Origin of the sequence: Streptomyces scabichelini (genome assembly GCF_011045015.1) — a bacterium.
GTDB lineage: Bacteria > Actinomycetota > Actinomycetes > Streptomycetales > Streptomycetaceae > Streptomyces > Streptomyces scabichelini.
In genome coordinates, this window is record NZ_JAAKZY010000056.1 from 1 (window position 1) to 52,747 (window position 52,747).

At 71.2% G+C, this 52,747-nt stretch carries 54 protein-coding genes and 3 pseudogenes; 39 read left to right on the forward strand and 18 right to left on the reverse strand.

Annotation, left to right across the window (positions count from 1 at the left end):
• The 5 genes from G5C60_RS19145 to G5C60_RS19165 all read left to right on the forward strand — a co-directional run.
• Nucleotides 1-651 (forward strand): GntR family transcriptional regulator (locus G5C60_RS19145; protein ID WP_165260848.1); only part of this gene is annotated, 651 nt, incomplete at its 5' end.
• 118 nt (nt 652-769) lie between these two features.
• Entirely contained in the window at nt 770-1,765 is a 996-nt protein-coding gene (locus tag G5C60_RS19150; RefSeq protein WP_206439708.1) for an ABC transporter permease subunit, read from the forward strand.
• A gap of 10 nt (nt 1,766-1,775) precedes the next feature.
• Entirely contained in the window at nt 1,776-2,768 is a 993-nt protein-coding gene (locus G5C60_RS19155) for a branched-chain amino acid ABC transporter permease (RefSeq protein WP_165260850.1), read from the forward strand.
• Complete coding sequence (locus G5C60_RS19160; RefSeq protein ID WP_206439709.1) at nt 2,758-3,657, forward strand: ATP-binding cassette domain-containing protein; 900 nt, start codon at nt 2,758-2,760, stop codon at nt 3,655-3,657. Before G5C60_RS19155 ends, G5C60_RS19160 begins: the two co-directional genes overlap by 11 nt.
• A gap of 2 nt (nt 3,658-3,659) precedes the next feature.
• A complete protein-coding gene (locus tag G5C60_RS19165; RefSeq protein ID WP_165260852.1) occupies nt 3,660-4,400 on the forward strand; it encodes an ABC transporter ATP-binding protein in 741 nt (246 codons plus the stop codon).
• A gap of 51 nt (nt 4,401-4,451) precedes the next feature.
• Here the strand turns inward: G5C60_RS19165 and G5C60_RS19170 are convergent, their stop codons facing one another.
• Nucleotides 4,452-5,699: an ABC transporter substrate-binding protein gene (locus G5C60_RS19170; protein WP_165260854.1), complete on the reverse strand. Its 1,248-nt coding sequence runs from the start codon at nt 5,697-5,699 to the stop codon at nt 4,452-4,454.
• A 193-nt stretch (nt 5,700-5,892) separates the two neighbouring features.
• On the opposite strand from G5C60_RS19170, the gene G5C60_RS19175 reads away from it, so the two are divergent.
• The 7 genes from G5C60_RS19175 to G5C60_RS19205 all read left to right on the forward strand — a co-directional run bounded on the left by G5C60_RS19175 (nt 5,893) and on the right by G5C60_RS19205 (nt 12,527).
• Complete coding sequence (locus G5C60_RS19175) at nt 5,893-6,726, forward strand: M55 family metallopeptidase (RefSeq protein WP_165260856.1); 834 nt, start codon at nt 5,893-5,895, stop codon at nt 6,724-6,726.
• The gene (locus tag G5C60_RS19180) at nt 6,719-8,032 is read left to right on the forward strand and encodes a M20/M25/M40 family metallo-hydrolase (protein WP_165260858.1); all 1,314 of its coding nucleotides are present in this window, start codon (nt 6,719-6,721) and stop codon (nt 8,030-8,032) included. Before G5C60_RS19175 ends, G5C60_RS19180 begins: the two co-directional genes overlap by 8 nt.
• Before the next feature lie 8 nt (nt 8,033-8,040).
• Nucleotides 8,041-10,095: a prolyl oligopeptidase family serine peptidase gene (locus tag G5C60_RS19185; RefSeq protein WP_165260860.1), complete on the forward strand. Its 2,055-nt coding sequence runs from the start codon at nt 8,041-8,043 to the stop codon at nt 10,093-10,095.
• Complete coding sequence (locus tag G5C60_RS19190) at nt 10,092-11,015, forward strand: LD-carboxypeptidase (protein WP_165260862.1); 924 nt, start codon at nt 10,092-10,094, stop codon at nt 11,013-11,015. Before G5C60_RS19185 ends, G5C60_RS19190 begins: the two co-directional genes overlap by 4 nt.
• A 115-nt stretch (nt 11,016-11,130) precedes the next feature.
• A complete protein-coding gene (locus G5C60_RS19195) occupies nt 11,131-11,382 on the forward strand; it encodes a LapA family protein (RefSeq protein ID WP_165260864.1) in 252 nt (83 codons plus the stop codon).
• Nucleotides 11,383-11,419: 37 nt separating this feature from the next.
• Nucleotides 11,420-11,965 (forward strand): GNAT family N-acetyltransferase, encoded by a 546-nt coding sequence (locus tag G5C60_RS19200; RefSeq protein WP_165260866.1) that lies wholly within the window; start codon nt 11,420-11,422, stop codon nt 11,963-11,965.
• 157 nt (nt 11,966-12,122) lie between these two features.
• Complete coding sequence (locus tag G5C60_RS19205; protein ID WP_165260867.1) at nt 12,123-12,527, forward strand: DUF5709 domain-containing protein; 405 nt, start codon at nt 12,123-12,125, stop codon at nt 12,525-12,527.
• A gap of 63 nt (nt 12,528-12,590) precedes the next feature.
• On the opposite strand, the gene G5C60_RS19210 is transcribed toward G5C60_RS19205, so the two are convergent.
• Nucleotides 12,591-12,944: a VOC family protein gene (locus G5C60_RS19210; protein ID WP_165260868.1), complete on the reverse strand. Its 354-nt coding sequence runs from the start codon at nt 12,942-12,944 to the stop codon at nt 12,591-12,593.
• Nucleotides 12,945-13,093: 149 nt separating this feature from the next.
• Between G5C60_RS19210 and G5C60_RS19215 the strand changes: the two genes are divergently transcribed.
• Together G5C60_RS19215 and G5C60_RS19220 are read left to right on the forward strand one after the other, a co-directional pair.
• Nucleotides 13,094-13,618, forward strand: a complete 525-nt coding sequence (locus tag G5C60_RS19215; RefSeq protein WP_165260869.1) for a phage holin family protein — start codon at nt 13,094-13,096, stop codon at nt 13,616-13,618.
• 3 nt (nt 13,619-13,621) lie between these two features.
• Nucleotides 13,622-14,635, forward strand: a complete 1,014-nt coding sequence (locus G5C60_RS19220; RefSeq protein WP_165260870.1) for an SDR family oxidoreductase — start codon at nt 13,622-13,624, stop codon at nt 14,633-14,635.
• 149 nt (nt 14,636-14,784) lie between these two features.
• Here the strand turns inward: G5C60_RS19220 and G5C60_RS19225 are convergent, their stop codons facing one another.
• The gene (locus G5C60_RS19225; protein WP_420907386.1) at nt 14,785-15,888 is read right to left on the reverse strand and encodes an enolase C-terminal domain-like protein; all 1,104 of its coding nucleotides are present in this window, start codon (nt 15,886-15,888) and stop codon (nt 14,785-14,787) included.
• 214 nt (nt 15,889-16,102) lie between these two features.
• Nucleotides 16,103-17,068 (reverse strand): TIGR03557 family F420-dependent LLM class oxidoreductase, encoded by a 966-nt coding sequence (locus G5C60_RS19230; RefSeq protein ID WP_165260872.1) that lies wholly within the window; start codon nt 17,066-17,068, stop codon nt 16,103-16,105.
• A 181-nt stretch (nt 17,069-17,249) separates the two neighbouring features.
• On the opposite strand from G5C60_RS19230, the gene G5C60_RS19235 reads away from it, so the two are divergent.
• From G5C60_RS19235 to G5C60_RS19295, 13 genes are all read left to right on the forward strand, one after another.
• The gene (locus tag G5C60_RS19235) at nt 17,250-19,235 is read left to right on the forward strand and encodes an FAD-dependent oxidoreductase (RefSeq protein WP_165260873.1); all 1,986 of its coding nucleotides are present in this window, start codon (nt 17,250-17,252) and stop codon (nt 19,233-19,235) included.
• Entirely contained in the window at nt 19,232-21,079 is a 1,848-nt protein-coding gene (locus G5C60_RS19240; protein WP_165260874.1) for a transketolase, read from the forward strand. The genes G5C60_RS19235 and G5C60_RS19240 overlap by 4 nt, the downstream gene beginning before the upstream one ends.
• 79 nt (nt 21,080-21,158) lie before the next feature.
• Nucleotides 21,159-22,079 carry a non-homologous end-joining DNA ligase gene (gene ligD / locus G5C60_RS19245; RefSeq protein ID WP_165260875.1) on the forward strand — a complete coding sequence of 307 codons (921 nt, stop codon included), beginning with the start codon at nt 21,159-21,161 and terminating at the stop codon, nt 22,077-22,079.
• A gap of 56 nt (nt 22,080-22,135) precedes the next feature.
• Nucleotides 22,136-22,534 (forward strand): gas vesicle protein GvpO, encoded by a 399-nt coding sequence (locus tag G5C60_RS19250; protein ID WP_165260876.1) that lies wholly within the window; start codon nt 22,136-22,138, stop codon nt 22,532-22,534.
• Between the two features lie 49 nt (nt 22,535-22,583).
• Nucleotides 22,584-23,030 (forward strand): gas vesicle structural protein GvpA, encoded by a 447-nt coding sequence (locus G5C60_RS19255; protein ID WP_165260878.1) that lies wholly within the window; start codon nt 22,584-22,586, stop codon nt 23,028-23,030.
• Nucleotides 23,027-23,797 carry a GvpL/GvpF family gas vesicle protein gene (locus G5C60_RS19260; RefSeq protein ID WP_165260880.1) on the forward strand — a complete coding sequence of 257 codons (771 nt, stop codon included), beginning with the start codon at nt 23,027-23,029 and terminating at the stop codon, nt 23,795-23,797. The genes G5C60_RS19255 and G5C60_RS19260 overlap by 4 nt, the downstream gene beginning before the upstream one ends.
• Before the next feature lie 16 nt (nt 23,798-23,813).
• On the forward strand, nt 23,814-24,077 hold the full coding sequence (locus G5C60_RS19265) for a gas vesicle protein GvpG (protein WP_165260882.1): 264 nt from the start codon (nt 23,814-23,816) through the stop codon (nt 24,075-24,077).
• Nucleotides 24,074-24,823: a DNA primase gene (locus G5C60_RS19270; protein ID WP_165260884.1), complete on the forward strand. Its 750-nt coding sequence runs from the start codon at nt 24,074-24,076 to the stop codon at nt 24,821-24,823. The genes G5C60_RS19265 and G5C60_RS19270 overlap by 4 nt, the downstream gene beginning before the upstream one ends.
• The gene (locus G5C60_RS19275; RefSeq protein ID WP_165260886.1) at nt 24,820-25,947 is read left to right on the forward strand and encodes an SRPBCC family protein; all 1,128 of its coding nucleotides are present in this window, start codon (nt 24,820-24,822) and stop codon (nt 25,945-25,947) included. The genes G5C60_RS19270 and G5C60_RS19275 overlap by 4 nt, the downstream gene beginning before the upstream one ends.
• Nucleotides 25,944-26,312: a gas vesicle protein gene (locus G5C60_RS19280; protein ID WP_165260888.1), complete on the forward strand. Its 369-nt coding sequence runs from the start codon at nt 25,944-25,946 to the stop codon at nt 26,310-26,312. Before G5C60_RS19275 ends, G5C60_RS19280 begins: the two co-directional genes overlap by 4 nt.
• Nucleotides 26,309-27,121 (forward strand): GvpL/GvpF family gas vesicle protein, encoded by an 813-nt coding sequence (locus G5C60_RS19285; protein WP_165260890.1) that lies wholly within the window; start codon nt 26,309-26,311, stop codon nt 27,119-27,121. The genes G5C60_RS19280 and G5C60_RS19285 overlap by 4 nt, the downstream gene beginning before the upstream one ends.
• A complete protein-coding gene (locus G5C60_RS19290) occupies nt 27,118-27,306 on the forward strand; it encodes a gas vesicle protein (protein WP_165260892.1) in 189 nt (62 codons plus the stop codon). The genes G5C60_RS19285 and G5C60_RS19290 overlap by 4 nt, the downstream gene beginning before the upstream one ends.
• Complete coding sequence (locus G5C60_RS19295) at nt 27,303-27,587, forward strand: gas vesicle protein GvpK (RefSeq protein ID WP_165260894.1); 285 nt, start codon at nt 27,303-27,305, stop codon at nt 27,585-27,587. Before G5C60_RS19290 ends, G5C60_RS19295 begins: the two co-directional genes overlap by 4 nt.
• Nucleotides 27,588-27,642: 55 nt before the next feature.
• Here the strand turns inward: G5C60_RS19295 and G5C60_RS19300 are convergent, their stop codons facing one another.
• From G5C60_RS19300 to G5C60_RS19310, 3 genes and pseudogenes are all read right to left on the reverse strand, one after another.
• Nucleotides 27,643-27,813 carry a hydrophobic protein gene (locus tag G5C60_RS19300; protein ID WP_165260896.1) on the reverse strand — a complete coding sequence of 57 codons (171 nt, stop codon included), beginning with the start codon at nt 27,811-27,813 and terminating at the stop codon, nt 27,643-27,645.
• A gap of 46 nt (nt 27,814-27,859) precedes the next feature.
• Nucleotides 27,860-28,674 (reverse strand): annotated as a pseudogene (locus G5C60_RS19305) (class I SAM-dependent methyltransferase).
• A 118-nt stretch (nt 28,675-28,792) separates the two neighbouring features.
• Entirely contained in the window at nt 28,793-30,283 is a 1,491-nt protein-coding gene (locus G5C60_RS19310; RefSeq protein ID WP_165260898.1) for a bifunctional phosphatase PAP2/diacylglycerol kinase family protein, read from the reverse strand.
• 79 nt (nt 30,284-30,362) lie between these two features.
• Between G5C60_RS19310 and G5C60_RS19315 the strand changes: the two genes are divergently transcribed.
• On the forward strand, nt 30,363-31,982 hold the full coding sequence (locus tag G5C60_RS19315; protein ID WP_165260900.1) for an ABC-F family ATP-binding cassette domain-containing protein: 1,620 nt from the start codon (nt 30,363-30,365) through the stop codon (nt 31,980-31,982).
• Nucleotides 31,983-32,150: 168 nt separating this feature from the next.
• Here G5C60_RS19315 and G5C60_RS19320 read toward each other — a convergent pair whose 3' ends face one another.
• Nucleotides 32,151-33,293 carry a baeRF2 domain-containing protein gene (locus G5C60_RS19320; RefSeq protein ID WP_165260902.1) on the reverse strand — a complete coding sequence of 381 codons (1,143 nt, stop codon included), beginning with the start codon at nt 33,291-33,293 and terminating at the stop codon, nt 32,151-32,153.
• Between the two features lie 86 nt (nt 33,294-33,379).
• Between G5C60_RS19320 and G5C60_RS19325 the strand changes: the two genes are divergently transcribed.
• Nucleotides 33,380-33,613: a DUF6158 family protein gene (locus tag G5C60_RS19325; RefSeq protein WP_241266911.1), complete on the forward strand. Its 234-nt coding sequence runs from the start codon at nt 33,380-33,382 to the stop codon at nt 33,611-33,613.
• A gap of 36 nt (nt 33,614-33,649) precedes the next feature.
• Here the strand turns inward: G5C60_RS19325 and G5C60_RS19330 are convergent, their stop codons facing one another.
• The 3 genes from G5C60_RS19330 to G5C60_RS19340 form a co-directional block, all read right to left on the reverse strand.
• The gene (locus G5C60_RS19330) at nt 33,650-34,189 is read right to left on the reverse strand and encodes a type 1 glutamine amidotransferase domain-containing protein (protein WP_165260906.1); all 540 of its coding nucleotides are present in this window, start codon (nt 34,187-34,189) and stop codon (nt 33,650-33,652) included.
• Nucleotides 34,190-34,270: 81 nt separating this feature from the next.
• Entirely contained in the window at nt 34,271-34,711 is a 441-nt protein-coding gene (locus G5C60_RS19335; RefSeq protein WP_165260908.1) for a CBS domain-containing protein, read from the reverse strand.
• Between the two features lie 126 nt (nt 34,712-34,837).
• On the reverse strand, nt 34,838-35,230 hold the full coding sequence (locus G5C60_RS19340; protein ID WP_165260910.1) for a DUF2795 domain-containing protein: 393 nt from the start codon (nt 35,228-35,230) through the stop codon (nt 34,838-34,840).
• 136 nt (nt 35,231-35,366) lie between these two features.
• On the opposite strand from G5C60_RS19340, the gene G5C60_RS53200 reads away from it, so the two are divergent.
• Nucleotides 35,367-35,498 (forward strand): hypothetical protein, encoded by a 132-nt coding sequence (locus tag G5C60_RS53200; protein ID WP_277611356.1) that lies wholly within the window; start codon nt 35,367-35,369, stop codon nt 35,496-35,498.
• Between the two features lie 169 nt (nt 35,499-35,667).
• Here the strand turns inward: G5C60_RS53200 and G5C60_RS19345 are convergent, their stop codons facing one another.
• Nucleotides 35,668-37,461, reverse strand: a complete 1,794-nt coding sequence (locus tag G5C60_RS19345; RefSeq protein ID WP_165260912.1) for a thiamine pyrophosphate-requiring protein — start codon at nt 37,459-37,461, stop codon at nt 35,668-35,670.
• A gap of 234 nt (nt 37,462-37,695) precedes the next feature.
• Between G5C60_RS19345 and G5C60_RS19350 the strand changes: the two genes are divergently transcribed.
• Complete coding sequence (locus tag G5C60_RS19350; RefSeq protein ID WP_165260914.1) at nt 37,696-38,490, forward strand: RNA polymerase sigma factor SigF; 795 nt, start codon at nt 37,696-37,698, stop codon at nt 38,488-38,490.
• A 109-nt stretch (nt 38,491-38,599) separates the two neighbouring features.
• Here the strand turns inward: G5C60_RS19350 and G5C60_RS19355 are convergent, their stop codons facing one another.
• Nucleotides 38,600-39,727 carry a GAF domain-containing protein gene (locus tag G5C60_RS19355; protein WP_165260916.1) on the reverse strand — a complete coding sequence of 376 codons (1,128 nt, stop codon included), beginning with the start codon at nt 39,725-39,727 and terminating at the stop codon, nt 38,600-38,602.
• Nucleotides 39,728-39,837: 110 nt separating this feature from the next.
• Here G5C60_RS19355 and G5C60_RS19360 point away from each other — a divergent pair, with 110 nt between their 5' ends.
• The 4 genes from G5C60_RS19360 (at nt 39,838) to G5C60_RS19375 (ending at nt 44,036) form a co-directional block, all read left to right on the forward strand.
• The gene (locus tag G5C60_RS19360; RefSeq protein ID WP_165260918.1) at nt 39,838-40,554 is read left to right on the forward strand and encodes an ANTAR domain-containing response regulator; all 717 of its coding nucleotides are present in this window, start codon (nt 39,838-39,840) and stop codon (nt 40,552-40,554) included.
• 321 nt (nt 40,555-40,875) lie between these two features.
• Complete coding sequence (locus G5C60_RS19365) at nt 40,876-41,622, forward strand: hypothetical protein (protein WP_206439710.1); 747 nt, start codon at nt 40,876-40,878, stop codon at nt 41,620-41,622.
• A gap of 96 nt (nt 41,623-41,718) precedes the next feature.
• The gene (locus G5C60_RS19370; RefSeq protein WP_165260922.1) at nt 41,719-42,954 is read left to right on the forward strand and encodes an aminotransferase class I/II-fold pyridoxal phosphate-dependent enzyme; all 1,236 of its coding nucleotides are present in this window, start codon (nt 41,719-41,721) and stop codon (nt 42,952-42,954) included.
• On the forward strand, nt 42,951-44,036 hold the full coding sequence (locus G5C60_RS19375; protein WP_165260924.1) for an MBL fold metallo-hydrolase: 1,086 nt from the start codon (nt 42,951-42,953) through the stop codon (nt 44,034-44,036). The genes G5C60_RS19370 and G5C60_RS19375 overlap by 4 nt, the downstream gene beginning before the upstream one ends.
• 122 nt (nt 44,037-44,158) lie before the next feature.
• On the opposite strand, the gene G5C60_RS19380 is transcribed toward G5C60_RS19375, so the two are convergent.
• Together G5C60_RS19380 and G5C60_RS19385 are read right to left on the reverse strand one after the other, a co-directional pair.
• Nucleotides 44,159-44,776, reverse strand: coding sequence for a DedA family protein (locus tag G5C60_RS19380; protein ID WP_165260926.1), 618 nt, complete (start codon nt 44,774-44,776; stop codon nt 44,159-44,161).
• Nucleotides 44,773-45,546: an MBL fold metallo-hydrolase gene (locus G5C60_RS19385; RefSeq protein ID WP_165260928.1), complete on the reverse strand. Its 774-nt coding sequence runs from the start codon at nt 45,544-45,546 to the stop codon at nt 44,773-44,775. Before G5C60_RS19385 ends, G5C60_RS19380 begins: the two co-directional genes overlap by 4 nt.
• A gap of 84 nt (nt 45,547-45,630) precedes the next feature.
• Here G5C60_RS19385 and G5C60_RS19390 point away from each other — a divergent pair, with 84 nt between their 5' ends.
• From G5C60_RS19390 to dnaK, 4 genes are all read left to right on the forward strand, one after another.
• Nucleotides 45,631-46,056 (forward strand): hypothetical protein, encoded by a 426-nt coding sequence (locus G5C60_RS19390; protein WP_165260930.1) that lies wholly within the window; start codon nt 45,631-45,633, stop codon nt 46,054-46,056.
• Between the two features lie 144 nt (nt 46,057-46,200).
• The gene (locus G5C60_RS19395; RefSeq protein WP_420907387.1) at nt 46,201-48,252 is read left to right on the forward strand and encodes an alkaline phosphatase family protein; all 2,052 of its coding nucleotides are present in this window, start codon (nt 46,201-46,203) and stop codon (nt 48,250-48,252) included.
• A 142-nt stretch (nt 48,253-48,394) separates the two neighbouring features.
• Complete coding sequence (locus G5C60_RS19400) at nt 48,395-48,820, forward strand: OsmC family protein (RefSeq protein WP_033320259.1); 426 nt, start codon at nt 48,395-48,397, stop codon at nt 48,818-48,820.
• A 166-nt stretch (nt 48,821-48,986) separates the two neighbouring features.
• Nucleotides 48,987-50,879, forward strand: a complete 1,893-nt coding sequence (gene dnaK, locus G5C60_RS19405; RefSeq protein WP_165260932.1) for a molecular chaperone DnaK — start codon at nt 48,987-48,989, stop codon at nt 50,877-50,879.
• A gap of 52 nt (nt 50,880-50,931) precedes the next feature.
• On the opposite strand, the gene G5C60_RS19410 is transcribed toward dnaK, so the two are convergent.
• The 3 genes and pseudogenes from G5C60_RS19410 to G5C60_RS53705 form a co-directional block, all read right to left on the reverse strand.
• On the reverse strand, nt 50,932-51,798 hold the full coding sequence (locus G5C60_RS19410) for a Scr1 family TA system antitoxin-like transcriptional regulator (RefSeq protein WP_165260934.1): 867 nt from the start codon (nt 51,796-51,798) through the stop codon (nt 50,932-50,934).
• 216 nt (nt 51,799-52,014) lie between these two features.
• Nucleotides 52,015-52,629, reverse strand: a pseudogene (locus tag G5C60_RS19415) (MmyB family transcriptional regulator); the annotation flags it as partial.
• Nucleotides 52,616-52,723: pseudogene (locus tag G5C60_RS53705) on the reverse strand (transcriptional regulator); the annotation flags it as partial. The pseudogenes G5C60_RS53705 and G5C60_RS19415, both read right to left, overlap by 14 nt.
• Nucleotides 52,724-52,747 lie beyond the last annotated feature (24 nt).

Consider the following 52,747-nt stretch of genomic DNA (forward strand, 5'->3'; position numbering starts at 1 on the left):
GCCCTGCCCGCCCTCGGCGGCATGAAGCGCAACTACCGCGAGCGCGTCGCCGACGCCCTGCGTGCCGCGCTGATCGCGGGCGAGCTGCGGCCGGGCGAGGTGTACTCCGCGCCGACCCTCGCCGCCCGCTTCGGCGTCTCGGCGACGCCGGTACGGGAGGCCATGCTCGACCTGGTCAAGGAGGGACTGGTCGACACCGTGCCCAACAAGGGGTTCCGGGTCACCGCCGTCTCCGAGAAGCAGCTCGACGAGTACACCCACATCCGCTCGCTCATAGAGATCCCCACGACCGTGGAGCTGGCCGCCACCGCCGATCCCGTCGCCCTGGAGGCGCTGCGCCCCGTCGCGCAGGAGATCGTCACGGCCGCCGCGGCCGGCGACCTCATCGCGTACGTCGAGGCGGACATCCGCTTCCACCTCGGCCTGCTCGCCCTCGCGGGCAACGAGCATCTGGTCGAGGTCGTCGGCGACCTCCGCAAGCGCTCCCGCCTCTACGGCCTGCACGCGCTGGACGCGGCGGGCCGCCTCGAGGACTCCGCCGAGGAGCACCTGGAGATCCTGGACGCACTCGTCGCCCGCGACGCGCAAGCGGTACGCGCGGTGATGACGCGGCATCTCGGGCACGTACGAGGCCTGTGGGCAGCCGGATGAGATGACCGCCGGACGAGACAGCACCGGGCAAAGGCGCCTGCGGAGCCTGCCCGAGTCACCGCTCTGGCCTGCGCTTACACTGAGTCACAAGGGACGTTCGTGACATACCGGAACCGCCGTGCGCTATCAGCGGATGCTCGCACCGGCCCTCGCCCTGGTCTTTGTGACGGTGCCCGCGATCTCCGCGCGGGCCCAGGGTGAGGCAGTCCCACGCGGCCCCACGTTCGGTGCACGCGCTCTGCAGGCGCTGATCGACGGTATCCAGTTCGGGGTCATCATCGCGATCACATCGGTCGGACTCTCGCTGATCTTCGGCACCATCCACTTGATCAATTTCGCGCACGGCGAGTTCGTCACGATCGGCGCCACCTTCGCGTTCTTCCTCAACGTCTCCGCGGCCGGTCCGGGCTGGCACCTGATACCCGCCGCCATCGCCGCGGTGGTCTTCGGCGCCCTGCTGGGCGGAGCCGTCGACCGTGGCATCTGGCGCCCGCTGCGGGCCCGGGGCACCGGGCTGATCAACATGTTCATCGTCACCATCGGGCTCTCCCTGGTGCTGCGGCATGTCGTGCTCGTGCTGTACGGAACCCGGCCCGCCTCCTACGCGCAGTACGACATCCAGAGCACCATCGACCTGGGGCCGGCCGGCATCACCCCACGGGACCTCACGGTCACCCTGCTCGCCGTGCTGGTGCTGCTCGGCATTGCCGCGCTTCTGCAGAAGACCCGGATCGGTACGGCTGTCCGGGCCGTCTCCGCCAACCGGGACCTCGCGGAGGCGTCGGGCATCGACGTGCAGCGGGTGGTGCTGTTCGTGTGGATGCTCGCCGGCGGACTGGCCGCACTCGGCGGGGTCTTCTTCGGCCTGGTCGAGATCGTCACCTGGGACATGGGCTTCAAGCTCCTGCTGCTCATGTTCGCCGGGGTTATCCTCGGCGGCCTCGGCTCCGCCTACGGTGCGATGGTCGGTAGCCTCGTCATCGGCATCGTCGCCCAGATGTCCACCCTGTGGTTCCCGGTCGACCTGCAGTACGCGTGGGCGCTGCTCGTCCTCATCGTCGTCCTCCTCGTCCGGCCGCAGGGCATCCTCGGCCGGGCCGAACGCGTCGGGTGAGGGGTGCGCCATGGACTTCTCGGCCATCCTCTCCGACGCCCTGCGCTCCGGCATCGGCCCCATCGCGGCCATCTACGCGCTCGCCGCGATGGGCCTGAACCTGCACTTCGGTTACACGGGGCTCCTCAACTTCGGCCAGGTCGGATTCATGCTGGTCGGCGGCTACGGGCTCGCCATCACGGTGGCGACGTACGACGGCCCCATGTGGCTCGGTGTCCTGGGCGGCATCGCCTGCGCGATCGTGCTGGCCCTGCTGCTCGGCCTGCCCACCCTGCGGCTGCGCGCCGACTACCTCGCCATCACCACGATCGCGGCGGGCGAGACGCTACGGCTGTTCTACCGGTCCAGCTGGGCCGAGCCCGTCACCGGTGGGGTGTTCGGGCTCCAGAGGTTCGCGAACGACTTCTACGCGCTCAACCCGATAGAGCCCGGCACCTACGGCCCGTGGCTGGTGAGGTTCAGCTCCCGCGATCTCTGGGTGATGATCGTCGGATGGGCGCTGGTGCTCGTGGCCGGACTGCTGCTCGCCCTGCTGATCCACAGCCCATGGGGCCGTGTCATCCGGTCGATCCGAGAGGACGAGGTCGCCGCGCGCAGCCTCGGCAAGAACGTCTACGCGTACAAGATGCAGAGCCTCGTGCTGGGCGGCGTCATCGGGGCGGTCGCGGGCATGATGCAGGCGATCCAGGTGCAGTCCGTGAACCCGGACAACTACGATCCGGGCGTCACGTTCTTCCTGTACACGCTGCTCGTCCTCGGAGGCGCCGGGCGGATCCTCGGGCCGGTCGTCGGCTCGATCCTGTTCTGGTTCGTCCTCAGCTTCCTCGACAGCGCGCTCCGCCAGGCCATCAGCGCCGAGTACATCTCGCCGGACCTCATCAGTACGTCGGAGGTCGGCGCCGTGCGCTTCGCGCTGGTCGGCATCGCCCTGATCCTGCTGGTCGCGTTCCGGCCGCAGGGCATTCTCGGCAGCCGGAAGGAGATGGTGCTCAGTGGCCGCTGACACAGTCGCTTCCAACGCCGGCCGGCTCTCCGCGACCGTGCCCGAACCGGGGGTGCGCAAACCCGACCCTCTGCTGGTCATGGACCAGGTGACACGTACCTTCGGCGGCCTCGTCGCCGTGCGGGTGGAGCATCTGGAGGTGCAGCGCCGGGCCATCACGGCACTCATCGGGCCCAACGGCGCCGGCAAGACCACGTTGTTCAATGTGGTGAGCGGGTTCGACCGGGCCGACGGCGGCCGGTGGTCGTTCGACGGACAGCCGCTCACCGGCGCCCCGGCGCACCGGGTGGCGCGGCGAGGACTGGTCCGTACGTTCCAGCTCACCAGGACGCTCGCCCGGCTCACCGTGCTGGAGAACATGCTGCTCGCGGCGCCCGGGCAGCGCGGCGAGCGGGCGCTGCCCGCGCTGCTGCGACCGCTGTGGCGCGGGCAGGAGCGGGAGCTCGAGCGCCGGGCCGACGAACTGCTGGACCGGTTCCGGCTCGGGCCCCTGCGCGACGACCATGCCGGCACGCTCTCCGGCGGTCAGCGCAAGCTGCTGGAACTGGCCCGCGCGCTGATGGCCCGGCCGGTCATGCTCCTGCTCGACGAACCGATGGCCGGGGTGAACCCCGCGCTGGCCCAGTCGCTGCTCGGACACATCACCCAGCTGCGCGACGAGGGGCTGACCGTGTGCTTCGTCGAGCACGACATGGACGTGGTAATGGGCATCAGCGACTGGGTGGCCGTCATGGCCGACGGCCGCCTCGTGGCCGAGGGCCCACCGCACACGATCAGCCGGAACGCCGCCGTCGTGGACGCCTACCTGGGCAAACGGCACGACGAACCCGGAACGACGGAGGGGACGGAGGGGACGGAGAAGGAGAAAGGGGAGGAGAAGGAGGAGTAGCGATGTCCGCCGAAGAGCAGGCGCCGGTGCTGGCGGCCGACGACATCGTCGCCGGCTACGTCCCCGGTGTCGACGTGCTGCGTGGATGCAGCATCGAGGTACGGCCGGGCGAGGTGGTCGGAGTGATCGGCCCCAACGGCGCCGGCAAGTCGACGCTCGTCAAGGCCGTCTTCGGGCTGCTGCGGGCGCGCGGCGGGACCGTGCGACTGCGCGGCGAGGACGTCACCGACCGGCCCGCGCACGAACTGGTCCGGCGGGGCGTGGGCTACGTACCGCAGCTGCAGAACGTGTTCCCCACGCTGACCGTCGAGGAGAATCTGCGGATGGGCGTCTATCTGCGGCCCAGGAACCACGCGCGCCGGACCGCGGCGGTGGAGGAGCTCTTTCCCGTGCTGGCCGACCGCCGGAAGCAGAAGGCCGGCGCGATGTCCGGCGGCGAACGCCAGATGCTCGCGATGGCGCGCGCGCTGATGATGGAGCCGCAGCTGCTGCTGCTCGACGAGCCGTCGGCCGGCCTGTCACCGCTCCATCAGGACCACGTCTTCGACCGGTGCAGAATGATCAACAACGCGGGTGTCGCCGTTCTCATGGTCGAGCAGAACGCCCGCAGGTGCCTGCAGCTCTGCGACCGCGGCTACGTCCTCGACCAGGGCCGCAACGCGTACACCGGTGCCGGTGCGGCGCTGCTGCACGACGAGAAGGTGATCGAGCTCTACCTCGGCACGCTCGCCCGCGCCCGTTGACTCCTGTTCCTGTGGCTCCTGCCTTTCACTCCTGCCTGTCGCTCTTCCCGGTCAGTCCTGTGCCTTGCTGGTCTCGGTGCGCAGGGTCTGCAACTTTCCTTCGTCGTCGTAGCCGTACACCTCGATCGTCGCCTGGCCGGGTTCGCCCTTGTCGGTGAAGTTGAGCGGACCGCTCACACCCTGGTAGTCGACGTCCTTGCCGTCGGCGATCAGCTCCTTGCAGGCGGCGAACGAGTTGCACTTCTCGCCGCCCTTGGTGACCCCGTTCATCTCCTTCACGTATTCGCCCGGGTCGTCGGACTCCGCCTTCTCGGCGGCGAGCGCGATCGTCGTCACGCAGTCGAAGACCTGCGGTGCGAACTGCAGCTCCTTCAGCTCCGGAGCGAACTTCTTGAGATCCTTCACGTACTGCTCGTTCGTCTCCGATGCCGGCGCGGTCCCCTTCATCCCGGCAAGCCGCTCCGGCCGGCCCGGTGCGACCAGCGAGGGCAGCTCCTCGCTGCGCAGTCCGTCGGCGCCGTAGACACCGATCTGGTCGGGCCCGAGTCCGGACTCGATCATGCCCTGCATGATCTGGGTGCCTTCCTCGAACGCGATCACCACGGCGGCGTCCGGCCTGGAGTTCTCTATCTGCTGGGCGACCTGGTCGAAGTTGGTCGCCTTCGGGTCGTACGTCTCGGCGAGCGCCACCGTCACACCGCGGTCCTCGAGTGCCTCCCGCGTGGACTCCATCAGGCCGCGCCCGTAGTCGTCCGCCCGTGCGACCACGGCCACCCGGTCGTGACCGTCCCCGCGGACGACGTCCGCCAGGATGGGCCCCTGCAAGGCGTCGCTCGGGGCGGTACGGAAGTAGAACCCGTCGTCCTCGTAGTCGGTGAAGGTGGGTGCGGTGTTCGAGCCCGAGCACTGCACGACGCCCGCTCCGGTCACCCGGTCGATGAACGCCAGCGACATGCCGGAAGCCGCGGCGCCGACGATCGCGTCCACGCCTGCCGCAAGGACCCGGTCGGCCGACTGTGCGGCAACGGCCTCCTGGCCCGCCTCGTCACTGGAAACCACAGCAGGCACGGGCTTGCCCAGCACCCCGCCGGCGTCGTTGATCGTCTGTATCGCGAACTTCAACGACTCGATCTGCGGCGGGCCGAGGTAGGCCAGCTGTCCCGTCTCCGGCAGGACGTAACCGAACTGGAGCTCACCATCGCCCGGGTCGGCCCGGGCGGTACCCGTCGTACCGCAGACGGCTATCACAAGAGCAGCCGCGCTTGCGAAGATCGCGGACCGCCGTATCGACGCTTTCATCTCCGCCTCCGCTCGTTACAGGCGGCGGTGGTCGACAGGCCGGCCATCGCCCGCCATCTGTAGCTGAGGGTAGAACTCACGGCGAAGGTCTGAGAAGTCCGAATTGTTGTAGTTTCTGAGCGGGGCGGGGACTGGAGCCGCGCTCATCCTCATTCCTGGCCGGTTTCCGGCTCGGCGCGTAACGTGACGCAGCATGAAGATCCTCATCAGCGCCGACATGGAGGGCGCCACCGGGGTGACCTGGCCGGCCGATGTGCTGCCGGGCACGCCGCAGTGGGAGCGCTGCCGGGCGATGTTCACCTCGGACGTGAACGCCGCCGTGCTCGGCTTCTTCGACGGCGGTGCCGACGAAATCCTCATCAATGAGGCCCACTGGACCATGCGCAATCTGCTCCTGGAGCGGCTGGACGAACGGGCCCAGATGCTCACCGGACGGCACAAGTCGCTGTCCATGGTGGAGGGCGTACAGCACGAGGACGTCGACGGCATCGCGTTCGTCGGCTATCACGCGGGCGCGGGCATGGAGGGGGTGCTCGCCCACACCTATCTCGCCAACTCGATCACCGGCGTGTGGGTCAATGACGTACGCGCCAGTGAGGGCCTGCTCAACGCTCATGTCGTCGCCGAGTACGGTGTCCCCGTCGTCCTCGTCACGGGCGACGACGTGGCCTGCGAGGACGCGCTCGGCTATGCGCCCGAGGCGCTGAAGGTCGCCGTCAAGGACCATGTGTCGCGGTACGCGGCGGTGTGCCGGACACCCGCGCGGACCGCGTCCGACATCCGCGCGGCGGCGAAGGAGGCGGTCGGGCTCGCCGTGCGGTACGAGCCCGTGGACGGCGGCCCGTTCACTGTGGCGCTGGAGTTCGATGCCGAGCATCTGGCGTTGGCGGCCACCGTCGTGCCGGGTGTGGATCAGATCGGGGAGCGGAAGGTCGCGTACACCAGCGCGACGATGTATGAGGGGATCCGTGCCTTCAAGGCGGTCACCACGATCGTCTCGGCTGCCGTGGAGGAGCAGTATGGCTGACCAGCAGGCTCTCGACGAGGTCGTGGAGTTCACCTCCGGCCTCATCCGTATCGACACGACCAATCACGGGGGCGGTGACTGCCAGGAGCGGCCCGCCGCCGAGTACGCCGCCGCGCGGCTCGCCGAGGCGGGCCTGGAGCCGACGCTTCTGGAGCGCACGAAGGGGCGTACGAACGTCGTCGCACGCCTGGAGGGCACCGACCCGTCCGCGGACGCGCTCCTCGTGCACGGTCACCTGGACGTGGTCCCCGCGCAGGCCGAGGACTGGAGCGTGCACCCCTTCTCCGGAGAGATCCGCGACGGGGTCGTCTGGGGGCGGGGCGCGGTCGACATGAAGAACATGGACGCGATGATCCTCGCGGTCGTACGCCAGTGGGCGCGCGAGGGCGTACGCCCCCGCCGTGACCTCGTCATCGCCTTCACCGCGGACGAGGAGGCGAGCGCGGAGGACGGCTCGGGCTTTCTCGCCGACCGGCATCCGGAGCTCTTCGAGGGGTGCACCGAGGGCATCAGCGAATCCGGGGCGTTCACCTTCCACGACGGCACCGGGCGGGAGCTGTATCCCCTCGCGGCGGGCGAGCGCGGCACCGGCTGGCTGAAGCTCACCGCGCGGGGCCGGGCCGGGCACGGCTCCAAGGTCAACCGGGAGAACGCGGTGACCCGTCTCGCCGCCGCCATCACGCGGATCGGTGCGTACGAGTGGCCGCCGCGACTGACGCCGACCGTCCGCGCGGCCCTCACCGAACTCGCCGCGCTGTACGGCATCGAGCCCGAACTGGACCATCTCAACGATGTCGACGGGCTGCTGGACAAGCTCGGCCCGGCGGCGAAGCTCGTCGAGGCCACCGTCCGCAACAGCGCCAACCCGACCATGCTGAACGCCGGTTACAAGGTCAACGTGATCCCGGGGGAGGCCGTCGCGTACGTCGACGGACGCTATCTCCACGGCCACGAGGACGAGTTCCGCGCGACGCTCGACCAGCTCACCGGGCCGGACGTGGAGTGGGAGTTCCACCACCACGAGGTGGCCCTCCAGGCACCGCTGGACTCGCCCACGTACGCGAAGATGCGCGCCGCCGTCGAGGAGTTCGCGCCCGAGGGGCATGTCGTGCCGTACTGCATGTCGGGCGGCACGGACGCCAAGCAGTTCTCGCGCCTCGGCATCACCGGATACGGGTTCACGCCGCTGAAGCTCCCGGAGGGCTACGACTACCAGGCCATGTTCCACGGCGTCGACGAACGCGTACCGGTCGAGGCGCTCCACTTCGGCGTGCGTGTCCTGGACCGCTTTCTGCGCTCGGCCTAGCCGGATAAATGGGGGATATCGTGCAGACCCTGGCCTACGGTTCCTGGCCCTCGCCCATTGAGGCGTCGCTCGCCGCCGCGCACGACGGGCATCCCGAGTACGTCGGCTTTGTCGGGGACGAGGCCTGGTGGACGGAGCCCCGGCCCACTGAGGGGGGCCGGCGCACGCTGGTGCGCCGCCGGGCCGACGGCGCCGAGGAGTCGGTGCTGCCCGCCCCGTGGAACGTGCGCAGCCGTGTCATCGAGTACGGCGGACAGCCCTGGACCGGGGTGATGCGCGAGGACGGTCCGCTGGTCGTCTTCGTCAACTTCGTCGACCAGCGGCTGTACGCGTACGAGGGCGGGGAGCCGCGTCCCCTCACACCCTTGTCGCTCGTGGGCGGCGGACTGCGCTGGGTGGACCCGCAGTTGCACCTGGAGCTGGGTGAAGTCTGGTGCGTACTGGAGGAGTTCACCGGCGACGGGCCCACCGACGTACGCCGCGTCGTGGCCGCCGTCCCGCTGGACGGGTCGGCGGAGCAGGACCGGGACGCCGTACGCGAACTCACCGACGACCGGCACCGGTTCGTCACCGGCCCCCGTGTCTCGCCCGACGGACGGCGTGCCGCCTGGCTCGCCTGGGACCATCCGCGGATGCCGTGGGACGGCACGGAACTGATGCTCGCCGACGTGGCCGGCGACGGGACGCTGCGGAACGCCCGGACGGCCGCCGGCGGCCCCGACGAGTCCATCGCCCAGGTCGACTGGGCCTCCGACGGCGCCCTGCTGTACTCCAGCGACCGCACCGGCTGGTGGAACCTCTACCGTGCCTCCGGCAGCGGGCCCGCTGTGCCCCTCTGTCCCCGCGAGGAGGAGTTCGGCGGTCCGCTGTGGAAGATCGGCCGACGCTGGTTCGCGCCCCTGGAGGACGGACTGATCGCCGTCGTGCACGGGCGCGGCGCCACCGCGCTCGGCATCCTCGACCCGGAGACCGGCGAGGTCATCGACACGGCCGGGCCCTGGACCGAGTTCGCGTCGAACCTCGCGGTGAACGGCAACCGCGTCATCGGCATCGCGGCCAGCCCGCGCAGCGCGTACGAAGTCGTCGAACTCGACGCCGTCCTCCACGCTGGAACGGGCTCGCGCGGGGGCACCCCCATCGGCAGCGGGGGCACCCCCATCGGCAGCGGGGGCACCCCCGTCGGCAGCGCCCGTGTCATCGGCGCCGCCCACGACGACCCCGTGGACCCCGCGTACTACCCGGAACCGCAGATCCGCACCTTCACCGGCCCCGCGGGACGCGAGATCCACGCCCACATCTATCCGCCGCACCACCCCGGCTGTGGCGCGCCGGGCGAGGAACTCCCGCCCTACGTCGTCTGGGCCCACGGCGGCCCCACCGACCGCGCCCCGCTCGTCCTCGACCTGCAGATCGCCTACTTCACCTCCCGCGGCATCGGTGTCGCCGAGGTCAACTACGGCGGGTCCACCGGCCACGGCCGCGCGTACCGCAACCGGCTGCGCGAGCAGTGGGGCGTAGTCGACGTCGAGGACTGCGCGGCCGTCGCGCTCGCGCTAGCCGAGGAGGGCACCGCGGACCGCGACCGGCTCGCCGTCCGGGGCGGCAGCGCGGGCGGCTGGACCACGGCCGTGTCCCTGGTGAGCACCGACGTCTACGCCTGCGGAACGATCCTCTACCCCATCCTCGACCTCGCGGGCTGGGGCGCCGACGAGACGCACGACTTCGAGTCCCAGTACCTGGAGACCCTCGTCGGACCGTTCGCCGAAGTGCCCGGCCGGTACGCCGAGCGGTCGCCCACCGAGCACGCCGACCGTGTCACCGCGCCCTTCCTGCTGCTCCAGGGCCTCGACGACGTCATCTGCCCTCCCTCCCAGTGCGAGCGGTTCCTGGCCCGGATGGAGGGGCGACGGGTGCCGCACGCCTACATCGCCTTCGAGGGCGAGGGCCACGGTTTCCGGCGCGCGGACACGATGGTGCGGGTCCTGGAGGCCGAACTCTCCCTGTACGCCCAGGTCTTCGGCCTGAACCCACGCGGCATCCCCACCCTGGAGCTCGCCAAGTGAACGGCCTTGTACGCCCCCGCCGCCTTCGCCCCGGCGCCCGGGTCGCCGTCGTCGCGCCCAGCGGCCCGGTGCCCGAGGAGCGGCTCCAGGCCGGGCTCGACATCCTGCGCGGCTGGGACCTGGAGCCGGTCGCGGCGCCCCATGTCCTCGACCGGCACGGGGAGTTCGGCTACCTCGCCGGTACGGACGCCGACCGCGCCGCCGACTTCCAGGCCGCCTGGTGCGATCCGGCCGTGGACGCGGTGCTGTGCGCACGCGGCGGCTACGGGGCGCAGCGCATGGTCGACCTCCTCGACTGGGACGCGCTGCGGGCCGCCGGACCCAAGGTGTTCCTCGGCTTCAGCGACATCACCGCGTTGCACGAGGCGTTCGCGACACGCATGGGACTCGTGACGCTGCACGGGCCGATGGTCGCGGGCGTCGACTTCCTGAAGAACGCGCGGGCGCAGGAGCAGCTGCGGGCGACGCTCTTCGAGCCGGAGTCGGTGCGGGTCATCGCGTCCACCGGGCGCGCTCTTTCTCCCGGCCTTGCCCGCGGGGTCACCCTGGGCGGCTGCGTCAGCCTGCTCGCCGCCGAGCTGGGGACTCCGTTCGCGCGGACGTCCGCGCGCGGAGGGCTGCTGATGATCGAGGACGTGGGTGAGGAGGCGTACCGCCTCGACCGGATCCTCACCCAGTTGCTGCGCGCGCGGTGGCTCGCCGGAGTCGCCGGGATCGCGCTGGGGTCGTGGAAGGACTGCGGGGCGTACGGGGAGGTGCGAGCCGTGCTCGCCGACCGGCTCGGTGGGCTCGGGGTCCCGGTCGTGGAGGAGTTCGGATTCGGGCACTGCGAAGGGGCGCTGACGATCCCGTTCGGGGTGCGGGGCGAACTGGACGCGGACGCGGGCACGTTGACGCTGGACGGTCCTGCGCTGGTGTAGCGCGTGTGACGGATGAGGCACATGAAGCATGGGCGAGCGGGCTGCTCATGGCAGTGCGGTCGGCCTGGTCCTGGCTCACCGTGCGTAACCCCCGCCCGTCGGCCATCCTGGAGGTATGACCCGTAAGACCTCGGCGAGCCGCATCGACGGCGGGCGCAAGAGCGCGGCCAAGGACCTGCTGACTCCCGGCCGGATCGCCGTCGCCGTGCTGGCCGTCCTCGCGCTGATCTTCGTCTTCCAGAACACCGGCGACACCGAGATCCGCCTGATCGTCCCCGAGGTCACGATGCCCCTGTGGCTGTCGCTGCTCGGCACGATGGTGATCGGGGCGCTGTGCGGGGCGTACTTCATGGGGCGACGCCGTTAAGCCCTGCCGGCCTGGTGTGCGGCGTACCGTAGGTGAGGTGCCTGACAACGACGTGTACCTCGCCGAAGGCCCCCGCGTGGGCATACGTCACTACCGTTACGAGGACGGCGCCGAGTTCACCGCCCGCGTGCGGGAGAGCAAGGACCTGCATCACCCCTGGCTGTTCCCGCCCACCAGCCCCGCCGCCTACGCCGCGTACGCGCAACGGCTGATCGAGGACCCGACGAAAACCGGATTCCTCGTCTGCGAGAAGGACGGCGGCGGCATCGCCGGATTCATCAACATCAACAACATCGTCGAGGGCTCCTTCCTGAACGGAGCCCTGGGCTACGGCGCCTTCGCGCATGCCGCGGGGCGCGGGCTGATGAGCGAGGGGCTCGACCTGGTCGTGCGGCACGCGTTCGGCAGGCTCGGTCTGCACCGGCTGGAGATCAACGTCCAGCCGGACAACGCCGCGTCGATCGCGCTCGCCCGCCGCTGTGGCTTCCGGCTCGAAGGCTTCTCGCCGGACTTCCTCTTCATCGACGGCGCCTGGCGGGACCACGAACGCTGGGCCGTCACCGCGGAGACGCTCCGCTGGTAGGGCGGTTCGAAGCTGCGGGTTCGTTGTGGCTGATCGCGCCCACGCGGCGGAGCCGCATATTGATACAGCCCCGCGCCCCTACGGGGCGCTCCTTGTGTGAACCCCGCGGCCCATGGGAACCCGGGTGATCCCGCACGTCGGGAAGGAGGCGGATCCCATGAACACCAGGCCGCACGATCCCGGGGCCGACCCCGAGGACGAGGGCATCCCGGACCTGCAGGACGGCACACCCGAGCAGCAGGAGTCCAGCGATCCGCAGCAGCTGCCCGTGGCCGGGGACGAGCCGACGATCGCAGAGGAGCGCGACACCACCTCCAACGAGGCGATCCAGCGCGAAACGCTCGACGAGCGGCTCGCGGACGAGGAGCCCGAGGTCGATGCCGAGGGCGAACCGGGGCCGCCCGAGGAGCAGGCCGGACTGCTCTACGACGAGCCGGACCCCGATCTGCCGCGCAACCAGGACGTGTACGCACAGGAGGGCGCGACCCGGGGGCTCTCGGCCGAGGAGGACGCGGTGCGGATCAGGGACGAGGAGGACTTCGGGGAGGACGAGCTGACGTGAGGCGAACTGACGTGAGGACGATGTGATGTGAGGACGGACTGACGCGAGTGGTCCGGGGGCGGACTATTCGGTCGCGCCCCGGTCCGCGTACTCGTACACCGTGCCGTCCGGGTGCAGCGCGATCAGGTTGCGTCCGGCCGGCGTGGCCACGGGCCCGGCGAGGACCTGTGCGCCCGAGTCGATGAGCACCTGACGGGCTTCGTCGACGTCCTTCACGGCGATCGTCGCCGCGACCTTACGGAGCACCTCCAACTCGGCCGCCGGTCCGCTCATCAGCAGGAAGCAGCCGACCGCGGCGACCGACACGCCGCCGCGCTCGAAGCGGTGCGCTCTGCCGCCCGCCAGCTTCTCGTAGAAGGGGACCGTAGCGTCCAGGTCGTCGACGCAGATGCGCAGCGTGGCTCCCAGAATCTCCATGCGCACGAGCCTAGTTGGGGCAGGCCGGAAACGAGATCGTTTCGGCCGGATCCTTGCCCCCGCCTCCTCTTCGTACACCGGCCGTGGCCGGCCTCGTACGGCAGCCGCAGTCGGCGTTACGCGCGCGGCGGCGCGGGTACCCGGCCGCCATGGACCGCATGGATCACCTGGAACACCTGGACAAGAACCTGGTCGACGAGCTGGCACAGGTGGCCCGTGACGCCGTACGCGACGAACTGCGCGAGCAGACCCGCAAACAGCGCCGCGCCGCCGCCCTGTACGCAGCGTCCGGCGCCGTCGCCCTCTACGCCGGCGCAGCCCTGGCCCTCACCCTTGGGCTGCTGCTCGCGCTCGGCCTGCCCGACTGGGCGGCCGCACTGATCACCGCCGCCGTGCTGGGCGCGGTGGCGTACGTGCTGCGGGGAGCGGCGCGGCCCTCGGCGTCCCGGCCCACCCCGGAGCGGGCCGCCGAGGAGACCCACGGTGAGCGTGGCGTCGTCGGCGGTACACCGTCCGGGAAGGTCCCCGGACCTACGATCCCGCCGGTGCCGCCCGTCGCGCCCGGCGGCGTGGGCGGGTCGGCAGGGGTGCCCGGTGCACCCGGCGCGGGTGCGCCCGGGGCGCCGGGCGGCGGTCCGGCGGATCCCGGGTCGCCGGACGACCCGGCGAGGTGAGCCGTGTCGCGCCGCAGGGCCGTCGTGGTGACCGGGGCCAGCGGCGGCGTGGGCCGGGCCACGGCCCGGGCCTTCGCCGCCCGTGGCGACCGGGTGGCCCTGCTCGCCCGGGGCCGCGACGGACTGGCCGCGGCGGCGGACGAAGTGACACGGGCCGGGGGTGAGGCGCTCGTCGTCTCCGTCGACGTGGCCGACGCCAAGGCCGTAGAGGACGCCGCCCAGCAGGTGATCGACGCCTTCGGGCAGATCGACGTCTGGGTCAACAACGCCTTCGCCGGGGTCTACGCGCCGTTCACCGAGACCACCCCGGACGAGTTCCGCCGGGTGACCGAAGTGACGTACCTGGGCTATGTGTTCGGCACTCGGGCCGCGCTGCGGTACATGCTGCCGCGGGACCGGGGCGCGATCGTGCAGGTCGGTTCGGCGCTCGCGTACCGGGGGATTCCGCTGCAGTCCGCGTACTGCGGGGCCAAGCACGCCATTCAGGGCTTCAACGAGTCGTTGCGCTGCGAGCTGCTGCACGACGGCTCGCGGGTGCGGACGACGATGGTGCAGCTGCCCGCGGTCAACACCCCTCAGTTCGACTGGGTGTTGAGCCGTATGCCGGGCCGGGTCCGTCCCGTCGCGCCCATCTACCAGCCGGAGGTCGCCGCCCGGGCCATCGTGCACGCGGCCGCGCATCCGCGACGCCGCGAGTACTGGGTGGGCGGCTCCACGGCCGCCACGCTGCTGGCCAACGCCGTCGCCCCCGGTCTCCTCGACCGCTATCTGGCCCGCACGGCGTTCGACGCCCAGCACGAGGAGGGCCGGCACGACACCTACGGCAACCTGTGGTCCCCGGCCGACGGGCCGCACGGCCGCGACTTCGGTGCGCACGGTCGCTTCGACAGCGAGGCGCTGCCGGGCAGTTCGCAGGAGTGGGTGTCCCGGAACCGGGGGCGGATGGGCGCCGTGGCGCTGGCCGCTGGTGGGACGATTGCGCTTGCCGCGAGGGCGCTCCGCTCGGAAAGGCGGTAAGGGCGGTGGGGTAAGGGCGGTCCGGAATCCGCGGGCCGTCTTGGGCTGGTCGCGCAGTTCCCCGCGCCCCTGACGGGGCGACGGGGCGCTGGTCGCGCAGTTCCCCGCGCCCCTTACGGGGCGCCCCGTCACGGGGCGCGGTTCCCTTCCTACGCCACCCGGAACTCCTCCACCTCCTCCGTCCGTAGCGTCAAGCCGTGGCCGACGCCGCCGTCCGGGTGGACCGCGCCGCCCGTGGGGTCCAGGGCGCCGTCGAAGAACATCGACTCGATGCGGACGTGGTCGTGGAACCACTCGATGTGGCGGAGGTTGGGGACGGCCGCTGCGACCGCGGCGTGGGCGTGCGGGGCGCAGTGGGAGGAGATCTCCAGGCCGTGGGACTGGGCGAGGGCGGCGGCCCGGAGGAACTCGGTGAGACCGCCGCAGCGCGTGGCGTCGACCTGGAGGCAGTCGACCGCGCCGGCCGCGATCATGCGGGCGAAGTACGGGAGGTCGTAGCCGTACTCGCCCGCCGCGACGTCGCAGACCAGCGCGTCGCGGACGAGCCGCAGACCCGTCAGGTCGTCCGAGGACACCGGTTCCTCGAACCAGCCGACCCCGTACTCGGCTAGCGCGCCCCCGACGCGTACCGCCTGCTTGCGCGTGTAGGCGCCGTTCGCGTCGACGTACAGCTCGGTCTCCGGGCCGATGACCTCTCGCGCGGTATGGACGCGCGCGAGGTCGCGGGTGACCGCCCGCCCCCAGCTCTCGCCGATCTTGATCTTGACGCGGGGGATGTGCTGACCGTGCACCCAGCCGTTCAGCTCGGCCGCCAGATGCGTGTCGTGGTACGTCGTGAAGCCTCCGCTGCCGTACACGGGCACGGCCTCGCGGGCGGCGCCGAGGAGGCGTACGAGGGGGAGTTCGAGGAGGCGGGCCTTGAGGTCCCACAGCGCGATGTCGAGCGCGGAGATGGCGCAGGCCGCCACGCCCGGACGGCCCGCGTTGCGCACCGTGCGGCACATGGTGTCGTGCGCGGCCGGGATGTCGAAGGCGTCGCATCCGGTGACGACCGGCGCGAGCTGCTCGCGCAGCAGGTCCCCGACGGCGGCAGGGCCGTAGGTCCAGCCGGTGCCGGTCGCGTCGCCCGCGGCCACCTCGACGATCACGATCGTCGTGGTGTCCCAGGCGAGCGTGCCGTCCGCCTCTGGCGCGTCGGTCGGAACGGTGTACGTGGACACGACGGGCGGCTGGATATCCAGCTTGAGATTCACCGGACACCTAACCCGACTTGCCGAGGTCCGCGCCCCTTCAGGGGCGCGGGGCTGTGACATATGCGGCTCCGCCGCGTGGGCGCGACCAGCCACAACGGACCCGCAGACTCGAACCGCACGTCCAGCGGAGCGCTCGACTCGGTCCAGACGGCCGGGAGAGGAGAAACCGTCTGGACCGAGAGCCTCGACAAACCATCGAGCCGGTGGACCGGCATCAGCGGACCCCCTGCTGGAGCTGGGGCAGCACCTTGGTGCGGTAGAAGTCGAAGAAACCGCGCTGGTCGGGGCCGATCTGGTTGACGTAGATCCGGTCGAAACCGGCCTCCGCGAACGCGTTCAGGGCGCCGACGTGTTCGTCCACGTCGTCCCCGCACACCACGTTCTGGCTCACCATGTCCTCGGTGATCAGGGGCTCCAGTTGCTCGAAGTGCCGCGGCGAGGGCAGTACCTGGCCCATCTCGCCTGGCAGCAGCTGGTTGGACCAGAGCCGGTGGACGGTGCGTACGCACTCGTCGCGGTCCTGGCCGTAACAGACCTTCGTGCCGCCGCTGACCGGCTTGCCGCCTCCGCCGCCCTTGCGGAACTGCTCCACCATCGACTCCTCCGGCATCATCGTGATGTAGCCGTCGCCGACGCGGGCTGCGAGCGCGGTCGCCTGCGGTCCGAAGCCCGAGATGTCGATCGGGACGGGCTCGTCGGGGACCGTGTAGAGGCGGGCGTTCTGGACCGTGTAATGGGGCCCGGAGTGGTTGATCTCGTCGCCGGTGAAGAGCTGGCGCATCACCTGGATCGACTCCTCCAGCATCTCCAGGCGGACGTGCGCGGGCGGCCAGGCGTCACCGAGGATGTGCTCGTTCAGGGCCTCGCCGCTGCCGACGCCGAGCCGGAAGTGGCCGTTCGTCATCACCGCGCTGGTCGCCGCGGCCTGCGCCACCACCGCCGGGTGCATCCGTATGGTCGGGCAGGTGACCGCCGTGCCGATCGGGAGGGACACGGCCTCGGAGAGCGCGCCGATCACGGACCACACGAAGGGGCTCTGGCCCTGTGCGTCGTTCCACGGGTGGTAGTGGTCCGAGATCCACAGTGACTGGAAACCGGCCTGCTCGGCCATCCTCGCCTGTTCGATCAGATCGCTGGGACCGAACTCCTCGGTCGACAGGAAACAGCCGTACTCGACCATGGCGGGCACCTCCGCGACGGGGCGGTTCGAGGTCCTGGTCCGGGTATCCCCGGGGTCCGGCGCGAAACGCCGCTGTCCAGGGCGGGCGGCGGTCGCCACTGCCCGGGTGCGGGCGACGTTTGGGTGCCCGGGCCGGGGGGACGCGGAAAGCCCGTACGAGCGACCCCGCCGGAGGCGAACCATGAGTCGACCCCGCGTCGTGATCGTCGGTGCCGGCTTCGCCGGGTACCAGACCGCGCGCACCCTGTCCCGGATCACCCGGGGCAAGGCCGACATCACCCTGCTGAACCCGACGGACTACTTCCTGTATCTGCCCCTGCTGCCCCAGGTCGCCGCCGGGGTGCTCGAACCGCGTCGTGTCACCGTCTCGCTGTCCGGCACCCTGCCGCGCGTACGGCTGGTGCTCGGCGAGGCCGACGGCATCGACCTCGAAGGGCACACCGTGCACTACACGGACCCCGAGGGAGACGGGGGCACTCTCGCGTACGACCGGCTCGTGCTGGCCGTCGGCAGCGTCAACAAGCTGCTGCCGGTGCCCGGTGTCGCCGAGCACGCGCACGGCTTCCGGGGGATGCCCGAGGCGTTGTACCTGCGCGATCACGTGACCCGGCAGGTCGAGCTCGCGGCCGCCTCCGACGATCCCAAGAGCTCCGCGTCGCGCTGCACGTTCGTGGTGGTCGGCGCCGGCTACACCGGGACCGAAGTCGCCGCGCAGGGACAGCTGTTCACCGACGCGCTGGTCCGTAAGCAGCCCTTGCGCCAGGGCATACGGCCCCGCTGGATGCTGCTCGACATCGCCCCGCGTGTCCTGCCCGAGCTCGACGAACGCCTCTCGCGTACCGCCGACCGCGTGCTGCGGAGGCGTGGGGTCGAGGTCCGCACCGGGACCTCCGTGGAGGAGGCGACCTCGACCGGAGTCCGGCTCAGCGACGGGGAGTTCATCGACACCCGCACCCTTGTGTGGTGTGTCGGGGTTCGGCCCGATCCGCTGGTCGAGGGGCTCGGGCGGCCGCTGGAGCGCGGCCGGCTGCTCGTCGACCCGTACCTCCAGGTTCCGGGCCACCCCGAGGTGTTCGCGTGCGGCGACGCGGCCGCCGTGCCGGATCTGGAGAAGCCGGGCCAATACACGCCGATGACCGCCCAGCACGCCTGGCGGCACGGCAAGGTCGCGGGCCGTAACGTCGCCGCGTCGCTCGGCTTCGGCGAGCGCCGCGAATACCGCCACCGTGACATGGGCTTCACCGTCGACCTCGGTGGCGTGAAGGCCGCCGCCAACCCGCTCGGCGTTCCGCTGTCCGGCCCGCTGGCCGGGGCCGTCACCCGCGGCTACCACCTGGCCGCGATGCCCGGCAACCGCATCCGGGTCGCCGCCGACTGGTTCCTGGACGCCGTACTCCCACGCCAGGCCGTCCAGTTGGGCCTGGTCCGCTCCTGGTCCGTACCACTGGACACGGCCTCACCGGAGCTGGCCCGGGTGGCGGGCGCACCGGAGAACCGCCCCGCTCCGGTCACGCGCGGGACGCCCGCCGCGACATCCCTGGCCGACACCCACGCGGTCCCGGATCCCGGCAGGCCGGGGGCGACGGGCCCGAGGAAGTCGGCGGTGCCGGATCCCGGGCGGCCGGGGGCGCCGGGTGGCGACCAGCCCGGTTCTGCCGACGCGACGAACGCGACGGAACCGGGTCATGACGGCCCCGCCGCCGACGGTTCCCGTCCAGCCGTTTCCGACCCTGGCGGGCCCGCGACGTCCGACACCGACGAGCCAGCCTCCGGCAGCCCTGCGGCGTCCGGCCCGGTTGAGTCGTCGACCGCGTACAAGCCCATGGCGTCCGGTTCCGGCGGACCTGGCTCCGGTCGGCAAGCGGCATCCGGTTCCGACACGTCCGCCTCTGCCGAGCCGGGGGTGTCCGGCCCGGGCGGCCCCGGCTCCGGTCGGCCGATGGCATCTGGTCCCGAGGGGCTGGCGCCCGAGCGGGAGGTGTCGGGTCCGGGCGGCCCCGGCCGGCCAGCGGCATCCGGCTCCGACACGTCCGCCCCTGCCGCGCCGGAGGCGTCCCGCTCCGGCACGTCCGCCCCCGCCGCGCCGGAGGCGTCCGGTTCCGACAACCCCCGTCCCGCCCGGCCGGCAGGCCCCCGCTCCGACAGGCACCCGGAGGGAGACTCATGAAGTCCCGTCAACTCGTTGAGCTCGGGCAGCAGTTGCGTGTCGACAGTGTGCGTGCGTCGGCTGCGGCGGGGTCCGGGCATCCGACTTCCTCGATGTCCGCCGCCGATCTGATCGCGGTGCTGCTTGCTCGGCATCTGCGTTACGACTTCGAGCGGCCCGCCCATCCCGGGAACGACCGGTTCATCCTCTCCAAGGGGCATGCCTCGCCTCTGCTGTACGCCGCGTACAAGGCGGCCGGGGCCATCAACGAGACCGAGTTGATGACCTTCCGCAGGCTCGGGAGCCGGCTGGAGGGGCATCCGACGCCGCGGCGGCTGCCGTGGGTCGAGACGGCCACCGGCTCGCTCGGGCAGGGGCTGCCCGTCGGCGTCGGGATCGCCCTGTCGGGCAAGCGTCTTGACCGGGTCGGCTACCGGGTGTGGGTGCTGTGCGGTGACAGCGAACTGGCCGAGGGCTCCGTGTGGGAGGCGGCCGAGCACGCCGCGTACGAGCATCTCGACAACCTCACCGCGATCGTCGACGTCAACCGGCTCGGACAGCGCGGCCCGACCCGGCACGGCCACGACCTCGACGCGTACGCACGCCGTTTCCAGGCCTTCGGCTGGCACACGATCGAGGTCGACGGACACGACGTGGACGCCGTCGACCGCGCGTACGGCGAGGCCATCTCCACCGTCGGGCAGCCGACCGCGATCCTCGCCCGCACCCTCAAGGGCAAGGGCGTCCAGGACGTCCAGGACCGCGAGGGGCTGCACGGCAAGCCGCTCAAGGACGCCGACGAGGCGATCGAGGAACTCGGCGGTGTGCACGACGTCCGCGTCGAGGTCCAACCGCCGCCCGCCGCCCGGATGCTGCACGCCGTACGGACCGGGCATCTGGACCTGCCGCGCTACGAGACCGGCGACGAGGTCGCCACCCGCGACGCCTTCGGCCAGGCGCTCACCGCGCTCGGCACGGCACGCGGCGACATCGTGGCCCTCGACGGCGAGGTGAGCGACTCGACGCGCTCCGAGTTCTTCGCGAAGGAGCACCCCGACCGGTTCTTCGAGTGCTACATCGCCGAGCAGCAGCTCGTCGCCTCCGCCGTGGGCCTCGCGGCACGCGGCTGGGTGCCGTACGCCTCGACCTTCGCCGCGTTCCTCACCCGCGCCCACGATTTCATCCGCATGGCGTCGATCAGCGGCAGCGGCATCAACCTGATCGGTTCGCACGCGGGCGTCGCGATCGGCCAGGACGGGCCCTCGCAGATGGGCCTGGAGGACCTGGCGATGTTCCGCGCGGTGCACGGCTCGACCGTGCTGTACCCGTGTGACGCGAACCAGACGGCCAAGCTCGTCGCCGCGATGGCGGGCTGCGAGGGGATCCGCTACCTGCGGACCTCACGCGGTGCCTCGCCGGTGATCTACGGCCCCAACGAGGAGTTCCCCGTCGGCGGCAGCAAGGTGCTGCGCGTCTCCGCCCAGGACCGGCTGACCGTGGTCGCCGCCGGAGCGACGGTGCACGAGGCCCTGGCCGCCGCGGACCGGCTCGCGGACGACGGCATCCCCGTCCAGGTCATCGACCTCTACTCCGTCAAGCCCGTCGACCGACTCACCCTGCGGGAGGCCGCCGAACACACCGGCTGTTTGATCAGCGTCGAGGACCACCGCGAGGAGGGCGGCCTCGGCGACGCGATCCTCGACGCCTTCCTCGACGGCCGTCCGATGCCCCGGCTGGTCCGCCTCGCCGTGCGCACCATGCCCGGTTCGGCATCGCCCGCCGAGCAGCTGCACGCCGCGGGCATCGACGCCGAGTCGATCGCGGCCGCCGCGAAGCTGCTGGTGGAACAGGCGGTCGTGCGATGAGAGCCAGCGATATCCGGACGACCGGTATGAGGGCCAGCGGTATGAGGGCCACCGGTCCACGCGTGCGGAGGGAATGACCATGAGCGGCACGACGACCGTACGGGCCGGCCGGCGCACCGTGGAGGTGCATCGCCCCGACAAGGTGCTGTTCCCCGGCGACGGGCGGACCAAGGAGTTCACCAAGGAGGACCTCGTCGCCTACTACCGGGAGATCGCGCCCTTCATGCTGCCGCATCTGCGCGGGCGCCCGCTGATGATGGAGCGGCACCCGGACGGGCTCGACGGACCCCGGTTCATGCAGAAGAACCTCCAGAAACACGACCCGGACTGGATCAACCGCATCGAGGTGCCCAAGGAGGGCGGCACCGTCTGCCACCCCGTGTGCGACGACGCCGCGACCCTCCTCTACCTCGCCGACCAGGCCTGTCTGACCCTGCACCGGTGGCTGGCCAGGGTCGACGGGATCGACCGGCCCGACCTGATGGTCTTCGACCTCGACCCCGCCGGCGACGACTTCGACTCCGTGCGCCGTGCCGCCCGGCAGCTCGGTGAACTCCTCGACCGGATCGAGCTGCCGTCCGCGCTCATGACCACCGGCTCACGCGGCATGCACGTCATCGTGCCGCTCAACGCCCACCACGACTTCGACGAGGCGCGCGAGTTCGCCAGGGACGTCGCCGAGACGCTGGCGGGCGCGCACCCCGACGACCTCACCACGGCCGCCCGCAAGAAGGACCGCGGAGACCGCCTCTACCTGGACGTACAGCGCAACGCCTACGCACAGACTGCCGTCGTCCCCTTCACCGTCCGTGCCAGGCCCGGCGCCCCGGTGGCCACGCCGATCAGCTGGGACCAGCTGGACGATCCGGACCTGCGCCCGGGCCGCTGGACCATCGACGACGCCGTCGACCAGGCCCGTACCGACCCCTGGTCCGCGCTGCCGCGCCGCGGACGGGCGCTGGGCCCGGCGCGGCGCAAGCTCGACACCCTGCGCGGCTGAGTGCCTGGCTGAGGTTTGGCGGGCGGCCTCGGGGCCACCCGGACGGAGAGGTGGCCATGTCGAACACATCCAACCCATCCAATACATCCAACACATCCGGCACATCAAGTGCAAAGGGTTCATCAGAAGCCTCAGAACCCTCAGAATCCTCCAAAGGCAAGCAGAAGAGTCAGGCGGACGAGGTGCCGGGCCCCATGGAGGTACTGCGCCACGCGCGCGCCCAGCTCGCCGAGCTCACCGGCATGGCGGCCGAGTCCGTGTCGTCCTTCGAACGCACTGAGGACGGCTGGACGCTGGAAATAGAAGTCATGGAACTCGCAAGGGTTCCCGACACGATGAGCCTGCTCGCGAGCTACGAGGTGACCCTCGACCCACAGGGCGAGCTCACCGGGTACCGGCGCGTTCGCCGTTACGAACGCGGGAGGGCCGACCCACATAGGCCCGGCGGCCGGTAGGCCGCCCACCCGCTTACCCACCCCCAACCAACGAGGAGGACCGGTCGGTATGACCGTCGTCCCAGCACAGCAGACCGGCGGCGGAGGCGGCACCAGCGGTCTCTACGACGTTCTGGAACTCGTCCTCGACAGGGGGCTCGTTATTGACGCGTTTGTGCGGGTCTCTCTGGTCGGCATCGAGATCCTGAAGATCGACGTCCGTGTCGTCGTCGCCAGTGTCGACACCTATCTGCGCTTCGCGGAGGCGTGCAACCGGCTCGACCTGGAGGCCGGGCCGCGCAAGAGCCCCGGCCTGCCCGACATGGTCGGTGAGATCACCGAGTCCGGCGCGCGCGGCAAGTCCAAGGGAGCGCTGTCCGGCGCCGCCGAGACCGTCTCGGACGCCTTCAAGCAGGCTCGGGGCGAGAAGCAGGCCGAGTCCAGGCAGGGCGAGGCCGAGTCCAGGCCCCGCGCTCGTAAGGCCACCTCCGCGCGCAAGAAGGAGGAGCAGGAGTGAGCACGTACGTCTACGGCATCACCGCCGGCTCGCATCCTTCGCTTCCCGACGGCATGGACGGCGTCGGCGACCCGGTGTGCCCGGTGCGCATCGTCAAGGAGAGCGGTCTCGCCGCGATCGTCAGCGACGCCCCCGAAGGCCTGCGGCCCAAGCGCAGGGACGTGCTGGCCCACCAGAACGTCCTGGCCGAGGCGGGCGCGGGCGGCCCCGTGCTGCCCATGCGATTCGGCAGCGTCGCGGCGGACGACGCGACGGTCGCCGGAGTGCTCGCCGAGCGCGCCGAGCACTACAAGGAGCGTCTCGACGCGCTGGCCGGCAGGGTCGAGTACAACGTCAAGGCGAGCCATGACGAAGAGGCCGTACTGCACCGCGTGATGGGCGAGAACCCGGAGGTCCGTGCGCTCACCGAGGCCAACCGGCAGGCGGGCGGCGGCACTTACGAGCAGCGGCTGCGGCTCGGCGAGATGGTGGTGGCCGCTGTGAAGTCCCGCGAGGCGGAGGACGCCGCCGAGCTCCAGCATGCCCTGGAGTCGGCTGCCGACGCCGTGAGCGCGGGCCCGGAGTCGACGGGATGGCTGGCCAACCTGTCGTTCCTGGTGGCCCGCGAATCCGCGGAGATGTTCCTCGCCGCCGTCGAGCAGCTCCGCAAGAGCCACCCGCACCTCGAGGTACGGGTCAACGGACCGTTGCCGCCGTACAGCTTCGTCGACCCCGGCCCCTCCCAGCCGGCGGACACCACGGCCGGTGCGGACACCGGAGCGGAATGAATTCAGGAGTGAGTCCATGGGACTGATCGGAGAAGTGCTGCTGCTGCCGTTCGCCCCGGTGCGCGGCAGCGCATGGGCCATCAGACAGGTGCTGAACGAAGCGAAACGGATCTACTACGACCCGGCCACGGTCCGGGACGAACTCGCCCGGCTCGAGGAGCGGCTCGAGTCGGGCGAGATCGATGAGGAGGAGTTCGACCAACTCGAGGACGACCTCATCGACCGGCTGGAGATCGGCATGCGCGGCAATGCGGGAACGGGCGACTGGACGACAAGATGAACCGAGTGGGACTGGGCCTCGCGGTAGGGGCCGGATACGTCCTCGGACGTACGAAGAAGATGAAGCTGGCGTTCGCCGTCGGCACCCTGGCGGCCGGCCGGCGGATGCAGCTGAGCCCGCGGGCGCTCGCGGATCTGGTGAATCAGCAGCTGCAGAACAACCCGCAGTTCAAGGAGGTCGGCGACCAGCTGCGCGAGGACCTGCGCGGAGTCGGCAAGGCGGCGTCCGGCGCGCTGGTCGAGCGGCGCATCGAGGCCCTGGCGGACCGGCTGCACGGCCGGACCGACCAGGTCCGCGGCCGGATCGAGGGCGTGGCCCCGGACCTGCCGGGGGCCGAGGACGAGGAGGAGTCCGAGGCATCCGACGAAGAGGAACCTGAAGAACCGGACGAAGCAGAACCGGACGAGGCAGAACCGGACGAGGCAGAGGACGAGTCCGAAGAGCCGGCGGGAGATGAGCGCGAGCAGGCACCGCCCCGGAAACCCGAGAAGGCAGCCGCCAGGAAAGCCCCTGCCAAGAAAGCCGGCGCCAAGAAGGCGGCGAAGAAGGCACCGGCCAAGAAGTCCGCCGGGTCCGCCGCGAAGGCGCCGGGGACGAAGGCCACCGCCAAGAAGGCGGCGAGCAAGACGACGGCGGCGAAGAAGACCGCCAAGAAGGCCCCCGGGAAGAAGGCGGCCGCCTCGAAGGACACGGCGCGCGGTGTCACGCGGGCCGCCCGGCCGCCGAGGGGAGGTCCAGAACGATGACTGACACCGTCAGGACGGCGACGGGCCGCGTCGGGAACGGCGTCGGAACGGCGACCGAACAGGCACAGGCGAAGGCCGGCGGCCTCGGAGGTGTCGCCCAGAGCGAGGCCGCCGAGCACCTCAAGGCGGAGCTCCAGGAGTACCTCGCGGTCCAGGTACAGCGCCTGCTGATCGGCTTCGGCCGCAAACTCGGCGAGACGACCGGCAAGCTCAACGACATCGCCGAGGGCAACAGCCCCGGCTTCGCGCGCCTCGCCCTGGACGGCGGCCGCAAACTCGCCGAGGGCAAGGGGCCGTTGCGCACCGCCGTCGAAGTCGGGACCTCACGAGCCAAGGAGAACGTGCTCGGCGCGGTCAAGAACCTGGGCGGCGGCAAGGGCAAGGGCAAGGGCAAGAGCAAGGGCCGCGCGGGGCAGAAGCCCACCGTCATCATGGAGTACATCGACATCGGGGTGTCGCTGCGCACCGCGTACGACCAGTGGACCCAGTACCAGGAGTTCAGCACCTTCACCAAGGGCGTGCAGAGCGCGAACCGCGCCGACGACACGACCTCCGAATGGCAGGCCAAGGTCCTCTGGTCCAACCGCAGTTGGAAGGCCCACACCACCGAACAGCGGCCCGACGACCGGATCTCCTGGACGTCGGAGGGCGCGAAGGGCACCACGAAGGGTGTCGTCTCCTTCCACCCCCTCGGCGAGAACCTCACCCGGGTCCTGCTGGTCATGGAGTACTACCCCACGGGCCTGTTCGAGCGCACGGGCAACATCTGGCGCGCCCAGGGCCGCAGGGCACGACTCGACCTCAAGCACTTCGCGCGCTACATCACTTTGCGCGGTGAGGCCACCGACGGCTGGCGCGGCGAGATCAGCGACGGCGAGGTGGTCCGCAGCCACGAGGACGCGCTCGCCGAGGAGGACGAGGCGCCCGAGGAAGCAGAGGAGGAAGAGGGCGCATACGAGGAGGAGGGCCCGAACGGCGAAGAGGAAGAGGAGGCGGAAGAAGAGCCTGAGGCCGAGTACGAGGACGAAGAGGTGCCTGAGGGCGAGGAGGAAGAAGAGGAACCTGAGGGCGAGTACGAGGAGGAGGACGAGTACGAGACCGCCGAGGGCGGGAGCCGACGATGACCACACCCAGCCGACTCCCCGAACCCTACGGGCACGACGGGAGCGCCAACCTCGCCGACATCCTCGAGCGCGTGCTCGACAAGGGCATCGTGATCGCGGGCGACATCCGGATCAATCTGCTCGACATCGAACTGCTCACGATCAAGTTGCGGCTCATCGTGGCCTCCGTCGACAAGGCGAAGGAGATGGGGATCGACTGGTGGGAGGACGACCCGGCGCTGTCCTCGCGTGCGCGCCGCGACGAACTGGCCCGCGAGAACGCCGAGTTGCGTGCCCAGGTCGCCGAACTGGAGCGCGGGGAACTCGACCGCGGGCGCACCCGTACCCGTTCGGAGGAGCGTCGTTCGGAGGAGGAGGCCCCATGAGCGGTCTGCGTTATGTCTATGCCGTCTGCCGCCCCTTCGGCTCCACGCTTCCCGCCCAGCTGACGGGCGTCGGGGGCATGCCGCCCAAGCAGCTGACCCACCGCGGCATGGTCGCCATCGTCAGTTCGGTACCGGAGGACGACTTCGCGGAAGAGCCGCTGCGGGCGCACCTGGAGGACCTGGACTGGCTCAGCGCGACCGCGCGGGCACACCAGAACGTGATCGACGCGCTGACCATGGTGACCTCGCCCGTGCCGCTGCGGCTCGCCACCGTCTTCCGGGACGACAGCGGCGTACGCACGATGATGGAGGCCCAGGAGGAGACGTTCCGGCGGACACTCGACCGGATCGACGGGAGGGTGGAATGGGGCGTCAAGGTGTACGCGGAATTCTCCGGGGATGAGGAATCTTCCGGGGGTTCGGACGCGGTGTCCGCAGGTGTTTCCGCTGAACGGCCGTCCCCAGTAAAGGGCGGGACGGGACGCGACTATCTGCGGCAACGGCGGCAGCAGCGCAGAGCCCATGAGGAGAAATGGGAACAGGCCGAGGAATTCGCGCGCCGGCTGCACGGCTCCCTTTCCCGGTTCGCGGAGGACGCCCGGATTCACGCGCCGCAGAACGCGGCGCTTTCCCGCGCCTCGGGCCGTAATGTGCTCAACGCCGCTTATCTCGTGTCGCGTGCGGAATCAGAGGAATTCGTGGAACTGGTGGACCGTACAAAGGGCGATGAGCCGGGCCTGCGGGTGGAACTCACCGGGCCCTGGGCCGCGTACTCCTTCAGCGGCCCGGCGGGGGAGGAGGGCGCATGACCGTCGTCGAACGCCGTGAGATCGCCCTCGTCGACCTGCTCGACCGGCTGCTCGCGGGCGGAGTCGTCATCACTGGTGACCTCACCCTGCGCATCGCGGACGTCGATCTCGTACGCATCGACCTGAACGCGCTCATCAGCTCGGTGAACGAGCAGGTCCCCTCGCCCTGGCAGGAGGTGCCGTGACAGCCCGCAGGAACCGTCTGGACTTTGAGCCGGACACCGTGGAACGTGATCTGGTCAAGCTCGTGCTGACCGTCGTCGAGCTGCTGCGGCAGCTGATGGAACGGCAGGCGATCCGCCGTTTCGACACGGGCGAGCTGACGGAGGACCAAGAGGAGCGGATCGGGCTGACGCTGATGCTCCTCGAGGACCGGATGGCCGAACTGCGCGAGCGCTACGGCCTGCGGCCCGAGGACCTCAATCTGGACCTCGGGCCGCTCGGACCACTGCTTCCCAGGGACTAGCCACTACCCAGGGGACCAGCCACTACTTCCCGGGGACTAGGGGACTAGTGGGGGGCTACCAGCGATACCAACGTGACCTGGTACCGGTTGTGGTCGTGCTGCGCATCAAGAATCCCAGCAGCCACACGACGAGAACCACCAGGGCAATCCACCAGAGCAGTTTCACCGCGAAGCCGGCACCGAACAGAATCAGCGCCAGAAGCAGTACCAGCAGGATGGGAACCATAATCTGAAACCTCCTCCTGGTGTCCGGGTTTCCAGGAGCGGGGGAATCAGACCGGCTTTCGGCCGAGAATTTCTCCGTGCGGACAGGAGAACCATGCGTCCTCCTGTCGGCCCCATTCCCGCCACGCCTCCGACACCGCGCGCAGCTGCTCGGCGTCACGTGGCCGCCTTCCGTGGCGCGTTCGGCGTACGAGGAGGCGAGCGTGCGGTCCGCCCACAGGCCGCTCCACCAGGCGCGCTCCTCGTCGCTCGCGAAGCACCAGGTACTGGAGGAGGCGGTGATGTCGGTGAAACCGGCCCGCAGCGCCCAGGACTTGAGCCGCCGCCCGGCGTCCGGCGCACCGCCGTTGGCGCGGGCCACGCGCAGATACAGGTCCAGCCAGTCGTCCATGCCGGGCGTCAGCGGATACCAGGCCATCGCCGGGTAGTCCGCGTCGCGCACGGCGACGAAGCCGCCGGGCTTCGTGACCCGGTACATCTCGCGCAACGCCCGTACCGGATCTCCCACATGTTGCAGCACCTGATGCGCGTGGACGACGCAGAAGGTGTCGTCCGGGTAGTCCAGCGCGTGGACGTCCGCGACGGCGAACTCGACGTTCTCCAGGCCCTGTTCGGCGGCCGTGGCCCGCGCCTGGTCCAGGATGCCCGCCGCCTGGTCGACGCCGGTGACCCGGCCGTCGGGGACCAGCTTCGCCAGGTCCGCGGTGATGGTGCCCGGACCGCAGCCGATGTCCAGGATCGTCATATGGGGCTTCAGCGAGCCGAGGAGGTACGCCGCCGAATTGGCGGCCGTGCGCCACGTGTGCGAGCGCAGCACGGACTCGTGATGCCCGTGCGTGTAGACGGCTGTCTCCTTCGACATGACGTCACCTTCCGTCGTGTTCCGGCGTGGCGGTACCCGTGAACGTCACCGTACGCCGCCATGTCGAATAATGAGACCCGCGTCTTGCTATACGGACGGACGGGGAGGCGGCGGGTGATCAGCGGTGGGTGAGCGGCCGGTAGACGGTCAGCGCCTCGGGCAGCTTCTCGAGCGTCAGATCGCCCTCCACCGTGGTGACTTCGCCGTCGTACGCCAGGAGCGTGCCGGGCGCCACGTCGTCCACGTGGAGCCTGCCGACCCGTACCGCCGCATGGACGGGGGAGCGGGTCAGCGGTCCCGCGACGGCCGCGGCGAGGAGCCGGACGGCGGGCTTACGGCCCCCGTGCACGACCCGTACGTCCAGCCGGCCGTCCGCGAGGTCGTAGCGGCGGCCGGGGATCGGCCCCATGCGGTGATACGTGCCGTTGCCGGCGAACAGCAGCCACAACGGCCGTTCCGTGCCGCCGATCTCGGTCCGCAGCGGATGCCGGTCGGCCCGCAGCACGCGCAGCGCCGCGAGCACGCCCGCCGGCCAGCCGCCGATCCGCTTCGACCAGCGGTCCCGCTCACGCACCAGCTCCGGATAGACGCCAAGGCTGCACGTGTTGAGGAAGCAGCCCTCGACGGCGCCGGAGGCGAAATGGCCCACGTCCACGCGTACGGCGTCACCGTGCTCGAGGGCCCGGCACAGGTCGCGTACGTCCTCCACGCCCAGGTCGTGCGCGAAGTGGTTGAGCGTGCCGCCGGGCAGCACCGCGAGCGGGAGGCCATGGCGCAGGGCCACCTCGGCGGCCGCGTTCACCGTGCCGTCGCCGCCGCACACGCCCAGGACCACGGCCCGTTCCGCGGCCTTCGCCAACTCGGCCCGCAGCTCGGCCGCTTCACACTCCACGATCTCGGCGCGCGGCAGGACGTCGCGCAGGAGGCGTACCCGCTCCGGTGTGCCCGCCCCCTTGTTGGCCACGAGCACCAGGCCCTGCCCCTCGGGGAGCGCGGGCGCGTCCACGCGCGGGCGGCCGGGCGGCGGCAGCTGATCGCGGGTCGGCACGAGGCCCCGTACCGCGAAGGCGGCGCCCGCGCCGAGTGCCGCGCCCGCGAGGACGTCGCTCGGGAAGTGGACGCCCGTGTAGACCCGCGAGAGGGCCACCGCGACGGCGGCCGGGGCGACGGCCGCGCCCAGGGGCCGGGACTCCAGGGCGACGCCCGTCGCGAAGGCCGCCGCCGACGCCGAGTGCCCCGACGGGAACGAGGTGGTGATCGGCTGCCGGTCCAGCTGACGGATCAGCGGTACCGCGTGGAGCAGCGGGCGCGGACGGCGCACCGTGCGCTTGCCGAGCGTGTTGATGGTCGCCGAGGCCACGGCGAGCGAGGCGGCGCCCCGGGCGGCGGCGCGGCGGGCCTTCGGCGAACGCGTCACCGCGAGGGCCGCCGCCGTGGCGAACCACAGCTTTCCGTGGTTGGCGCTGCGGCTCAGCCTCGGCAGCACACGGTCGGCGCCCGGCCAGTGCCGTGCCGCGACGGCGTCGAAGGCGCGGCAGTCCACGCTCAGCAGCCGGTCGCGCAGGCCATGGCCGGGTTCGGGGACGGTGAGGTCTACGTCTGCGGTCATGGACTGCGGGTACCCCTGCAGTCCATGACCGCGCATAACCGTTTGCCGCCCGATCCCCTCGCCCGGACAATGCCCAATCATGGGACATCTGGAAGCGGCGCACCTCGAGTACTACCTGCCCGACGGGAGGGCGCTCCTCGGCGATGTGTCCTTCCGGGTGGGCGACGGGGCCGTGGTCGCGCTGGTCGGGCCCAACGGCGCCGGGAAGACGACCCTGTTGCGGCTGATCTCGGGTGAGCTGAAGCCGCACGGGGGCACCGTCACGGTGAGCGGCGGGCTCGGCGTGATGCGGCAGTTCGTGGGGTCCGTACGTGACGAGACCACCGTGCGCGATCTGCTCGTGTCGGTCGCGCCGCCCCGGATCCGTGAGGTGGCGAAGGCCGTCGACGCCGCCGAGCACGCCATCATGACCGTCGACGACGAGGCCGCCCAGCTCCAGTACGCGCAGGCGCTCGCCGACTGGGCGGAGGTCCAGGGGTACGAGGCCGAGACGCTGTGGGACATGTGCACCATGGCCGCGCTCGGCGTGCCGTACGACAAGGCGCAGTTCCGCGAGGTGCGGACGCTGTCCGGCGGTGAGCAGAAGCGGCTCGTCCTTGAGGCGCTGCTGCGCGGCAGCGACGAGGTGCTGCTGCTCGACGAGCCGGACAACTACCTCGACGTGCCCGGCAAGCGCTGGCTGGAGGAGCGGCTGAGGGAGACGCGCAAGACGGTTCTGTTCGTGTCCCACGACCGTGAGCTGCTGGCCCGCGCCGCTGAGAAGATCGTGAGCGTGGAGCCGGGACCTGCGGGCGCCGACGCGTGGGTGCACGGCGGCGGCTTCGCGACGTACCACGAGGCGCGGCGTGAACGCTTCGCGCGCTTCGAGGAGTTGCGGCGGCGCTGGGACGAGAAGCACGCCCAGCTGAAGAAGCTGGTGCTGAACCTGCGGCAGGCCGCCACGATCAGCCATGAGCTGGCCTCGCGGTACCAGGCCGCGCAGACCAGGCTGCGCAAGTTCGAGGAGGCGGGCCCGCCGCCGGAGCCGCCGCGCGAGCAGGACATCACGATGCGCCTGCACGGCGGGCGTACCGGCATCAGGGCCGTCACCTGCGAGGGGCTCGAGCTCACCGGGCTGATGAAACCCTTCGACCTGGAGGTCTTCTACGGCGAGCGGGTCGCCGTGCTGGGTTCCAACGGCTCCGGCAAGTCGCACTTCCTGCGGCTGCTCGCGGGCGGTGAGGTGGCGCACACGGGGAAGTGGAAGCTCGGCGCGCGCGTCGTCCCCGGCCACTTCGCGCAGACGCATTCCCACCCCGAGCTGGAGGGGCGCACCCTGCTCGACATCCTGTGGACCGAGCACGCCCAGGACCGCGGCGCCGCGATGTCCCGGCTGCGGCGCTACGAGCTGACCGGCCAGGCCGAGCAGCGCTTCGACCGGCTCTCCGGCGGCCAGCAGGCCCGCTTCCAGATCCTTCTGCTGGAACTGGAAGGGGCCACGGCCCTGCTCCTCGACGAGCCCACCGACAACCTCGACCTGGAGTCGGCCGAGGCTCTCCAGGAGGGTCTGGAGGCGTACCAGGGCACGGTCCTGGCCGTCACCCACGACCGCTGGTTCGCCCGCTCCTTCGACCGGTACCTGGTGTTCGGCAGCGACGGGAAGGTGCGTGAGACGACGGAGCCGGTGTGGGACGAGCGGCGCGTGCAGCGGGCCCGCTAGCGCCCGGTAGCCGACGGTCCGCGCCCCTAAAGGAGGCCGCAGGCCTTCCCTTTAGGGGCGCGGGGCTGTGTCGATTTGCGGCTCCGCCACGATGGGGGTCCCCCCGCTCGAGCGGAGCCGAGCGTGGGGGAGCGACCAGCCACAGATCACCCGCAGCTGTCATACCGCCTATCCAGCGGAGCGCTCCCGCTCGGTCCAGCGGAGCAGCGCTCCCAGGCCGCCCGCCGGAGCGCCCTGGGGCCCGGCCTGCGGCACGGCGGGCGACAACGACAGCGCGGGGGCGCCCGCCGCGATCACGGACCGCAGCAGCGCGTCGTCCGCCCGCGCCGACCAGGGGCGCGGCTCGCCCAGCGTCTTCGTGTCCGTGCGCCGCACCGCCAGCTGGTCGGGCCCCTCGCCGACCCACACCTCGCGGTGCGTGTCGGGCCCGTCCGGGATGATCAGCAACTCGTCGATCCGGTGCTCCCGGGCCGCCTCGATCACCGCTGGTACGCCCTCGACGGCGCCGACGTTTCCGTCCGCGTCCGGCGCCCGGGCCGCCATGAACCGCTCCAGGTCCTCGGCCGCCCTGCGGCGCACATGCTCCGCGCGGATCCGCTCCACGTCCTCGTCGAGGAGCCTGCTGCCGGCTCCACGCGTGGCCTCCATCGTGCGGTCGTGCAACCGCTGCGGCAGCCGCTCGTGCACCGCCCGCCGCTCGCGGTCGTCGCCGACGAGGATCAGCAGATCCGCCCGGGTCTCCTCCTGGCACACGGCGAGCGCGTCGGCGATCTCCGCGGCGTTGTGCTCCCAGGTGTTCTCCACCCTGAGCTGGAAGTGCCGCTCCGACCAGTCGACCGAGCTCGTACGGTGCAGCGGCCACTGCCGCCCGGACACCGAGCCCACGTCCCGGCTGCCCAGCGCGGAGCGCAGCTCGAAGTCGGCCCCGCGCCGGTCGACGTAGGCCACCACGCAGACCGGGTCCTCACCGAGCAGATCGAGGAGCGGCGCGGTGTGCGGGAGCGCTGACCACTCGACGGACAGGCCGCCCGGCGGGGACGCGGCCAGGGCGGGGTCGAGGACGACCTCGCCACCGGTGGCGAACAGGGCCCGGCCGTGCGGTTCGCTGGAGTGCCGCAGCTCCTCCAGCGCGGCCCGCACGGCCCGGCAGGTCGGCTCGTCCGCGCCCTGGTCCGCGAGTTGCCTGGATGCCGCCTGTGCCGTCAGTGATCGCTCATGAGGGGTGTCCTCCGTGTGCTGGGAGGTGCCGACGTACACGGAGGCCCAGGGTCCCGGAAGTTCGTACAGTGGACGCAGAAAGGCGAGATCCATGGCTTCCTCCCGGATGCCGCTCGGGATATTGCTTGCCGGGCGGGTACCCGGACGCCTCGAAGGAACACGACGATCGGGGTACCACCATGACCGGAGTCGACCCGGGTCTTCTGGACGACCAGCAGCTGATGAAAGAGCTGGAGACCATCCACCGCACGCGCCACGACACACTGCTGCACGGCTCGAACGACGCGCTGCGTATGCACAACGAGCGGATGGCGCAGCTCGAGGGCGAGTATCTGCGCCGCAACCCGCGCCGGCCTGTGGCTTCGGGCCGGACCCGGGAGGGCGCGCGCGAACGGCAGCCGGGCGGGGCATGAGCGCCGCCGCCCGGCTGCCGGCCTCCGCCTTTGCGGTCAGCGCCGCTTGGCGAACTCCTCCAGGAACGCCTCGCAGAACACCTTCAGGTCGTCCGGCTTACGGCTGGTGACGAGCGTCGACGGCGCTGCGTCACAGACCTGGACCTGCTCGTCGACCCAGGTGCCGCCCGCGTTGCGGATGTCGGTGCGCAGGCTCGGCCAGGAGGTGAGGGTACGGCCGCGCACCACGTCCGCCTCGACGAGCGTCCACGGGGCGTGACAGATCGCGGCGACCGGACGGCCCTGCTCGAAGAAGTCCCGCACGAACGACACGGCCCGCTCGTCCATGCGCAGCGCGTCCGGGTTGGCCACGCCGCCGGGGAGCACCAGGCCCTCGAAGGAGTCCGCCGACGTCTCGCCCACGACTTCCTGCACGGGGAACACGTCGGCCTTGTCGAGATGGTGGAACGCCTGGATCTGACCCGGCTTCGTCGACACGAGCACGGGTTCGTCACCCGAGTCGATCACGGCCTGCCAGGGGTCCGTGAGTTCGATCTGCTCGACGCCCTCCGGCGCCATCAGAAACGCGATACGCATGGATCCTCCACGTCCTCTCTCGACACGTCCTTCCTCGGCGGCACGCGCCCTTCCGGCCCGAGCCGCCGCTCTCCCGCGCGTTCACCCGGTGAAGCTGCCCGGCGAGTCGTCCGGCGCCGCGCGGCTGATCTCCGCGAGGGCCGAGTCGGGGTCCTGTGAGACCGCGAGGTCGCCCAGGCTGACCATGCCGACCGGGTGGCCGTCCTCGACGACCGGCAGGCGGCGTATGGCGTGGTCGCGCATCAGCTCGACCGCCGCCGAGACCGCGTCGTCCGGACCGATCACCACCGGGTTGGGCGTGCACACGGCCTGGGCGCTCACCGTCAGCGGGTCGACTCCGTCCGCGACCGCGCGGAGCGCGATATCACGGTCCGTCAGGACTCCGAGGACGCTCCGGTCCCCGGTCACCAGAACGTCGCCGATGTCCTGGGCGCGCATGAGCTGCGCCGCTTCGACGAGCGAGGCGTCGGGGCGGACGGCGACGACGCCTGGCGTCATGACTTCCCTCACGAACTGAGCCATTGCTGTGGGCCCTTCCTGCTTTCCCCGGTCACGGGGCCGATCACTGGTACGACGGCGGGATGTGGCCCGCAGTACCCCGGAGCGGCCGGACTATGCCTCCGCCACGGGTGCTTCGGGCGGTGAGCCCTAACCGGTCTCGCCGCCCGCGGCACGTACGACCGCTTCGGCCAGTTCGTGAGCGGTGTCGTAGACCGCCTTCCTCGGCAGCCGCTCCAGCGGTTCGACGAGCCCGTCGGGCGCGTTCCGACTCCGCAGGAGGCGGCTCAGTTCGCGAGGGCCCCCGGGGAAGGCCGTACGGCCGAGCAGCCGCGCGAGTTCGTAGCGCACCTCCTCCACGGAGCCCGGGCCGGCGCCCGGCAGAACCGGCCCGCCCGCGACCCGCAGGTCGTCGTCGGCGGTCGGCTCCGGGTCGTGCCACTCCTCGGTCCTGGTCGGGTGGCCCGACCGGAGCAGGCCCTGCAGTTCATGCTTCATCTCATCGTCCTTGTGGACGTTGAGCCGGTCGCTGCCTCGCTGCATGTCTCCCTCCAGACACTCGGGGGTGGACCCTCGTGTACCCGCGCCCCCGACATCGACACGAAGGGTTTGTCCACTCGTGGCCTGGAGACCCGTTTTGCGCCCCCCAACCGCAAATTCCATGGGGAAGGACAGGACCATGGCGGTATTCGCTGTGACTCTCCCGGTCCTGATGCTCGGCGTCGTCCTGGCGCTCGGCCGCTACGAGGACTGGCTCCTCCCGCCGGCCCGGCATCCGGACGAGTCCGAAACGCCGGCACTGCACCACTGATCGCTGAACTGATCACTGATCACTGATCGAGTCGGGTCGAGTTGGATCGAATCGGACGTGCATCGGCCCCGGCGCCGGGGGGAGCGCCGGGGGCCTGCTCGGGGGGTGTCCGACCTGCGGTGGGGCGTCCGTCAGGAGCGGTGTCCGTCAGGAGCGGTGGAGCCGTCCGTCAGGGGCGGTCGTGACCGGGCAGGAACTCCTGGATCTTGGCCTTGAGGCCCTGGCGGACCATCGACGTGCGGTCGGAGTCGCCCTTGAGGATGGACGCGGCGGTGGCCTCCATCTGTTCCCACGTGGCGTGCGGCGGGATCGGCGGGACGGCCGGGTCGGTCAGGAACTCGATCACCGCGGGGCCGTCGGCCTCCAGGCCCGCGCGCCAGCCCGCCTCGACGTCCTCCGGCTTCTCCACCCGGATACCGGTCAGCCCGAGGGAGCGGGCGAAGGCGGCGTACGGCACGTCCGGGATCTCCTGCGAGGGCAGGAACGAGGGGGCGCCCTCCATGGCGCGCATCTCCCAGGTCACCTGGTTGAGGTCGTGGTTGTTCCAGACGCCCACGACGAGCCGCGGGTCCTCCCAGCGGTCACGGTACTTGGCCGCCGTGATCAGCTCCGCAAGCCCGTTCATCTGCATCGCCCCGTCCCCGACGAGCGCGATCGCGGGCCGGTCCGGATGCGCGAACTTCGCCCCGATCGCGTACGGCACCCCGCAGCCCATCGTGGCGAGCGTCCCCGACAGCGAGGAGCGCATCCCGGGCCGGCTCGTCAGATGCCGCGCGTACCAGTTCGCCGCCGAACCCGAGTCGGACGTGACCATCGCGTTGCCGGGCAGCAACGGGTCAAGCGCCCGCGCCACGTACTCCGGATTGATCGGGTCCGCGGACAGGTGGGCCCGGCTCTCCATCACCTCACGCCAGCGCGCCACGTTCGCGCACACGGTGTCGTACCACTCGCGCCCGCGGTCCTCGTCCAGCAGCGGGATCAGCCGCGTCAGCGTCGCCTTGGCATCCCCGACGAGATTCACCTCGTACGGATAACGCATCCCGACCATGTGCGGATCGATGTCGATCTGCACGGCCCGCGCTTTCCCGAACTCCGGCATGAACTGCGTGTACGGGAAGGAGGAGCCGATGGTCAGCAGGGTGTCGCAGTCGCGCATCAGCTCGTAACTCGGCCGGGTGCCCAGGAGGCCGATCGCCCCGGTGACGTAAGGGAGTTCATCGCTCAGCACGTCCTTGCCGAGCAGCGCCTTGGCGACGCCCGCGCCCAGGAGTTCGGCGATGCGCTCCACCTCGGGCTGGGCCCCGGCCGCGCCCTGGCCGATCAGAATCGCCGCCTTGTCGCCGGAGTTGAGCACCTCGGCCGCCCGTTCCAGCGACTCCTGCGAGGGAATCGCCGTCCACGCGCTGCGGTCCAGGCTGGAGGGGACCATCTTGAACTCGTGCGTGGGGGCGGAGTAGTCGAGGTCCTGGACGTCTCCGGGGATGATCACGGCGGTGGGGGCGCGGCGCGCGTACGCGGTGCGGATCGCCCGGTCCAGGACGTTCGGCAGCTGCTCGGGCACCGTCACCGTCTCCACGAAGTCGGAGGCGACGTCCTTGAACAGCGTGTGGAGATCGACCTCCTGCTGGTACGAGCCGCCCATCGCGGTCCGGTGCGTCTGGCCGACGATCGCGAGCACCGGCACATGGTCGAGCTTGGCGTCGTACAGGCCGTTGAGCAGGTGGATCGCGCCGGGCCCCGAGGTCGCGGCGCACACACCGAGCCCGCCCCCGAACTTCGCGTAGCCGACCGCCTCGAACGCGGACATCTCCTCGTGCCGGGACTGGATGAACCGGGGACGGTCCTCGGCCCGGCCCCATGCGGCGAGAAGGCCGTTGATGCCATCACCCGGGTAACCGAACACATGTTCCACGCCCCATTCGCGCAGGCGCTGCAGGACGTGGTCGGCGACTGTGGTGCTCATGCGGGACCTCCCGGGGGTGACGGCTGTACCGCCCGAGTCACCCGCGCACGCCCCGAAAAACCTGCGGGTGTTTGCCGCTCACTCGGTGGGGCAGGCGAATGTCAGTGCTTCGGACAGGAGGCACGTCCGTGGGAGCGGCGAATTTCCCGCCACGGGTGTGCCCGTTCGGTTCCGGGCGCGCTCCCACGGTGACCGTCCACCCCAAGGCACCATTCAAGGGAGTTGCGACGCACCATGCAGACGCACGCAAGCGCGAAGCACCACCCGCATGATGACGCACCCGACACCACCGAGGCCTTCCGTACCCTCGCCAAGCTCCCTCCGGGGCAGCAGCGCGACACACTCCGTGCGGAGATCGTCGAGGCCTGGCTGCCCATGGCCGAGCGGCTCGCGGGACGTTTCCGCAGCCGCGGCGAGAGCTTCGAGGACCTGCGTCAAGTAGCGGCGCTCGGGCTGGTCAAGGCCGTCGACCGCTACGACCCGGAGCGCGGCAACGCCTTCGAGAGTTATGCCGTCCCGACCGTCACCGGCGAGATCAAGCGGCACTTCCGCGACCACATGTGGACCCTGCACGTACCCCGTCGGGTCCAGGACCTGCGCAACCGGGTCCGCTTCGCCTGCCAGGACCTGTCCCAGACGATCTCAGGGCGGCAGCCCACGGTCCAGGAGATCGCCGAGCACGCACAGATGAGCGAAGAGGACGTGCGCGTCGGCCTGGAGGCGCTGGAGAGTTTCACCGCCCTCTCGCTCGACGCCGAACTCCCGGGCAGCGAGGACGGATACGCCCTGCGCGACGCGCTCGGCGCCTCCGACCCGGCCCTCGACGTCGTCGTCGACCGTGAGGCGGTCAAGCCCCGCCTGGAGGCGCTGCCCGAACGCGAACGGGCCATCCTCTACATGCGGTTCTTCGGCGACATGACCCAGAGCCGCATCGCCGAACAGCTCGGCATCTCCCAGATGCACGTCTCCCGCCTGATCAGCCGGTGCTGCGGCAGGCTGCGGGACCAGGTGATGCAGGACGCCGCGTAGCTCCGCTGAAGGTGCGGTTCGAAGCTGCGGGTTCGTTGTGGCTGGTCGCGCCGTTCCCCGCGCCCCTGAAGGATGGCCTGCGGCCTCCTTCAGGGGCGCCGGACCGGTACTAGCGGCGGTCCAAGTTCCTTAAGGCCAGTGCTATGTGACGGGACATCATGTCCAACACCTGTGCCTCGGCCATCGAGAACGCCAGGCGTGCCCCGCAGCGGAACAGGGTGAGCACGCCCTGTACGGCGCCGTCGACGGTCAGTGGGACGCACAGCAGGGACGTGACGTTCGCGCGGACCAGGACGGGGGCGCCCGAGGCGTCCCGGCCGAAGGCCTCCGGGTCGTCCGGGCGCACCTGGAGTGCCGTGGACCCGCCGCGTGCCGCCTCGACTACGAGTGGGCACGTGGCGGGGTCCTGCGCCTGAAGGTCCGCGAGTGGGCCCTGCCGGTCGGCCGGTCCGAGGACGGTCATACGGCACAGCCGTGCGGCCCCCTCGTCGGCCACCACCCAGTCCGCGAACCGCCCGTGCAGCACTTGGGTCGCCCGCTCCAGGACGGCCGCCCGGGTCTTCGCGGGCTCGGCCAGCAGCGCCGTGGTCATGGCGTCCACCAGGTCCATCTGCGCCGCGTGCCGCGTCGTCTCGGCGAGGTCCGGCACAGTGCCGTGAGGGGTCTCGGGGGACGGGACCCGCGACACCGCGGGCTGGAGCACGATGAGTGCGGAGGTACGTGGCTCACCGCTCGTCCGCACCGCGGTGAGCGTCGCGCGCACGGGAGCGGAGGGGCGTTGCTGAAGGTGGACGGTGAGACTGCGGTCGCCCTCGCCACGGGCCACCGCCGCGGTCTGGGAACGGAACGCGGCCCGCTCCGCGTGTGCGAGGAAACTGCTCAGCGGCCGGCCCGTCGCGTAGCCCGCCCGTATCCCGGTGAACTGGGTCGCCGCGTGGTTCAGCCTGCGCACGACCGTCTCGCGGTCCGTCAGCGCGACGGGCAGCGGAAGGCGCTGGAAGATCGCCCGCAGCAGCTGCTGCTCCTGGCGGTCGGCGGAGGGCCCGCCGGACGCGCCGCCCGAGTTCAGCCGCTCGTACCACGGCCACAACTGGTCGGCCACATGGTCGAGTTCGAAGAGCGCCGCGTCGAGTACTGTCGGCAGGTCGTCGTTGGGTACCGACCGTGCCGCCTTCAGTTCTGCGACACGGCGCACGAAATCCTCGAGTTCCTCACCGAACTCGTCCGTTTGCGCCATGCAACGAACCTAGCCGGTCACAAGCCGTTCCGGGGCCGCCGGAGCGGAACCCCTCGAACTCGTTTTTCCCGCAGGTGAGCGGGAACGCGCAAAAGACAGGAGGTGAAACCATGCTGGACACCGAACAAATCGGTCCACGGGGCATGGAATCCCCGGAATCCGCACTTCCGGCTCGTCGGCTGTCGGAGCTCGCCGAGCACGCAGCGCGCTGCACCACAGACTGCTGTGGTGCGAGTACCACGGTGTCCAACGGCGGCACGGAGCGACCGGCCGCGGTGACCCACCCCGACCTCGCGGGCCTCGTCTCGGTCCAGCTCCGCTCCGGAGAGGGGCCGATCCCCGTCGCCGTGGACGGCGGTGAACCCGTCGAGACCGGTGACCTGCTGCGTGTGGAGCGCTGGCCGCAGTACCGGGCCGTGGCGCTCGACGCGGGCGTTCGCTGCTGCGTCACGATGCCCTTCCGGCGCGCGGGCCTGACGGTGACGCTCAGTCTTTACAGCTTCCGCCCGGACAGCCTGGATGACGCCTCACACGGTCCCGCCCGAGCCCTCGGCGACCTCGCCACGACCAGTCTCGTACGCGACCGCTCCTACCGCGCGGCGCTCACCGAACTCGACCATCTGGGCGCCGCGTTGCGCACCCGCCCCGTCGTCGACCAGGCGTGCGGCATCATCATGCATGTGCTGGGCTGCGACGCGGACGCGGCCTTCGGGGTCCTGCGTCGTGTCTCGCAGGGCACCAACCGCAAACTGTCCGACGTCGCCTCGTCGCTCGTCGAGACACGGGGGCGCGGCCTGGAACAGGAACTGGCGTCACTGGCGGACTGAGCGCGGGAGCGCTCCGCTAGAAGTGCCGCGATATGCCGTCGATCGTCTGCGGCACCATCGTGGCTGGTCGCGCCCGCGCGGCGGAGCCGCATAGTGTCACAGCCCCGCGCCCCTTCGGGCGCTGTCGAACCGCAGCGGACTTCGCTCGACCCGCTACGCCATCACCCGCTCGGGCGTCCGCGTGGCACGAATGGTGTCCGGCCGCGCGCGTCCGGGCGGTGTGCGGGCTGTGATGTGAAACGGGGCACGACGGCCGTGCCCCTCCTCCGCCGCCCAAGGGCGCGGGAGGCATCACAGCCTTCGGCCGAAGGAGCCCAGCCCATGCGCCGTACCGTCCGCGCCCTGTCCGCCACCGCCCTCGCCGCCGCCGTCCTGGGCACCACGGCCCCGGCCACGACCGCGAACGAAGAGCCGGTCGAGGAGTCGGTCACGGGTCCGGCCACGGTTCCGGTCGAGGAGCCGACCACGGATGCGGCCGGGATCCCGGTCGAGGAGCCGACGACGGATCCGGCCGGGATTCCGATCGGGGAGCCGGAGGAGCCCGTCGAGGAGCCGGCCGCAGGTCCGGTCGCGGAGGTCAGTCCGCGCACTGTGGCCCCCGGTGGCACCGTCACCGTCTCCGTGTCCTGCGACGCGATCGACGGGCACGCGCCCGAGACCATCGACGCCACCTCGCAGGCCTTCGAGCACGGCACCGTCAAACTGCACCGCGTCGCGGGCCACGACAAATCCGGGGCGGGCGCCGCCTACAGCGGCACCGCCCGGATCGCGCCCGCCGCGAACTTCAAGGACGGCGGGCCCGACAAGGTCGGCCCGACCTCCGAGTGGGCCGTCGACGGCACCTGCCCGGCGCCGCCCGGCGCCGAGGAACAGGAGTGGAGCGCGACGTTCACGGTGGCCCTCGACGGCTCCCGCCACCCGGTGGTCCCGCACGGGGTGCGCGCGGGCGAGGGCGGTACGTTCACCGACTCTCCGGCCGCCCTCGCCGCCGGCGGCGTCCTCATCGCGGGCGCGCTCGCCGCCGCCGTCCACAGGCTGCTGCGCAGGGGGTCCTCAGCGAACCGTTGAGCCGCCTGCGTTGGCGACGCGTGACGGTGGGTACTCAGAGCCCAGGGACACAACCGGCACCGTAGGGACCACACGGATCACTGCGCGGAGGTACATATGCGGCGGACGGATCCGGAAGGGCATGGTCCCGTCCGTTACGGCCCACCGCTTCCCGGCCAGGGGCTGCCGGTGCCGCCGGGGCTCGCCGCGGCCGCGGTAGGCGCGCACACCGAACCCACCGGCGGCGGCACCCGGCTCCTGGACGCGGCCTGCGCCTACTGGGCCCGGCGTGGCCTGCCCGCCGACCGCCACCGGACGGCCGCCGCCCCCGGAGCCCCGGCCCTGCTCCTCGCGCTGACCGCCGCGCTCGGCGGCGACGTCCTGCTGCCGCGCCCGCGCGCCACCTGGTGGGCGCCCACGGCACGCCTGCTCGGCACGTCCGTGTTCCATGTGGGGACGTCCGCCGAGTGCGGCGGCGTCCCCGACCCGTACGCCCTCCTGGAGACCGTGCGCCGGGTGCGCGCCGAGGGCGGCGACCCGCGGCTGCTCGTGCTCTCCGTCGCCGACGACCCCACCGCCACCGTGGCCCCGCCCGAAGTGGTCCACGAGACCGTGGAGGCGGCCGCGGGCGAGGGACTGCACGTGATCAGCGACGAGACCTGGCGCGACACCCTGCACGATCCGCACGACACGGTCCTGCTGAGCCCCGCCGAGATGCTCCCCGACCGGGTCACCGTCATCTCCGACCTGGCCGGGCCCTTTCTGCCGCCGGGCTGGCCCGCCGCGATCGCCCGCTTCCCGGACAGCGACCTCGGCACCCGGCTGCGCGACCGCGTACTCGACGTGCTCACCGCGCTCGGCGCCCGCATCGCCACGCCGGTCGCCGAGGCCGCCGCGTACGCACTCGACGAGCCCGACGAGATCACCCTGCGCCTCACCGCGTCCGTACGGCTGCACGCGCGCGTGGCCGCCGCCGCGCACCACGCCGTGGTGACCGGGGGCGCCCTCGCCCGGCCCCCGCAGGCCGGCCGCCACCTCTACGCGGACCTGGGACCGCTGCGCCCCGCGCTCACCGAATACGGCATCGGCGACGCGCAGGAACTGGAGGACTTCCTCACCGCCCGCCTCGGCATGCCCGCCCCCGGCGGCCACCGCTTCGGCGACGATCTCGGCGCCCTGCGCGTACGCCTGGCCACCGGATCCCTCCTCGGAGCAACGGACCAGGAGCGCATGGCGTCTCTCACGTCACCTGAACCTCTGGAATTGCCGCATGTGGAACGCGCGTTGACTCTGCTGGGATCGGTCTTCGACGATCTCCGCGACGACGCTCGGCGATGGGAGTCCCCTCGATGACGCAGCAGACCGAGTCGACCTCGACCACCACCAGGTCCCCGTCCACGTCCAGATCCCCGTCGGAGGACGCCGACGAGCCGGTGTCCTCCGCCCTACCCGCCGCCGGAACGGGAACGCCGCTCGCCGCGCCGCGCCCGCTCGGCGAGCGGCGCATCTGGCCGCGGTCCTTCACCGACCGGCTGACGGCCCCGCTGCCGGACCTCAGGGGCTTCGCCCGGTTCGTCCGTGAGGGCGCGGTACGGCCAGGGCCCGAAGGCCTCGCGGACATCCCGCGGCTGCCGTACGACCCGGCCCCGCTGCCGCGAGTGGACGCGCGGACCGTCGCCGTCTCCTGGGCCGGACACGCCAGCTGGGTGATCCGGATCGGCGGACTCACGGTCCTCACCGACCCGGTCTGGTCCCGCAAGATCCTCGGAACTCCCGCCCGTGTCACGCCCGTTGGCGTGCCCTGGAGCGAACTGCCGCGCGTCGACGCGGTCGTCATCAGCCACAACCACTACGACCACCTGGACGCCCCGACCCTGCGCAGGCTCCCGCGCGACACCCCCGTGTTCGTCCCCGCCGCGCTCGGCAGCTGGTTCCGGCGCCGCCGCTTCACCCGCGTCACCGAGCTCGACTGGTGGGAGGCGGCCGAACTGCGCGGGGTCCGCTTCGACTTCGTGCCCGCCCACCACTGGTCCAAGCGCAGCCTCCACGACACCTGCCGCACCCTGTGGGGCGGCTGGGTGCTGACCGCGTCCGACGGACAGCGCGTCTACTTCGCGGGTGACACGGGCTACGGCCACTGGTTCACCCACATCGGCAACCGCTACCCGGGCATCGACCTGGCCCTGCTCCCGATCGGCGCGTACGAGCCCCGCTGGTGGCTCAGCGACGTCCACTGCGACCCGGAGGAGGCGGTCCGCGCCGCCCAGGACCTCGGCGCCCGCCGGATGGCACCCATGCACTGGGCCACGTTCGTACTGTCGGCGGAGCCGGTGCTGGAACCGCTGACGCGGGTGCGGAGGGCTTGGGAGAGGGCGGGCTTGGCGCGAGAGGATCTGTGGGACCTGCCAGTGGGGGCAAGCCGAATCCTGCCCTGAGCCCTGAGGCCCGAGCCCCGTAGGGGCGCGGGGCTGTGACATTGTGCGGCTCCGCCGCGTGGGCGCGACCAGCCACAGACGACCCGCAGCCGTCATGCCGCCTTGCCCGCCGAGTTCTTCGCTTATGCCATGGACTTACGAACGCGGCGCCACACACTCGGCGCCCCACTGACCACCAGCGTGAGCACAACCGCAGCCACCACACCCTCCCAAGGCTCCTTGAACAGCGAGCCACCGAGGATGCCGATGAGCTGGTACGTCACCGCCCACGCAAGGCAAGCGGGCACGTCCCCCCGCGCGAACTGCCGCATCGGCATCCGCGCCATCAGACACGCCAGCATCACCGGAATCCGCCCCGCCGGCACCAGCCGCGACACCACCAGCACGGTCACCCCATGGGCATCGAGCCGCTCCTGAGCCTGGGCGAGCCGGTCCTCCGGGGCGCGGTCGCGCAGCGCCTGCAACCACCGCGAGCCGTTCTTCGACCCCATCCCGCGCTTCCCGAGCCAGTACAGCGAAACGTCACCGAGGAAGGCCGCGACCGACGCCACCACGAAGACGAGCAAGAGCGAGAACGGCGCCGTCTGGTGGAAGGCCACCACCGCGGCCGAACTCACCAAAGCGCCCGTGGGCACCACGGGCACCAGCGCACCGATCAGCACCAGCAGGAACAACGACGGATAACCGACGGCCTGCTGGGTCGACTCGGGCGTCACGGAGGCCGCCGCGGAAAAGATCACCGCGCGACCTCCGGCCGTACGCTCTCGCCGTGCCCCAGCAGGTGCACGGCCACCTCGGGCGTCCGCTCGCGTGCCAGGCGCTGGAACTCCGGGCCCGGCGCATGGAATTCATGGGGACGCACGGCATCCATGCCGATCGGCCAGTACGTGCCGTAGTGCACCGGCACCGCGCTGCCCGGCAGCAGCCGGGCGAGCGCCTCCGCGGCCCGCCCGGCGTCCAGGTGCCCCTCCCCGAGATACGGTCCCCAGCCGCCGACCGGCAGCAGCGCCACGTCGACCGGGCCGACCTCCTTGGCCATCGCCTCGAACAGGCCCGTGTCCCCGGCGAAGTACGTCCGGGCCTCGCCCTCGACCACAAAGCCGAGGGCGGGCGCGCGGTGCGGCCCGACCGGCAGCCGCCGCCCGTCGTGCCGCGCAGGCACGGCCCGTACGACCAGGTCACCGACCCGCGTCTGATCGCCCGGCGCCACCTCGACGAGCCGTAGATGACCGAGCCTGCGCAGCCCCGGTACGGCGCTTGTGGTGCCCCGCGGCACCAGCACCCGGGTGCCCGGAGCGAGCCGTGCCAGCGAGGGGACGTGCAGATGGTCCGCGTGCAGATGCGAGACGAGGACCACGTCCGCGAGCGCCGCCTCGGGTGGGGGCGGCGCCCCGCGGCGGCGGCGCAGATGTGCGAGCCGGCGGGCGAAGAGGGGGTCGGTCAGCAGGCGCACGCCCGAGTCCTCGACCGTACAGGTGGCATGACCCCACCAGGTGATCTCCACCGGCACCCCCTTTGCCTCCTTCGCGCGACTCCCCCAGAGCCTACGGGCAGGAGTAGGGTCATCGGCGAAACCGGAGGTGAGGGGGACACCATGGGAGAGACGCGCAGTGCCTCCGGCATGCTTCGCGTCACGGCGATCGCCAGTCTGACGCCGCTCGAGGAGCTGGACGCGGAGCCCTTCCTGGTGGACTCGCGCAGCCAGCACGCCATGTGCGCGCGCTGGGCCGCCGAGCGGGGGTACGTCATCACACGGCAACTCCTCGTGCGCGGCCTGCGTCCCGACCACTGCGCGCTCTGGGAGGACGTCGAGGCGGGCCTGGTGGATGTGTTCGTCGCGCCCAGTCACCGGGTCCTGGAGCGGGCGCTCGCCTCGGTCGACGAGTTCACCGCCGAGTGTGCCCGGCGCGGTGTACGCATCGAGACGGTCGGGTGCGCGGAACCGGCGTACGACGCGCAGATGAAGGCCCGGGTCCATCGCCGGCTGTCGATGCCGACGGCGGGGTACGACGGGCGCTGACCTCGCGCCTTCACCCCCTCTGTGCGACCCCCCTTGCGCCGTCACCCGTTGTGAAAAGGTGGGTGACGGGTTTGTCAGCGGGAGGTGGGCGTGAGCGAAAGGCGATGGCGGCGGGTGGGCAGCGCCGTCTGGCGGAGTATCGCGGTGTGGGCGGTGTCCACCGTCACCATGCTGGTGCTCGCCGGGATCCTGCCGGACTTCCGGATCCAGTCGGCCGACGGAGAGAGCGCCACCCGTATCACGGTCGCCGCCGCGGTCGGTGCCGGGGCCTTCGGTCTGCTCTCCGCCCTGGTGTGGCCGCTCCTCGTCCGCGCCCTGCTCCTCGTACCCGCTCTCGTCCTCGGACTGCTCGTCTTCTTCCTCAACGGCTCGCTCCTCCTCGTGGCCCTGCGCTTCAACCCCTCGGGACGGGGCGAGGTCGCCCCGGAGACCGCCGTCGTGGTGGCCGCGGTGATGTCCGCCGTCGCCTCCGCCACCGGCGGCGCCCTCGCCGTCCGGGACGACGACGCGTACCGCAGAAGGCTGTACCGGCTGGCCGACCGCCGTGGCACGGAAGAGCGGGCAGGCCCTGGCCTGTCGACCCCCGGCACCGTCTTCGTCCAGCTCGACGGCGTGGGCCACGACGTGCTCATGGGCGCCGTGGGGCGGGGCCTGATGCCGACCGTCGCCGCCTGGCTCGGCAGGAGCGAGGGGGACGGGGAACGCGAGCGTGGCAGCAGGCGTCCCACCCACCGGCTCACCCGCTGGCGCACCGACTGGTCCAGCCAGACCGGCGCCAGCCAGCTCGGCATCCTGCACGGCTCCAATCACGACATCCCCGCCTTCCGCTGGTACGAGAAGGAGAGCCGGGAGGTGATGGTCTGCAACCGGCCCACCAGCGCCGCCGAACTCCAGCGCCGGGCCATCGAGCGCACCGGCGACGGCGGACTGCTCACCCTGGACGGCGCCAGCCGCGGCAACCTCTTCAGCGGCGGCGCCGACCAGCTCGCCCTGGTGCTGTCCGTGGCAGCGAGGAGGGGGAAGGAGAACCGTTCGCGGGCGGGCTACTTCGCGTACTTCTCCGACCCCGCCAACGCCGTCCGTACCGCCATGTCCTTCGTCGCCGACGTCGGCCGCGAGATCGGCGAGTCCACCCGCGCCCGCCTCAGGAAGCAGCGGCCGCGCGTCAAACGTGGCGGTCTGTACCCCTTCATCCGCGCCTTCGCGACCGTGGTCGAGCGGGATGTCGTCGTCGCCGCGGTGATCGGGGACATGCTCGCCGGGCGCGCCGCCGTCTTCGCGGACCTGGTGGCGTACGACGAGGTGGCCCACCACTCGGGCCCGTACAGCCGCGACGCGGAGAAGGTCCTGGGCCGACTCGACCGCTCGCTGGCCCTGATCGCGCAGGTCGCCGAGCACGCCCCGCGCCTGTACCGCATCGTCGTCCTGTCCGACCACGGCCAGAGCCCCGGCGAGACCTTCCGTGCCCGCTATGGACTCGCCCTCGGCGAACTCGTCAGGGCCGGCTGCGGACTGCCCGTGCCCCGCAAGGCGCAGCGCACGCACAGCGGCGCCGAGGCCAGGGCCACCGTACGGGCCGCGCTGCACAGGCCCGTCGAGGAGGCCGAGGACGAGCATCGCCCGTCCCGCCGCCGCTCGGAACCCATCGTGCTGGCCTCCGGCAACCTCGGCCTCGTGTCCTTCCCGGACGTACCGCACCGGATGAGCCGCGAGGAGATCGACGAGCGCCACCCGGCGCTGCTGTCCACGCTCGCCAACCATCCCGGCATCGGCTTCGTCCTCGTCAGGAGCGAGGAGCACGGCGGCCTCGTGCTCGGCGCGCACGGCGCGGAGATCCCCGTGGACGAACTGGAGAAGAACCCGGGCCCGCTCGCCGACTTCGGCCCCGCCGCGGCAGCCGCCGTACGGCGTACGCACTCCTTCCCGCACGCCGCCGACATCATGGTCAACTCCTGGTACGACCCCCAGGACGGCGAAGTCCTCGCCTTCGAGGAGCAGATCGGCTCCCACGGCGGACTCGGCGGCGCCCAGGGCGAGCCGTTCCTGATGTCACCCCTCGTGCTCTCCGCCCCCGTCGAGGACGGGGAGGAACTGGTCGGCGCCGAGCAGGTGCACCGCGTCTTCAGGCGCTGGCTGCGGGAGGCCGGTGGCCCGGAGGTCCCCCTGCCGGCCCGCGGCGACCAGCGGGCCGCCTGAAGAGCCCGTACGCAGGCAGGTCCCGCCGCCCGCTTCCCTGCCGTTCAACCGTTCTTGGCCCGATCCCCTGAGTGCGCCGGGCCCCGATGTGATCGGATGGGGTGGACGGAACCCATCCAGGGACCCACCGAAAGGAACCATCGTGGCAACGACGCGCACCGCACACACCGTCTGGGAGGGCGAACTGCTCAAGGGCAGCGGCACCGTCACCTTCGACTCCTCCGGCATCGGCTCGCAGCCGGTGTCGTGGCCGTCGCGTGCCGAGGCGGCGAACGGCAAGACCAGCCCGGAGGAGCTGATCGCCGCCGCCCACTCCAGCTGCTTCTCCATGGCCCTGTCGCACGGTCTGACCGGGGCGGGCACCCCGCCGACCCGCTTGGAGACGAAGGCCGACGTGACCTTCCAGCCCGGCGAGGGCATCACCGGTATTCACATCACCGTGCAGGGCGAGGTGCCGGGTCTGGACGCGGACGGCTTCGCCGCGGCGGCCGAGGACGCCAAGAAGAACTGCCCGGTGAGCCAGGCCCTCACCGGCACGACGATCACGCTGACGGCCGAGCTGGCCTGACGCTCGCCAGCACTTCGTACGCACCTCGATGCCGCGTCTCCCGCAGGGCGCGGCATCGTCGTTGTTGGGGTGATCCATACCCGTTTCCGGGGTACCTGGGGTTGACAAGAGCCCACTCAAGTTTTGTGCTGGAGGGCGGGAAGCGCCCGGGTGGAAGGGGACGAAGATGGCACGTGCGGTCGGGATCGATCTCGGTACCACGAACTCCGTGGTGGCCGTCCTGGAGGGCGGTGAGCCCACGGTCGTCGCCAACGCCGAGGGCGCGCGGACGACGCCGTCCGTCGTGGCCTTCGCCAAGAACGGCGAAGTCCTCGTCGGCGAGGTCGCCAAGCGGCAGGCCGTGACCAACATCGAGCGCACCGCGCGCTCCGTGAAGCGTCACATGGGCGACGGGAGCTGGCGCTTCCCGGAGAAGGGCGACATCGACGGCACCCGCTACCGGGCGCAGGAGCTGTCGGCACGGGTGCTGCAGAAGCTGAAGCGGGACGCCGAGGCGTATCTCGGCGAGGACGTCACGGACGCCGTGATCACCGTGCCCGCCTACTTCGACGACGCCCAGCGCCAGGCCACCAAGGAGGCCGGCGAGATCGCGGGCCTGAAGGTGCTGCGGATCATCAACGAGCCGACGGCCGCGGCCCTCGCGTACGGGCTCGACCGCGGCGAGGAGCAGACCGTCCTCGTCTTCGACCTGGGCGGCGGCACCTTCGACGTCTCGCTCCTGGAGATCGGCGAGGGAGTCATCGAGGTCAAGGCCACCAACGGCGACACCCACCTCGGCGGTGACGACTGGGACCAGCGGATCGTCGACCACCTCGTCAAGCGCTTCAAGGGCTCGTACGGCATCGACCTCGGCAACGACAAGATGGCGACCCAGCGGCTGCGCGAGGGCGCCGAGAAGGCCAAGATCGAGCTGTCCTCGTCCACCGAGACGACCATCAACCTGCCCTACATCACCGCGTCCGCCGAAGGCCCGCTGCACCTCGACGAGAAGCTGACGCGCGCCCAGTTCCAGGAACTCACCAGCGACCTGCTCGACCGCTGCAAGAACCCCTTCCACCAGGCGGTCAAGGACGCGGGCATCAAGCTCGAGGCGGTCGACCACGTCATCCTGGTCGGCGGCTCCACCCGGATGCCCGCCGTGACGGAACTGGTCAAGGAACTCACCGGCAAGGACCCGCACAAGGGCGTCAACCCCGACGAGGTCGTGGCACTCGGCGCGGCCCTCCAGGCAGGCGTCATCCGCGGTGACGTGAAGGACGTCCTCCTCCTCGACGTCACCCCGCTGTCCCTGGGCATCGAGACCAAGGGCGGCATCATGACGAAGCTCATCGAGCGCAACACGACCATTCCCACGCGGCGTTCGGAGATCTTCACCACCGCCACGGACAACCAGCCCTCGGTCGGCATCCAGGTCTTCCAGGGCGAGCGCGAGATCGCCGCCTACAACAAGAAGCTCGGCGTCTTCGACCTCACGGGCCTGCCGCCCGCGCCGCGCGGGGTGCCGCAGATCGAGGTCGCCTTCGACATCGACGCCAACGGCATCATGCACGTCTCGGCGAAGGACCTCGCGACGGGCCGCGAGCAGAAGATGACGGTCACCGGCGGCTCGGCCCTCCCCAAGGACGACATCGACCGCATGATGCGCGAGGCGGAGCAGTACGCCGACGAGGACCGCAAGCGGCGCGAGGCCGCCGAGACGCGCAACCAGGCCGAGCAGCTCGTGTACCAGACCGAGCGGTTCCTGCGGGACAACGAGGAACGGATCCCGGCCGACACCAAGTCGGAGGTGGAGTCCGCGATCACCGAGCTGAAGACGCTGCTGGAGTCCCGCGACGGCGCCGACACGAGCGCCCTCCGGGCAGGGGTGGAGAAACTGGCCTCGGTCAGCCAGAAGATGGGCCAGGCCATGTACGCCCAGACCCAGCAGACTCCTCCGGAGGACCAGCAGCCAGGCACCGAGCAGACCGCCTCGAACACTGCCGGCGCCTCGGAGGAGGGCGTGGTCGACGCGGAGATCGTCGACGACGAGAGGGACGACAAGAAGGGGGGCGCGGCCTAGAGGAAGCCCTGCCGCTGGAGGAGGCGGTGCCGCCCAGAGGAGGCGGCGCCGTCTAGAGGAAGTCGTCGCGGCGCTCCTCGATGAGCTGCTTGGTGCGCTGGGTCGAGGCCGCGCGGGCCGTCATGTGGTCCAGGACCTCCAGGTGCGCGGCGACCTCCCTGCGCGAGTCGAGATACAGCGCGCCGGTCAGATACTCGCTGTAGACCATGTCGGGCAGCTCCGGCTGCGCGAAGCGGAACAGCGTGAAGGGCGCGTACGTCCCCGGATGCGGACCTTGCGCGAACTCGGCGACCTGCAAGGTGATGTAGTCGTTCTCGGCGATCACCAGGAGCCGGTCCAACTGCTCCCGCATCACCTCACCCCGTATGCACACCGGCCGCAGCAGGACCGTTTCGTCCATGATCACCCACAGGCGGGGCGGATGTTCGCGGGTCAGCAGCTTCTGCCGGGCCAGCCGCAGCGACACATGCCGTTCGATCTCGTCGGGCCCTCGCTGCCCGACCGTGCCCGCCTCCAGGACGGCGCGCGCGTAGTCCTCGGTCTGCAGCAGACCGGGCACGAAGTGCGGCTCGTACGAGCGGATGACCGAGGCCGCGCCCTCCAGGCTCACATGCAGGCTGAACCAGTCCGGCAGGACGTCGTGGAAGCGCTGCCACCAGCCGGGCCGGTTCGCCTCCTCCGCCAGCGCGACGAACGCCGCGATCTCGTCGTCGGGTACGCCGTACGTCGACAGCAGCACCTGCGCGTACGGGATCTTCAGCGCGACCTCGGCCATCTCCATCCGCCGGACGGTCGCGGCCGTGACACGCAGAATCCGCGCGGCCTCGTCCCGCCGCAGGCCGGACGCCTCGCGCAGTTCCTGAAGCCGTCTTCCCAGCACCACCTGACCCACGGTCGGCGCCGGTCGCCGTTCACTCACGCCACGCCTCCCCACGCGCCGAGCAACGCAAGAAGTCTGCCACGTTCCCGGGAAACGCTCACGGGATCGGGCGCCCCGCATTACCTCTCGCGTAATCGACCATCACCCACGCCCCCCGGCATGGTGGGCGTACCGGGTCCCGGGCCGGCGCACTCCGCTCCGGGACCCGGGTCCCACTGAGACCGGCCTTGCCGAGCACATCAGCACATCAGCACATCAGGCCATCAGCGACTGAAGGTACTTGACCGTCGACGGGTCGGCCGGGAGGAAGGTCTCGATGGCCAGCTCGGCGACGGTCACGTCCATGGGTGTGTTGAACGTCGAGATGGACGAGATGAAGGACAGCACGCGGCCGTCGTGCTCGATCTGCATCGGCAACGCGATGAGGGGGACCGGCTCCGGGGGCTCCGCGGCGCCCTCGGGGGACGGGTTCTCCTGGCACGGATACGCCGCCACCTCCTCGTACAGCGCACGCAGCGGCTCCGAGCGCTGCAGGGCGATCTGCCGCCCCATCTGGTCCAGCAGATGGCCGCGCCACTCGCGCAGATTGCGGATCCTGGGCGCCAGGCCCTCCGGGTGCAGGGTCAGACGCATCGCGTTGAGCGGAGGCGTGAGCAGGTGCTCGGGGATGCCGTCGAGGAGCATCGCGATGCCGCGGTTGGCGGCGACCACGTGGTACGTGGCGTCCATGATCAACGCCGGATAGGGCTCGTAGCCCTGGATCAGCCGCTCCAGGCCCTCCCGCAGCGCACCCATCGCCGGATCGTCCAGCGGCGTTTCCGGATAGTGAGGGGCGTAACCGGCCGCCAGCAGAAGGGAGTTGCGCGGCCTCGTCCCGCCGCAGGCCGGACGCCTCGCGCAGTTCCTGAAGCCGTCTTCCCAGCACCACCTGACCCACGGTCGGCGCCGGTCGCCGTTCACTCACGCCACGCCTCCCCACGCGCCGAGC

Bases quoted from the DNA above. Each gene is read 5' to 3' on its own strand.
- G5C60_RS19360 (WP_165260918.1), top strand. From the start codon at position 39,838: ATGCTGGACACCGAACAAATCGGTCCACGGGGCATGGAATCCCCGGAA.
- G5C60_RS19170 (WP_165260854.1), bottom strand. From the start codon at position 5,699: ATGAAAGCGTCGATACGGCGGTCCGCGATCTTCGCAAGCGCGGCTGCT.
- G5C60_RS19185 (WP_165260860.1), top strand. From the start codon at position 8,041: ATGGGGGATATCGTGCAGACCCTGGCCTACGGTTCCTGGCCCTCGCCC.
- G5C60_RS19255 (WP_165260878.1), top strand. From the start codon at position 22,584: ATGACCGTCGTCCCAGCACAGCAGACCGGCGGCGGAGGCGGCACCAGC.
- G5C60_RS19310 (WP_165260898.1), bottom strand. From the start codon at position 30,283: ATGACCGCAGACGTAGACCTCACCGTCCCCGAACCCGGCCATGGCCTG.
- G5C60_RS19250 (WP_165260876.1), top strand. From the start codon at position 22,136: ATGTCGAACACATCCAACCCATCCAATACATCCAACACATCCGGCACA.
- G5C60_RS19270 (WP_165260884.1), top strand. From the start codon at position 24,074: ATGAACCGAGTGGGACTGGGCCTCGCGGTAGGGGCCGGATACGTCCTC.
- G5C60_RS19230 (WP_165260872.1), bottom strand. From the start codon at position 17,068: ATGGTCGAGTACGGCTGTTTCCTGTCGACCGAGGAGTTCGGTCCCAGC.
- G5C60_RS19285 (WP_165260890.1), top strand. From the start codon at position 26,309: ATGAGCGGTCTGCGTTATGTCTATGCCGTCTGCCGCCCCTTCGGCTCC.
- G5C60_RS19325 (WP_241266911.1), top strand. From the start codon at position 33,380: ATGACCGGAGTCGACCCGGGTCTTCTGGACGACCAGCAGCTGATGAAA.
- G5C60_RS19345 (WP_165260912.1), bottom strand. From the start codon at position 37,461: ATGAGCACCACAGTCGCCGACCACGTCCTGCAGCGCCTGCGCGAATGG.
- G5C60_RS19365 (WP_206439710.1), top strand. From the start codon at position 40,876: ATGCGCCGTACCGTCCGCGCCCTGTCCGCCACCGCCCTCGCCGCCGCC.
- G5C60_RS19195 (WP_165260864.1), top strand. From the start codon at position 11,131: ATGACCCGTAAGACCTCGGCGAGCCGCATCGACGGCGGGCGCAAGAGC.
- G5C60_RS19350 (WP_165260914.1), top strand. From the start codon at position 37,696: ATGCAGACGCACGCAAGCGCGAAGCACCACCCGCATGATGACGCACCC.
- G5C60_RS19390 (WP_165260930.1), top strand. From the start codon at position 45,631: ATGGGAGAGACGCGCAGTGCCTCCGGCATGCTTCGCGTCACGGCGATC.
- G5C60_RS19155 (WP_165260850.1), top strand. From the start codon at position 1,776: ATGGACTTCTCGGCCATCCTCTCCGACGCCCTGCGCTCCGGCATCGGC.
- ligD (WP_165260875.1), top strand. From the start codon at position 21,159: ATGAGCGGCACGACGACCGTACGGGCCGGCCGGCGCACCGTGGAGGTG.
- G5C60_RS19300 (WP_165260896.1), bottom strand. From the start codon at position 27,813: ATGGTTCCCATCCTGCTGGTACTGCTTCTGGCGCTGATTCTGTTCGGT.
- G5C60_RS19175 (WP_165260856.1), top strand. From the start codon at position 5,893: ATGAAGATCCTCATCAGCGCCGACATGGAGGGCGCCACCGGGGTGACC.
- G5C60_RS19235 (WP_165260873.1), top strand. From the start codon at position 17,250: ATGAGTCGACCCCGCGTCGTGATCGTCGGTGCCGGCTTCGCCGGGTAC.
- G5C60_RS53200 (WP_277611356.1), top strand. From the start codon at position 35,367: ATGGCGGTATTCGCTGTGACTCTCCCGGTCCTGATGCTCGGCGTCGTC.
- G5C60_RS19210 (WP_165260868.1), bottom strand. From the start codon at position 12,944: ATGGAGATTCTGGGAGCCACGCTGCGCATCTGCGTCGACGACCTGGAC.
- dnaK (WP_165260932.1), top strand. From the start codon at position 48,987: ATGGCACGTGCGGTCGGGATCGATCTCGGTACCACGAACTCCGTGGTG.
- G5C60_RS19335 (WP_165260908.1), bottom strand. From the start codon at position 34,711: ATGGCTCAGTTCGTGAGGGAAGTCATGACGCCAGGCGTCGTCGCCGTC.
- G5C60_RS19240 (WP_165260874.1), top strand. From the start codon at position 19,232: ATGAAGTCCCGTCAACTCGTTGAGCTCGGGCAGCAGTTGCGTGTCGAC.
- G5C60_RS19205 (WP_165260867.1), top strand. From the start codon at position 12,123: ATGAACACCAGGCCGCACGATCCCGGGGCCGACCCCGAGGACGAGGGC.
- G5C60_RS19265 (WP_165260882.1), top strand. From the start codon at position 23,814: ATGGGACTGATCGGAGAAGTGCTGCTGCTGCCGTTCGCCCCGGTGCGC.
- G5C60_RS19330 (WP_165260906.1), bottom strand. From the start codon at position 34,189: ATGCGTATCGCGTTTCTGATGGCGCCGGAGGGCGTCGAGCAGATCGAA.
- G5C60_RS19165 (WP_165260852.1), top strand. From the start codon at position 3,660: ATGTCCGCCGAAGAGCAGGCGCCGGTGCTGGCGGCCGACGACATCGTC.
- G5C60_RS19280 (WP_165260888.1), top strand. From the start codon at position 25,944: ATGACCACACCCAGCCGACTCCCCGAACCCTACGGGCACGACGGGAGC.
- G5C60_RS19180 (WP_165260858.1), top strand. From the start codon at position 6,719: ATGGCTGACCAGCAGGCTCTCGACGAGGTCGTGGAGTTCACCTCCGGC.
- G5C60_RS19290 (WP_165260892.1), top strand. From the start codon at position 27,118: ATGACCGTCGTCGAACGCCGTGAGATCGCCCTCGTCGACCTGCTCGAC.
- G5C60_RS19340 (WP_165260910.1), bottom strand. From the start codon at position 35,230: ATGCAGCGAGGCAGCGACCGGCTCAACGTCCACAAGGACGATGAGATG.
- G5C60_RS19370 (WP_165260922.1), top strand. From the start codon at position 41,719: ATGCGGCGGACGGATCCGGAAGGGCATGGTCCCGTCCGTTACGGCCCA.
- G5C60_RS19275 (WP_165260886.1), top strand. From the start codon at position 24,820: ATGACTGACACCGTCAGGACGGCGACGGGCCGCGTCGGGAACGGCGTC.
- G5C60_RS19315 (WP_165260900.1), top strand. From the start codon at position 30,363: ATGGGACATCTGGAAGCGGCGCACCTCGAGTACTACCTGCCCGACGGG.
- G5C60_RS19215 (WP_165260869.1), top strand. From the start codon at position 13,094: ATGGACCGCATGGATCACCTGGAACACCTGGACAAGAACCTGGTCGAC.
- G5C60_RS19375 (WP_165260924.1), top strand. From the start codon at position 42,951: ATGACGCAGCAGACCGAGTCGACCTCGACCACCACCAGGTCCCCGTCC.
- G5C60_RS19355 (WP_165260916.1), bottom strand. From the start codon at position 39,727: ATGGCGCAAACGGACGAGTTCGGTGAGGAACTCGAGGATTTCGTGCGC.
- G5C60_RS19320 (WP_165260902.1), bottom strand. From the start codon at position 33,293: ATGGATCTCGCCTTTCTGCGTCCACTGTACGAACTTCCGGGACCCTGG.